The organism is Serratia sp. OLAL2 (assembly GCF_002752475.1).
GTDB classification, from domain to species: domain Bacteria; phylum Pseudomonadota; class Gammaproteobacteria; order Enterobacterales; family Enterobacteriaceae; genus Serratia; species Serratia bockelmannii.
Genome location: NZ_MSTL01000002.1, coordinates 227,447 through 283,108, shown reverse-complemented (window position 1 = coordinate 283,108; position 55,662 = coordinate 227,447). Strand labels below are relative to the sequence as shown.

58 protein-coding genes and 1 pseudogene (2 of these 59 only partly in view) are annotated in these 55,662 nt (G+C 60.3%); 26 read left to right on the top strand and 33 right to left on the bottom strand.

Annotation, left to right across the window (positions count from 1 at the left end; all coding sequences use genetic code 11):
• Window positions 1-1,227, bottom strand: the 5' portion of a protein-coding gene (putP, locus tag BVU99_RS03395; RefSeq protein WP_025303234.1) for a sodium/proline symporter PutP. Its footprint begins 258 nt before the window's first position; only the first 1,227 of its 1,485 coding nucleotides appear in the window; it begins with the start codon at window positions 1,225-1,227; its stop codon lies beyond the left edge, outside the window.
• A gap of 571 nt (window positions 1,228-1,798) precedes the next feature.
• Between putP and putA the strand changes: the two genes are divergently transcribed.
• The gene (putA, locus tag BVU99_RS03390; protein ID WP_099817143.1) at window positions 1,799-5,770 is read left to right on the top strand and encodes a trifunctional transcriptional regulator/proline dehydrogenase/L-glutamate gamma-semialdehyde dehydrogenase; all 3,972 of its coding nucleotides are present in this window, start codon (window positions 1,799-1,801) and stop codon (window positions 5,768-5,770) included.
• 200 nt (window positions 5,771-5,970) lie between these two features.
• Window positions 5,971-6,066, top strand: a pseudogene (locus BVU99_RS25395) (type II toxin-antitoxin system HicB family antitoxin); the annotation flags it as partial.
• Window positions 6,067-6,095: 29 nt separating this feature from the next.
• Here BVU99_RS25395 and tcyN read toward each other — a convergent pair.
• The 7 genes from tcyN to BVU99_RS03350 all read right to left on the bottom strand — a co-directional run bounded on the left by tcyN (window position 6,096) and on the right by BVU99_RS03350 (window position 12,297).
• Window positions 6,096-6,848 (bottom strand): L-cystine ABC transporter ATP-binding protein TcyN, encoded by a 753-nt coding sequence (tcyN, locus tag BVU99_RS03380; RefSeq protein ID WP_025303236.1) that lies wholly within the window; start codon window positions 6,846-6,848, stop codon window positions 6,096-6,098.
• A 3-nt stretch (window positions 6,849-6,851) separates the two neighbouring features.
• On the bottom strand, window positions 6,852-7,514 hold the full coding sequence (tcyL, locus tag BVU99_RS03375) for a cystine ABC transporter permease (protein ID WP_025303237.1): 663 nt from the start codon (window positions 7,512-7,514) through the stop codon (window positions 6,852-6,854).
• Window positions 7,514-8,314 (bottom strand): cystine ABC transporter substrate-binding protein, encoded by an 801-nt coding sequence (gene tcyJ / locus BVU99_RS03370; protein ID WP_025303238.1) that lies wholly within the window; start codon window positions 8,312-8,314, stop codon window positions 7,514-7,516. Before tcyJ ends, tcyL begins: the two co-directional genes overlap by 1 nt.
• A gap of 115 nt (window positions 8,315-8,429) precedes the next feature.
• The gene (locus tag BVU99_RS03365; protein WP_049295850.1) at window positions 8,430-9,422 is read right to left on the bottom strand and encodes a D-cysteine desulfhydrase; all 993 of its coding nucleotides are present in this window, start codon (window positions 9,420-9,422) and stop codon (window positions 8,430-8,432) included.
• A gap of 124 nt (window positions 9,423-9,546) precedes the next feature.
• Window positions 9,547-10,056: a flagella biosynthesis regulatory protein FliZ gene (gene fliZ / locus BVU99_RS03360; protein WP_025303240.1), complete on the bottom strand. Its 510-nt coding sequence runs from the start codon at window positions 10,054-10,056 to the stop codon at window positions 9,547-9,549.
• Window positions 10,057-10,111: 55 nt separating this feature from the next.
• Complete coding sequence (locus BVU99_RS03355; RefSeq protein ID WP_004934752.1) at window positions 10,112-10,834, bottom strand: RNA polymerase sigma factor FliA; 723 nt, start codon at window positions 10,832-10,834, stop codon at window positions 10,112-10,114.
• A 182-nt stretch (window positions 10,835-11,016) separates the two neighbouring features.
• Window positions 11,017-12,297 carry a flagellin FliC gene (locus tag BVU99_RS03350; RefSeq protein ID WP_049295852.1) on the bottom strand — a complete coding sequence of 427 codons (1,281 nt, stop codon included), beginning with the start codon at window positions 12,295-12,297 and terminating at the stop codon, window positions 11,017-11,019.
• A 281-nt stretch (window positions 12,298-12,578) separates the two neighbouring features.
• Between BVU99_RS03350 and fliD the strand changes: the two genes are divergently transcribed.
• The 4 genes from fliD (at window position 12,579) to BVU99_RS03325 (ending at window position 15,974) form a co-directional block, all read left to right on the top strand.
• A complete protein-coding gene (gene fliD, locus BVU99_RS03340) occupies window positions 12,579-13,994 on the top strand; it encodes a flagellar filament capping protein FliD (protein WP_099817142.1) in 1,416 nt (471 codons plus the stop codon).
• Window positions 13,995-14,026: 32 nt separating this feature from the next.
• Window positions 14,027-14,437 carry a flagellar export chaperone FliS gene (gene fliS, locus BVU99_RS03335; RefSeq protein ID WP_099817141.1) on the top strand — a complete coding sequence of 137 codons (411 nt, stop codon included), beginning with the start codon at window positions 14,027-14,029 and terminating at the stop codon, window positions 14,435-14,437.
• Window positions 14,437-14,805, top strand: coding sequence for a flagella biosynthesis regulatory protein FliT (gene fliT, locus BVU99_RS03330; RefSeq protein ID WP_004934765.1), 369 nt, complete (start codon window positions 14,437-14,439; stop codon window positions 14,803-14,805). Before fliS ends, fliT begins: the two co-directional genes overlap by 1 nt.
• Window positions 14,806-15,113: 308 nt before the next feature.
• Window positions 15,114-15,974: a helix-turn-helix transcriptional regulator gene (locus tag BVU99_RS03325; protein ID WP_025303244.1), complete on the top strand. Its 861-nt coding sequence runs from the start codon at window positions 15,114-15,116 to the stop codon at window positions 15,972-15,974.
• A 479-nt stretch (window positions 15,975-16,453) separates the two neighbouring features.
• On the opposite strand, the gene BVU99_RS03320 is transcribed toward BVU99_RS03325, so the two are convergent.
• Complete coding sequence (locus BVU99_RS03320; RefSeq protein WP_025303245.1) at window positions 16,454-17,383, bottom strand: LysR family transcriptional regulator; 930 nt, start codon at window positions 17,381-17,383, stop codon at window positions 16,454-16,456.
• Window positions 17,384-17,511: 128 nt separating this feature from the next.
• Between BVU99_RS03320 and BVU99_RS03315 the strand changes: the two genes are divergently transcribed.
• The gene (locus BVU99_RS03315) at window positions 17,512-18,111 is read left to right on the top strand and encodes an NAD(P)H-dependent oxidoreductase (protein ID WP_060433359.1); all 600 of its coding nucleotides are present in this window, start codon (window positions 17,512-17,514) and stop codon (window positions 18,109-18,111) included.
• Between the two features lie 173 nt (window positions 18,112-18,284).
• Here BVU99_RS03315 and BVU99_RS03310 read toward each other — a convergent pair whose 3' ends face one another.
• Together BVU99_RS03310 and fliE are read right to left on the bottom strand one after the other, a co-directional pair.
• The gene (locus tag BVU99_RS03310) at window positions 18,285-18,488 is read right to left on the bottom strand and encodes a hypothetical protein (RefSeq protein WP_141998313.1); all 204 of its coding nucleotides are present in this window, start codon (window positions 18,486-18,488) and stop codon (window positions 18,285-18,287) included.
• A 77-nt stretch (window positions 18,489-18,565) separates the two neighbouring features.
• Entirely contained in the window at window positions 18,566-18,880 is a 315-nt protein-coding gene (fliE, locus tag BVU99_RS03305; RefSeq protein WP_025159836.1) for a flagellar hook-basal body complex protein FliE, read from the bottom strand.
• Between the two features lie 315 nt (window positions 18,881-19,195).
• Between fliE and fliF the strand changes: the two genes are divergently transcribed.
• The 14 genes from fliF (at window position 19,196) to sra (ending at window position 30,430) form a co-directional block, all read left to right on the top strand.
• Entirely contained in the window at window positions 19,196-20,890 is a 1,695-nt protein-coding gene (gene fliF / locus BVU99_RS03300; RefSeq protein WP_049204117.1) for a flagellar basal-body MS-ring/collar protein FliF, read from the top strand.
• The gene (fliG, locus tag BVU99_RS03295) at window positions 20,887-21,879 is read left to right on the top strand and encodes a flagellar motor switch protein FliG (RefSeq protein ID WP_025303249.1); all 993 of its coding nucleotides are present in this window, start codon (window positions 20,887-20,889) and stop codon (window positions 21,877-21,879) included. The genes fliF and fliG overlap by 4 nt, the downstream gene beginning before the upstream one ends.
• Window positions 21,872-22,576 carry a flagellar assembly protein FliH gene (fliH, locus tag BVU99_RS03290; protein ID WP_025303250.1) on the top strand — a complete coding sequence of 235 codons (705 nt, stop codon included), beginning with the start codon at window positions 21,872-21,874 and terminating at the stop codon, window positions 22,574-22,576. Before fliG ends, fliH begins: the two co-directional genes overlap by 8 nt.
• Window positions 22,576-23,937 carry a flagellar protein export ATPase FliI gene (gene fliI / locus BVU99_RS03285; RefSeq protein WP_004934781.1) on the top strand — a complete coding sequence of 454 codons (1,362 nt, stop codon included), beginning with the start codon at window positions 22,576-22,578 and terminating at the stop codon, window positions 23,935-23,937. The genes fliH and fliI overlap by 1 nt, the downstream gene beginning before the upstream one ends.
• Before the next feature lie 21 nt (window positions 23,938-23,958).
• Entirely contained in the window at window positions 23,959-24,405 is a 447-nt protein-coding gene (gene fliJ / locus BVU99_RS03280) for a flagellar export protein FliJ (protein WP_043138615.1), read from the top strand.
• Window positions 24,402-25,631 carry a flagellar hook-length control protein FliK gene (locus BVU99_RS03275; protein WP_099817140.1) on the top strand — a complete coding sequence of 410 codons (1,230 nt, stop codon included), beginning with the start codon at window positions 24,402-24,404 and terminating at the stop codon, window positions 25,629-25,631. Before fliJ ends, BVU99_RS03275 begins: the two co-directional genes overlap by 4 nt.
• Before the next feature lie 165 nt (window positions 25,632-25,796).
• Window positions 25,797-26,282 (top strand): flagellar basal body-associated protein FliL, encoded by a 486-nt coding sequence (gene fliL / locus BVU99_RS03270; protein ID WP_025303253.1) that lies wholly within the window; start codon window positions 25,797-25,799, stop codon window positions 26,280-26,282.
• 5 nt (window positions 26,283-26,287) lie between these two features.
• Complete coding sequence (fliM, locus tag BVU99_RS03265; protein WP_025303254.1) at window positions 26,288-27,292, top strand: flagellar motor switch protein FliM; 1,005 nt, start codon at window positions 26,288-26,290, stop codon at window positions 27,290-27,292.
• Window positions 27,285-27,701 carry a flagellar motor switch protein FliN gene (gene fliN, locus BVU99_RS03260; protein ID WP_038876868.1) on the top strand — a complete coding sequence of 139 codons (417 nt, stop codon included), beginning with the start codon at window positions 27,285-27,287 and terminating at the stop codon, window positions 27,699-27,701. Before fliM ends, fliN begins: the two co-directional genes overlap by 8 nt.
• Entirely contained in the window at window positions 27,701-28,105 is a 405-nt protein-coding gene (fliO, locus tag BVU99_RS03255; RefSeq protein WP_025303256.1) for a flagellar biosynthetic protein FliO, read from the top strand. Before fliN ends, fliO begins: the two co-directional genes overlap by 1 nt.
• Window positions 28,102-28,863 carry a flagellar type III secretion system pore protein FliP gene (gene fliP, locus BVU99_RS03250; RefSeq protein WP_025303257.1) on the top strand — a complete coding sequence of 254 codons (762 nt, stop codon included), beginning with the start codon at window positions 28,102-28,104 and terminating at the stop codon, window positions 28,861-28,863. The genes fliO and fliP overlap by 4 nt, the downstream gene beginning before the upstream one ends.
• Window positions 28,864-28,884: 21 nt before the next feature.
• A complete protein-coding gene (fliQ, locus tag BVU99_RS03245; protein ID WP_004934803.1) occupies window positions 28,885-29,154 on the top strand; it encodes a flagellar biosynthesis protein FliQ in 270 nt (89 codons plus the stop codon).
• 2 nt (window positions 29,155-29,156) lie between these two features.
• Complete coding sequence (gene fliR, locus BVU99_RS03240) at window positions 29,157-29,939, top strand: flagellar biosynthetic protein FliR (RefSeq protein ID WP_043138626.1); 783 nt, start codon at window positions 29,157-29,159, stop codon at window positions 29,937-29,939.
• 356 nt (window positions 29,940-30,295) lie between these two features.
• Entirely contained in the window at window positions 30,296-30,430 is a 135-nt protein-coding gene (sra, locus tag BVU99_RS25225; RefSeq protein WP_087763075.1) for a stationary-phase-induced ribosome-associated protein, read from the top strand.
• A gap of 272 nt (window positions 30,431-30,702) precedes the next feature.
• On the opposite strand, the gene flgL is transcribed toward sra, so the two are convergent.
• From flgL to flgB, 11 genes are all read right to left on the bottom strand, one after another.
• Complete coding sequence (gene flgL / locus BVU99_RS03230) at window positions 30,703-31,662, bottom strand: flagellar hook-associated protein FlgL (RefSeq protein ID WP_016927302.1); 960 nt, start codon at window positions 31,660-31,662, stop codon at window positions 30,703-30,705.
• A gap of 59 nt (window positions 31,663-31,721) precedes the next feature.
• Window positions 31,722-33,371, bottom strand: coding sequence for a flagellar hook-associated protein FlgK (gene flgK / locus BVU99_RS03225; protein ID WP_033643519.1), 1,650 nt, complete (start codon window positions 33,369-33,371; stop codon window positions 31,722-31,724).
• A gap of 285 nt (window positions 33,372-33,656) precedes the next feature.
• Window positions 33,657-34,601 (bottom strand): flagellar assembly peptidoglycan hydrolase FlgJ, encoded by a 945-nt coding sequence (flgJ, locus tag BVU99_RS03215; protein WP_004934815.1) that lies wholly within the window; start codon window positions 34,599-34,601, stop codon window positions 33,657-33,659.
• Entirely contained in the window at window positions 34,601-35,701 is a 1,101-nt protein-coding gene (locus BVU99_RS03210; RefSeq protein ID WP_099817139.1) for a flagellar basal body P-ring protein FlgI, read from the bottom strand. The genes flgJ and BVU99_RS03210 overlap by 1 nt, the downstream gene beginning before the upstream one ends.
• Window positions 35,702-35,711: 10 nt before the next feature.
• Complete coding sequence (gene flgH, locus BVU99_RS03205; RefSeq protein ID WP_004934817.1) at window positions 35,712-36,413, bottom strand: flagellar basal body L-ring protein FlgH; 702 nt, start codon at window positions 36,411-36,413, stop codon at window positions 35,712-35,714.
• Between the two features lie 83 nt (window positions 36,414-36,496).
• Window positions 36,497-37,279 (bottom strand): flagellar basal-body rod protein FlgG, encoded by a 783-nt coding sequence (gene flgG, locus BVU99_RS03200; protein WP_004934819.1) that lies wholly within the window; start codon window positions 37,277-37,279, stop codon window positions 36,497-36,499.
• A gap of 18 nt (window positions 37,280-37,297) precedes the next feature.
• The gene (locus BVU99_RS03195) at window positions 37,298-38,053 is read right to left on the bottom strand and encodes a flagellar basal body rod protein FlgF (RefSeq protein WP_043138634.1); all 756 of its coding nucleotides are present in this window, start codon (window positions 38,051-38,053) and stop codon (window positions 37,298-37,300) included.
• A 12-nt stretch (window positions 38,054-38,065) separates the two neighbouring features.
• On the bottom strand, window positions 38,066-39,289 hold the full coding sequence (gene flgE, locus BVU99_RS03190; RefSeq protein ID WP_099817138.1) for a flagellar hook protein FlgE: 1,224 nt from the start codon (window positions 39,287-39,289) through the stop codon (window positions 38,066-38,068).
• 54 nt (window positions 39,290-39,343) lie between these two features.
• A complete protein-coding gene (flgD, locus tag BVU99_RS03185; protein WP_016927297.1) occupies window positions 39,344-40,021 on the bottom strand; it encodes a flagellar hook assembly protein FlgD in 678 nt (225 codons plus the stop codon).
• A 12-nt stretch (window positions 40,022-40,033) separates the two neighbouring features.
• Complete coding sequence (flgC, locus tag BVU99_RS03180) at window positions 40,034-40,438, bottom strand: flagellar basal body rod protein FlgC (RefSeq protein ID WP_004934826.1); 405 nt, start codon at window positions 40,436-40,438, stop codon at window positions 40,034-40,036.
• A gap of 5 nt (window positions 40,439-40,443) precedes the next feature.
• A complete protein-coding gene (gene flgB / locus BVU99_RS03175) occupies window positions 40,444-40,857 on the bottom strand; it encodes a flagellar basal body rod protein FlgB (protein ID WP_025303263.1) in 414 nt (137 codons plus the stop codon).
• A 160-nt stretch (window positions 40,858-41,017) separates the two neighbouring features.
• On the opposite strand from flgB, the gene flgA reads away from it, so the two are divergent.
• From flgA to BVU99_RS03150, 5 genes are all read left to right on the top strand, one after another.
• On the top strand, window positions 41,018-41,671 hold the full coding sequence (gene flgA, locus BVU99_RS03170) for a flagellar basal body P-ring formation chaperone FlgA (protein ID WP_025303264.1): 654 nt from the start codon (window positions 41,018-41,020) through the stop codon (window positions 41,669-41,671).
• A gap of 129 nt (window positions 41,672-41,800) precedes the next feature.
• The gene (gene flgM / locus BVU99_RS03165; protein WP_004934832.1) at window positions 41,801-42,112 is read left to right on the top strand and encodes a flagellar biosynthesis anti-sigma factor FlgM; all 312 of its coding nucleotides are present in this window, start codon (window positions 41,801-41,803) and stop codon (window positions 42,110-42,112) included.
• Window positions 42,113-42,152: 40 nt separating this feature from the next.
• Window positions 42,153-42,587, top strand: coding sequence for a flagellar export chaperone FlgN (gene flgN / locus BVU99_RS03160; protein ID WP_025303265.1), 435 nt, complete (start codon window positions 42,153-42,155; stop codon window positions 42,585-42,587).
• A gap of 230 nt (window positions 42,588-42,817) precedes the next feature.
• Complete coding sequence (locus tag BVU99_RS03155) at window positions 42,818-43,192, top strand: type II toxin-antitoxin system RelE/ParE family toxin (RefSeq protein WP_025303266.1); 375 nt, start codon at window positions 42,818-42,820, stop codon at window positions 43,190-43,192.
• Window positions 43,185-43,487, top strand: coding sequence for a DNA-binding transcriptional regulator (locus tag BVU99_RS03150; protein ID WP_015378258.1), 303 nt, complete (start codon window positions 43,185-43,187; stop codon window positions 43,485-43,487). Before BVU99_RS03155 ends, BVU99_RS03150 begins: the two co-directional genes overlap by 8 nt.
• Window positions 43,488-43,489: 2 nt before the next feature.
• On the opposite strand, the gene BVU99_RS03145 is transcribed toward BVU99_RS03150, so the two are convergent.
• The 11 genes from BVU99_RS03145 to cheA form a co-directional block, all read right to left on the bottom strand.
• A complete protein-coding gene (locus tag BVU99_RS03145; protein WP_038629510.1) occupies window positions 43,490-43,894 on the bottom strand; it encodes a flagellar protein FlhE in 405 nt (134 codons plus the stop codon).
• Window positions 43,894-45,972, bottom strand: a complete 2,079-nt coding sequence (gene flhA / locus BVU99_RS03140) for a flagellar biosynthesis protein FlhA (RefSeq protein WP_099817137.1) — start codon at window positions 45,970-45,972, stop codon at window positions 43,894-43,896. Before flhA ends, BVU99_RS03145 begins: the two co-directional genes overlap by 1 nt.
• Complete coding sequence (gene flhB / locus BVU99_RS03135; RefSeq protein WP_043138644.1) at window positions 45,965-47,116, bottom strand: flagellar biosynthesis protein FlhB; 1,152 nt, start codon at window positions 47,114-47,116, stop codon at window positions 45,965-45,967. Before flhB ends, flhA begins: the two co-directional genes overlap by 8 nt.
• A 165-nt stretch (window positions 47,117-47,281) precedes the next feature.
• The gene (cheZ, locus tag BVU99_RS03130; protein ID WP_004934858.1) at window positions 47,282-47,926 is read right to left on the bottom strand and encodes a protein phosphatase CheZ; all 645 of its coding nucleotides are present in this window, start codon (window positions 47,924-47,926) and stop codon (window positions 47,282-47,284) included.
• Between the two features lie 10 nt (window positions 47,927-47,936).
• Window positions 47,937-48,326 (bottom strand): chemotaxis response regulator CheY, encoded by a 390-nt coding sequence (gene cheY, locus BVU99_RS03125; RefSeq protein WP_004934862.1) that lies wholly within the window; start codon window positions 48,324-48,326, stop codon window positions 47,937-47,939.
• Window positions 48,327-48,428: 102 nt separating this feature from the next.
• Window positions 48,429-49,478 (bottom strand): chemotaxis response regulator protein-glutamate methylesterase, encoded by a 1,050-nt coding sequence (locus BVU99_RS03120; RefSeq protein WP_099817136.1) that lies wholly within the window; start codon window positions 49,476-49,478, stop codon window positions 48,429-48,431.
• A complete protein-coding gene (gene cheR, locus BVU99_RS03115) occupies window positions 49,478-50,350 on the bottom strand; it encodes a protein-glutamate O-methyltransferase CheR (RefSeq protein WP_025159837.1) in 873 nt (290 codons plus the stop codon). The genes BVU99_RS03120 and cheR overlap by 1 nt, the downstream gene beginning before the upstream one ends.
• 37 nt (window positions 50,351-50,387) lie before the next feature.
• Window positions 50,388-52,004, bottom strand: a complete 1,617-nt coding sequence (locus BVU99_RS03110; RefSeq protein ID WP_038629515.1) for a methyl-accepting chemotaxis protein — start codon at window positions 52,002-52,004, stop codon at window positions 50,388-50,390.
• A 76-nt stretch (window positions 52,005-52,080) separates the two neighbouring features.
• On the bottom strand, window positions 52,081-53,751 hold the full coding sequence (tsr, locus tag BVU99_RS03105) for a methyl-accepting chemotaxis protein (protein WP_049209060.1): 1,671 nt from the start codon (window positions 53,749-53,751) through the stop codon (window positions 52,081-52,083).
• A 195-nt stretch (window positions 53,752-53,946) separates the two neighbouring features.
• Complete coding sequence (cheW, locus tag BVU99_RS03100; protein ID WP_025303271.1) at window positions 53,947-54,447, bottom strand: chemotaxis protein CheW; 501 nt, start codon at window positions 54,445-54,447, stop codon at window positions 53,947-53,949.
• Window positions 54,448-54,479: 32 nt separating this feature from the next.
• On the bottom strand, window positions 54,480-55,662 hold the 3' portion of the coding sequence (gene cheA / locus BVU99_RS03095; protein WP_099817135.1) for a chemotaxis protein CheA. Its footprint extends 839 nt past the window's final position; only the last 1,183 of its 2,022 coding nucleotides appear in the window; the start codon falls outside the window, past its right edge; it ends in the stop codon at window positions 54,480-54,482.

Here is a 55,662-nt window from a genome sequence, read left to right as displayed (position 1 = left end):
GCCGAAACCGGCCCAGGCATAGCTCACCAGGCCCAGTACGCGGTTTTCCGGGTTGGCCGCCAGCGCGATGGCGATCAACGCCACCACCAGCACCATCACGCGGCCGACCCATACCAGCTCACGCTGGCTGGCGCCTTTGCGCAGAAATGCCTTGTACAGGTCTTCAGTGATCGCACTGGAGCACACCAGCAGCTGGCAGCTCAGGGTACTCATGACCGCCGCCAGAATCGCCGACAGCAGCACGCCCGCCACCCATGGGTTGAACAACAACATCGCCAGTTCAATGAACACGCGTTCGCCGTTCTGCGACACGTTACCGGCTTGATCCGGGTTATTGGCGAAGTAAGCAATGCCGAAGAAACCGACGGCGATGGTGCCGGCCAGGCACAGGATCATCCAGGTCATGCTGATGCGACGCGCGCTGCGGATGGTGCGGTGAGAATCCGCCGCCATGAAACGCGCCAGGATATGCGGCTGGCCGAAGTAGCCCAGGCCCCAACCCAGCAGCGACAGGATGGCGACGAAGTTCAGCCCCTTCAGCATGTCAAGGTTGGCCGGGTTCTGTGCCTGGATCACCAACATCGAGGTATCGATGCCGCCAACGGCGAAGATCACGATCACCGGGGTCAGGATCAGCGCGAAAATCATCAGGCTGGCCTGCACGGTGTCGGTCCAGCTCACCGCCAGGAAACCGCCGATGAAGGTATACAGGATGGTCGCCGCGGCGCCGGCCCACAGGGCGGTTTCGTAGCTCATGCCGAAGGTGCTTTCGAACAGGCGCGCGCCGGCCACGATGCCGGAGGCGCAGTAAATGGTGAAGAACACCAGGATGACGATGGCCGAGATCACCCGCAGCAACTTGCTGTTGTCTTCAAAGCGGCTGGTGAAATAGTCCGGCAGCGTCAGGGCGTTGTTGTTGGCTTCGGTATGTACGCGCAGCCTTCCTGCCACCAGCTTCCAGTTCAGGTAAGCGCCAATGGTCAGGCCGATGGCGATCCAGCTTTCGGAGATGCCGGAGAGGAAGATGGCGCCCGGCAGGCCCATCAGCAACCAGCCGCTCATGTCGGAAGCGCCGGCGGACAGCGCGGTCACCACGCTGCCCAAACTGCGACCGCCGAGAATATAGTCATCAAAGTTGTTGGTTGCCCGGTAGGCAAGCAGGCCGATCAGCACCATCCCGAAAATGTACACCAGGAAGGTCACCAGCATAGGTGTGCTCATTGTCATTTAATTCTCCACTTTCATTATTATTCGCGTTTCGCTCCGGCCAAGCCGGCGCCGGTAAACCCACGCGCAATGCATTTCACTGGCCGCCGCGCCGGAACGTGGCGCAGCCTGCGAGCAAGTGCAGGTAAAATAGTTTCTGCCCGTAATTGTTGACCGTCGGTTATCCTAGATGAGCCTTTCATCAACCAACAAGATATTTAACAACAAAGTTACACAAAGTTTACCCTGCGTCACATTTACCGGGCTCAAAGGTTGCACTCACGACAAACAAAATGAGTTGCACCCTGCTATTACCCTCATATAACACAAGGTAAAGCGCCTACGGCGTAATAAACCCCGCCGCGTTCGCTCAATAACGCAACATTCGTGCCAACTGCCTGTGTTAAAAAATCGATGAAACTCACACTTCGTTCATCCGCCTGATTTAACAAGGTTGCACAAAGTTGCAACATGCAGGATATTGTCTGCATTCTTGACACCACACATCACACGAACCTATCCCAACAGGCTTTCCAGCCTGCTGTTTGTCTAGCCTGATGGGATAGGTTCTAAACACAGGAGTTGGATAGGCATGGGCACTACCACAATGGGCGTGAAACTCGACGAGGCAACACGCGACCGGATCAAGAGCGCCGCGCAGCGCATCGATCGCACGCCGCACTGGCTCATCAAGCAGGCCATCTTTAATTACCTCGAGCGTCTCGAGAGCGGTTCCGATATTCCTGAAATTCCAGCGCTGGCCGCTGCGGGCCAGCCTGAAGCGGACGACATTATGCCGCAAGCGCAGGAAGAGTCACACCAGCCATTCCTCGATTTCGCCGAACAAATTCTGCCGCAGTCGGTCACCCGCGCCGCCATCACCGCCGCCTATCGTCGCCCGGAGACCGAAGCGGTGCCGATGTTGCTCGAACAGGCGCGATTACCCGCCGATCTTGCTCAGGCTACTCACAAAATGGCCTACGGCATCGCCGAGAAGTTGCGTAACCAAAAAAGTGCAAACGGCCGCGCCGGCATGGTGCAAGGCCTGCTGCAAGAGTTCTCCCTCTCCTCGCAGGAAGGCGTGGCGCTGATGTGCCTGGCGGAAGCGCTGTTGCGCATTCCGGACAAACCGACCCGCGATGCCCTGATCCGCGACAAGATCAGCAACGGCAACTGGCACTCGCACCTGGGGCGCAGCCCGTCGCTGTTCGTCAACGCCGCCACCTGGGGCCTGCTGTTCACCGGCAAGCTGGTGTCCACGCATAACGAAGCCAATCTGTCCCGTTCGCTGAACCGCATTATCGGCAAGAGCGGCGAGCCGCTGATCCGCAAAGGCGTGGACATGGCGATGCGCCTGATGGGCGAACAGTTCGTGACCGGCGAAACCATCGCCGAGGCGCTGGCCAACGCGCGCAAGCTCGAAGAAAAAGGATTCCGCTACTCCTACGACATGCTGGGCGAAGCCGCCCTGACCGAAGCCGACGCCCAGGCCTACCTGGTTTCCTACCAGCAGGCGATCCACGCCATCGGCAAAGCCTCCAACGGCCGCGGCATCTATGAAGGCCCCGGCATCTCCATCAAATTGTCCGCCCTGCACCCGCGCTACAGCCGCGCGCAGTACGAACGCGTGATGGAAGAGCTTTACCCGCGCCTGCTGTCGCTGACCCTGCAGGCACGCCAGTATGATATCGGCATCAACATCGACGCCGAAGAGGCCGACCGCCTGGAAATCTCGCTCGATCTGCTGGAGAAGCTGTGCTTCGAGCCGCAGTTGGCCGGCTGGAACGGCATCGGTTTCGTCATCCAGGCCTACCAAAAACGTTGCCCGTTCGCCATCGACGCGGTGATCGACATGGCGCAGCGCAGCCGCCGTCGCCTGATGATCCGTCTGGTGAAAGGCGCTTACTGGGACAGCGAAATCAAACGCGCCCAAATGGATGGCCTGGAAGGTTATCCGGTTTACACCCGCAAGGTGTACACCGACGTATCCTACCTGGCCTGCGCCCGCAAGCTGCTGTCGGTGCCGAACCTGATTTATCCGCAGTTCGCGACCCACAACGCCCATACGCTGAGCGCCATTTATCACCTGGCCGGCAATAACTACTACCCTGGCCAGTATGAGTTCCAATGCCTGCACGGCATGGGTGAACCGTTGTACGAACAGGTAGTGGGCAAAGTGGCCGACGGCAAACTGAACCGCCCTTGCCGCATCTATGCACCGGTCGGCACCCATGAAACGCTGCTGGCTTACCTGGTGCGCCGCCTGCTGGAAAACGGCGCCAACACCTCGTTCGTCAACCGCATCGCCGACGCCACCCTGCCGCTCGACGAGCTGGTGGCCGATCCGGTCAGCGCCGTGGAAGCGCTGGCGGCCAGCGAAGGCCAGATTGGTCTGCCGCATCCGCGCATTCCGCTGCCGCGCGAGCTGTATGGCGAGAAACGTACCAACTCCAGCGGCCTGGATCTGTCCAACGAACAGCGTCTGGCCTCACTCTCCAGTGCCCTGCTCACCAGCGCTAGCCATCCATGGCGCGCGGAACCTATCATCGATGCCGAGTTGGATCAGGGCGTCGAGCAGCCGGTGATCAACCCGGCAGAGCCAGGCGATGTGGTCGGCTACGTGCGTGAAGCCACCGAAGGCGAAGTCAGCCGTGCGCTCGACGCCGCCGCGGCCGCCGGCCCAATCTGGTTCGCTACGCCGCCGACGGAGCGCGCCGCGATCCTCGAACGCGCCGCCGAACTGATGGAAAGCCAGCTGCAAAGCCTGCTGGGCATTCTGGTGCGCGAAGCGGGTAAAACCTTCAACAACGCCATCGCCGAAGTGCGCGAAGCGGTCGACTTCCTGCACTACTACGCCGGCCAGGTGCGCGACGACTTCGCCAACGACAGCCACCGCCCGCTGGGCCCGGTGGTCTGCATCAGCCCGTGGAACTTCCCGCTGGCGATCTTCACCGGCCAAATCGCCGCCGCGCTGGCGGCGGGCAACAGCGTGCTGGCCAAACCGGCCGAGCAAACGCCGCTGGTGGCCGCGCAGGCGGTGCGTATCCTGCTGGAAGCCGGCATTCCGCAAGGCGTGCTGCAGCTGCTGCCGGGCCAGGGTGAAACCGTCGGCTCAACGCTGGTTAACGACGCCCGCGTCCGCGGCGTGATGTTTACCGGCTCCACCGACGTCGCCGGCATTCTGCAACGCAGCATCGCCGGCCGTCTGGATCCGCAAGGCCGTCCGACGCCGCTGATCGCCGAAACCGGCGGCCTGAACGCCATGATCGTCGACTCCTCCGCCCTGACCGAACAGGTGGTGACTGACGTAGTGGCCTCCGCCTTCGACAGCGCCGGCCAACGCTGCTCCGCGCTGCGAATCCTGTGCATTCAGGAAGACGTGGCCGAGCACACGCTGCAAATGCTGCGCGGCGCGATGGCCGAATGCCGCATGGGCAATCCGGAGCGCCTGTCGACCGACGTGGGGCCGGTAATCGACGCCGAAGCCAAAACCGGCATCGAACGCCACATCCAAGCGATGCGTGCCAAAGGCCGCAAGGTGTACCAGGCCGCCAAAGGCAGCGCGCAGGATGAGAAAGAGTGGGCGCGCGGCACCTTCATCAAGCCGACGCTGATCGAGCTCGACAGCTTCGACGAGCTGCAGAAAGAGATCTTCGGCCCGGTGTTGCACGTGGTGCGCTTCCAGCGCAACAATCTGGACGCGCTGGTCGATCAGATCAACGCCGCCGGTTATGGCCTGACGCTGGGCATTCACACCCGTATCGATGAAACCATCGCCCGGGTGACCGAACGTGCCAAGGTCGGCAACCTGTACGTCAACCGCAACATGGTCGGCGCAGTGGTCGGCGTGCAGCCGTTCGGCGGCGAAGGCCTGTCAGGCACCGGCCCGAAAGCCGGCGGTCCGCTGTACCTGTACCGTCTGCTGGCCAACCGCCCGGACGACGCGCTGCAACGTACGCTGCACCGTCAGGACGAAGAGCGCCCGATGGAAGCCACCGCACGGCCGCAGCTGCTGGGTGCGCTGCAATCGCTGGAGAAATGGGCGGTCACCAGCCAACACGGCGAACTGGCGGCATTGGCGCAGCGCTATGCGGAACTGGGCCAGGGCGGCACCGTACGCCCGCTGCCGGGCCCAACCGGCGAGCGCAATACCTATGCCCTGTTGCCGCGTGAACGCGTGCTGTGCCTGGCGGATAACGAAACCGACGCGCTGACCCAGCTGGCCGCCGTGCTGGCGGTTGGCAGCTGCGTGCTGTGGCCGGAAGCGGAACTGCAGCGCAATCTGTTCCGCCGCTTGCCGAACGATGTGCAGGCGCGCATCGCCTTCAGCAAAGACTGGCAGCAGGATAAGGTCGAGTTCGACGCCGCCATCTACCACGGCGATGCCGACCAGCTGCGCACCCTGTGCGAGCAGATCGCGCAGCGCGGCGGCGCCATCGTTTCGGTGCAGGGCTTCGCCCACGGTGAAACCAACATCCTGTTGGAACGCCTGCTGATCGAACGTTCGCTGAGCGTCAACACCGCCGCCGCCGGCGGTAACGCCAGCCTGATGACCATCGGTTAACGCATCGTCAAGGCGGCCATGCATCGCCGCCTGACTTGCTCACCGCTACGCAAACCCTGCACTCGTGCAGGGTTTTTTATTGCCCGCAGGCCGATCAGCCGTTAGCGCCTTATTATCCTTACAGGGTGGAGCGTCGCTCTTGGACGATAACAACATAGACGGATTATTCTGTTTGAAAGCCGCGTCAGAGCGCTACGAGACGCATTGACTCTCTGATTCGGCAACATCCGGGATACGGTAGCCGCAGCGGGTTTCTCGCCGCCGCCGCGCGAAACGAATGGTTGAAAGCGGAGTGAATGCGGTCGGGGGAAACGCCCCCGACGCCTTATTGATTCCGGAACTTGTCGAGGAATTGCTGGGTGCGCTGATGCTGCGGATTGGCGAACAGCGCTTTGGCCGGGCCCTGTTCAACAATGCGGCCGTGATCCATAAAGATAACCCGGTCGGCCACGTCGCGGGCGAAGCTCATCTCATGGGTGACGATCACCATGGTGCGTTTCTCTTCCGCCAGTGAGCGCATGGTATTGAGCACTTCCCCCACCAGCTCGGGATCGAGCGCCGACGTCGGCTCGTCGAACAAAATCACCTCCGGCTGCATCGCCAGCGCGCGCGCGATCGCCACCCGCTGCTGCTGCCCGCCGGACAGACGCCGCGGATAAGCCGCCTCTTTGCCGCTCAGGCCCACTTTGGCCAGCAACGCGCGGGCGCGCTGTTCAGCGCTGGCTTTCGCCTCGCCTTTAACGATAACCGGCCCTTCGATGATGTTTTCCAGCACCGAACGGTGCGGAAACAGGTTGAAGTTCTGGAACACGAAACCGACCTGCTGACGCAGCGCGCGCACCTGATTTTTCTGTTTGCTCAGCGGCTTGCTGCCGTCGATCTGAATATCGCCGACGCGAATAGTGCCGGAATCCGGCTCCTCCAGCAGATTGATGCAGCGCAACAAGGTGGTTTTCCCTGAGCCGCTCGGGCCGATGATCGCCACCACTTCACCGGCGTCCACCGCCAGATCGATCCCATGCAGCACCGTCTGACCCTTGAACTGCTTGGTCAATTGCTTAACTTCAATGGCACTCATGCGTTACTCCTGATCCTGGCGATTAACGTGGGCTTCCAGACGGTTTTGCAGTGCGGAAAGCAGGGTCGCCATCACCCAGTAAATCAGCGATGCCGCCAGGTACATGGTGAACACTTCCAGCGTGCGCGAGGTGATCAGCTGCGCCTGGCGGAACAGTTCCGGCACCTGAATGGTGGCGGCCAGCGAGGTGTCCTTCACCAGGCCGATAAAGCTGTTGCCCAGCGGTGGCAAGGCGGTGCGCGCCGCCTGCGGCAGGATCACCCGGCGCAGGGTTTGCCAACGGGTCATGCCAATGCTGGCGGCGGCTTCCCACTGCCCTTTATCGATCGACGAAATCGCCGCGCGCAGCGTTTCCGAGGTGTAGGCGGCGGTATTGAGCGACAGGCCAATCAGCGCCGCCGGGAAAGGGTCGAATTCGATGCCGAACTGCGGCAGACCGTAATAGATCATAAACAGCTGGGCAATCAACGGCGTGCCGCGGAACAGCGACACGTAAATACGCGACAGCCACGACAGCGGCCACAGCGGCGAAAGGCGCATCAGCGCCAGCAGAAAACCGAGCAACAAGCCTAGCGCCATACCGCCCAGGCTGAGCTGAAGCGTCAGTATTGCGCCCTTCAATAAAAATGGCGCTGAATCCAGCGCCAGTTGAATACTTTCGTGCATTATTTAGTTACGTCCGCGCCAAACCATTTCTCGGAGATCTTCGCCAGCGTGCCGTCTTTTTGCATCTCGGCGATCGCCTGGTCAATCGCGGCCAGCAGCTCTGGGTTGTTCTTGCGCAGCGCCACGCCGGATTCCTGGCGAGAGAACGCCGGGCCGGCTACCGCCAGCGTATCGCCGGTTTTCTTCACCAGATCCAGCGCCGCCAAGCGATCCACCAGAATGGCGTTGATGCGGCCAACGCGCAGATCCTGATACTTGGTCGGATCGTCGTCGTAGGTGCGCACGTCTACGCCCTGCACGTTCTCGCGCAGCCATTGCTCATAGTTGGTGCCCAGGCCGACGCCGACCTTCTTGCCCTTCAGGTCTTCCGGCTTGGTGATGGTGCCTTCGTTGCCCTTTTTCACCAGCGCCTGAATGCCGGAAACGGTGTAAGGGGTGGAGAAGTCATATTTCTTCTTGCGCTCATCGGAGAGCGTCACCTGGTTGATAACCACGTCGATACGTTTCGAGTCCAACGACGCCAGCATGCCGTCCCACTTGGTCGGGTTCAGCTTGGCTTTCACGCCCAGATGTTCCGCCAGCGCGTTGGCGAAATCCACTTCAAAACCGGTCAGCTTGCCGTCTTCACCCTGGAAGCTGAACGGCGGATAGGTGCCTTCCAGCCCGACGATCAGCGTGCCGCGCTGTTTCACCTGCTGCAGCAGGTTATCAGCGGCGTAGGTTTGAGTCGTCACACCGGCGGCCAACGCAATACCCACCACGCCCAACAACCATTGACGACGAACTTTCGCAAACATCATAAACACCCCTGTGTGTTATTTATCTTTTTTGATATCAGCACTTTAACAGTGCGACCGCCCGCATAAAGGAATATAACTTTATAAATATAGTTCAAAATGGAATAACAAGCGGTTTTTACACCTGCGGATGGTAGGCGAACAGCGCCGGCGCACCACCGGTGTGAACGAACAGAATAGGGCCCTCATCGCGGAAGCGCCGCTGGGCGATGCCGTCGATCAAACCGGCCATCGCTTTGCCGGTGTATACCGGATCCAGCAACACGCCCTCTTGCTGCGCCAGCAGCTGCACAGCCGCCATGCCCTCTTCGTTCGGCATGCCGTACTGCGGCGCGAAATAATCGTCCCACAGCGCGATCGGCGCCAGCTCGTCGATATTCAGCGAACAAGCCAGGGCTTTCTGGATCTGCTCCACCTTAGGCAGTTGATCGATCACGGTGCGCGAGACCGTCACGCCGATCAACTCGGTTTCCGGCAGCAGCTGTTGCAACCCCACCGCCAGCCCGGCGTGAGTGCCGGCGCTGCCGGACGCCACCACCACAGAACTGAACGCCACGTTGCTGCGTTGGCTCTGTTCGGCGATTTCCAATGCGCACTGCACATATCCCAGCGCGCCCAGGGCATTGGAGCCGCCCACCGGCACCACGTAAGGCCGGAACCCCTGCGCCTCAAGGCGCGTCGCCAGTTCTGCCAGCTGTTGCTGCGGATCGTGCAGCGCTTCGCACATCACCACCTCGGCGTTGAACAGGCCGAGCAACAGGCGGTTGCCGTTGGTCAGGTAGTTTTCCGCGCGGGTGTCTATAGGGTTTTCCAGCAGCGCGACGCAGTGCAGGCCCAGCTTCGCCGCCACCGCCGCCGTCTGGCGCACGTGGTTGGATTGAATGGCGCCGGCGGTGACCAGCGTATCGGCGCCTTGCCTCAGCGCATCGGCGGCCAGAAACTCGAGCTTTCTCAGCTTGTTGCCGCCCATGGCCATTGGAGTGACATCGTCACGTTTAAGGTAGATTTCGCGGCCGAGGTAATCGGAGAGACGGGACAGCTTTTCGAGCGGTGTGGCGGTGCCAACCAGATCCAGACGCGGAAATTGCGCCAGTCGTTGTTGCAGGTTCACTACTTCCCCCCAGGGAATCGAATATCAACATCTGATAACCGATAGATTTAGCAGATGTGAACTGAATAATCATCCTTTATCACGGGGGGATCCGCAGACCCCGGCCCAGCGGCCGGGGAAAATCTCAGTAGCTGCGCTGCCAGGCGAGATACTGATCGTATTTGCGCAGCGCAATGCGGTAGTTGTTGTGCGCCGCGGTAGGCAGATCGTCGATAATGCGCTGATGGCTGGCGCTGCTGGCGAATTTATCCGCCGGATAGTTGCGCGCCACCAGCATTTCGTCCAGCCGACGCAGCCGCACCACATACTCGCGGATGGTGCTGTGGCTCATCTCGGTCTGTTCGAACAGATACTGCTTGAACGCCATGATGTCGAAATAGCTCGGGTGGCTGTTACAGGAGATCTCGCTGCAAAAGCGGCACAGCGCGGTCAGCTCGTGCTGCACGTTTTGCCAGACCGCATCGTCGATCGGCTGATCCATGCGCGCGATGGCTTCTTTATTGATAATCTTGCCGCGAAACACCAGCGCCATGCGGTCCAACAGTTTGCCGCACTGGGAGCAATGGGTCTGGCTGTGCTTGTAGTCTTTCAGGTAACGGCTAAGCGGCCGTTTCTTTAACAGTATTCCTGGCATAAGGGGCAGTCCGGTTGTCGCATGGGTCATCAAGTTGAGGGGCGGCGGGCCGCCGTCAGGTATCGTTCGCCAGCCGCGCACGCAGCCGTTTGATCGCCTGACTGTGCAGTTGGCTGACGCGGGATTCCCCGACGTCCAGCACGGCGCCGATCTCTTTGAGATTCAACTCTTCCTGGTAATACAGCGTCAGCACCATTTTTTCGCGCTCCGGCAACGCCTCGATGGCGTCGATCACCCGCTGGCGCAGGCTGCCTTCCAACAGGTGATGCAGCGGGTTGGCCTCTTCATGCCCTTCCAGCATCGGTTCCGCGTTTTCGCCATGCTCCTCGCGCCATTCGTCGTAGGAGAAAAGCTGGCTGTTATTGGTGTCCAACAGAATTTGACGGTACTCATCCAGCGAGATATTCAGCGTCTGCGCCACTTCCGTCTCGCTCGCAGGGCGGCCGTAACGCTGTTCCAGTTGCCGCATCACCTGCGCGACCTCGCGCGCATGGCGCCGCACGCTGCGCGGCACCCAGTCGCGGCTGCGCAGCTCGTCGAGCATCGCGCCGCGAATGCGCTGCACCGCATAGGTGGTAAAGGCGGTTCCCTGTAGGGCGTCATAACGCTCAACGGCGTTCAATAGCCCGATTCCCCCGGCCTGCAGCAGGTCGTCAAGCTCCACGCTGGCGGGCAGCCTGACCTGCAGGCGCAACGCCTCGTGGCGCACTAACGGCACGTAGCGCAGCCAGAGAGAATTTTTGTCCATCACGCCTTCGGCGGTATACAGATCGCTCACTATGTCTTAAACCTGCGGATAAGAGAGTCAGCGCTATTATGCGTAGGGGGCGAAATGCCAATCGGCTGAACAGTCGCACAAAACAGGCTTTATTTGCGCCATGTAATAACCGCGCGGTGCGCGAGCATAAAAAAACCCCGCCGAAGCGGGGTTTCTTTGCGACAGTTAATCGGGAGAGACGATTAACGCAGCAGGGACAGAACGTTCTGAGTAGACTGGTTAGCCTGTGCCAGAACAGAGGTGCCAGCCTGTTGCAGGATGTTGGCACGGCTCATGTTGGACACTTCGGTCGCGTAGTCAGCATCCTGGATACGGGACTGAGAAGCGGACAGGTTGTTCACGGTGCTGTTCAGGTTGTTGATAACAGAATCGAAACGGTTCTGTACCGCACCCAGGGAAGAACGCAGGCCGTCAACCTGAGACAGTGCGTCGTCCAGTTGTTTCAGCGGGTTGATCACATTCTTGTTTTCAGTTGTTGCGGTCACAGTCCCGTCAGCAGCTACGGTTGCATCTTTATACATTGTTTTACCATCAGTACCGGTAGTTTTAACAACGTATTTGGATGCACCAGTGCTGTCAGTAAAGGAGTGCAACTCTTCACCTGAAGCCAATCCCTTAACTGTTACATTTTTGTCAGATTTTACGTCGATATTAGTCACTGCTGTAGGGGTACCGGCTGTTGCTGCAGTAGTAACATCTGAAGCGGTATCATAGTTGAATGAACCATCAGCTTGTTTTGTTGCTTCGTAGTACTTAGCGGTACCAGTAGTATCTTTAATCGCATACTTAGTTGTGCCGCCATCGGTATAGCTAACTACTGAAGCTTTTGTCTTATCGGCGATATCTGCGCCCGACGCGTCTTTACCTACGGTAGCGGGTACAGATTTGGTTCCTGGTACGCTGTTAACTACAGCGCCAATTTTATTGTTTTTGTCGGAAACATCGAAAGTAGTAAGATTCAGGGTATCTTTGTTGATGTTTTTCAGATCGATGCTGATGGTTTCGCCGTCGTTAGCGCCAACCTGAATAGTCAGAGACTGATCCTTGCTCAGAACTTTTACACCGTTGAAATCAGTTTGTTGGGAGATACGGTCGATTTCAGACAAACGCTGGGTGATCTCATCTTGGATAGATTTCAGATCGCTATCAGAGTTAGAACCGTTCTGCGCCTGTACGGTCAGACGACGGATGTTCTGCAGGTTGTCGTTAACTTCGTTCAGTGCGCCTTCGGTGGTTTGCGCCAGAGAGATACCGTCGTTGGCGTTACGGGAAGCCTGAGTCAGGCCTTTGATGTTCGCGGTGAAACGGTTGGAGATCGCCTGACCCGCAGCATCGTCTTTCGCGCTGTTGATACGCAGACCGGAAGACAGACGCTCAATCGCAGTGCCCAGAGAAGACTGAGATTTGTTCAGGTTGTTCTGCGCCATCAGCGACAGGCTGTTAGTGTTGATTACTTGTGCCATTGTTTGCTTTCCTTACGAGTCAGTTGCGTTCTTCGCAACACGGTTAAAAGGTTCGGGCTTGTTTGCCCACGGCGTCAACCACCGTCCCCTCAGGTATCGGCCCTCCCCTAACAACCTTTAGAATTTTTTTAATTTTTTTTGCATCGCCGGCAATGGCGGAAATAACGCGGTTTTTCCCTCCTCTATTGCACCATCGGTTTTTTATTTTTTTCGGTAAACTTTTTCATCACTGGGCCGATAACGCGTAAAGCGAATAAAGTCATTACCAAGGAGAAGCACGAATGGCATCGATCAGTTCATTAGGCATCGGCTCAGGACTCGACCTCAACGGCTTGCTTGACAAGCTGACCAAAGCGGAACAGCAGCGCCTGACGCCGTACACTACCCAGCAGACCAGCTATAACGCCCAGTTGACCGGTTACGGCACATTGAAGGGCGCGCTGGAGAAGTTTGACAATCTGAGCAAAGACCTGGCCAAGCCAGAGTTCTTCAACAGCACCACCGCCACCAAGCACGATCAGTTTACCGTGACCACCACCGACAAGTCGGTACCGGGCAACTACTCGATCGAGGTGCTGAAACTGGCACAGCCGCAAACGTTGACCACCAAAGCGACGATTACCGATCAGCAGGCCAAGCTGGGCACGCCGGGCAACAACAATCGTTCCATCAGCATCACCGCCGGCAACCCGCCGAAAGAAACCAATATCCCACTCGGCGACGATCAGACTTCGCTGGTCGAGATGCGCGACGTCATCAACAAATCGAAATCCGGCGTTACCGCCAGCATCATGCGCGTCGGCGACAATGACTATCAGCTGGCATTGAGCTCCACTACGCCAGGCGAAAAAAACACCATTGCGGTGCAGGTCAATAACGACGACAAGCTCGGCGCTATCCTCAACTACGATCCTAAAAACCCGCCGAAAGATGGCAGCACCGCGATGAAGCAAACCGTGCCCGGCCAGGATGCGGAAATCGTCGTTAACGGCACCACCATCAAGCGCAGCACCAACTCAATCGCCGATGCCCTGCAGGGTGTCACGCTCGACCTGAAAACCACCACCAAGGCCGGTGAACCGCAAAACCTGGTGATCGGTATCGACAAGAGCGGCAGCGCCGACAAGATTAAAGAGTGGGTCGACAGCTATAACTCGCTGCTGGACACCTTTAATTCGTTAACCAAATACACTCCGGTCAAACCCGGTGAAGCACAGAATGCCAAGAACGGCGCGCTGCTGGGCGACAACACCCTGCGTGGTATTCAGTCCTCGATCAAAAGCGCTCTCAGCTCGGCTCAAGACAACCCGGAGTTGAAAGGCCTGGGCAACCTCGGCATTTCCACCAACACCAAAACCGGCAAGCTGGAAATCGACAGCGCCAAGCTGAACAAAGCCATCGACGAAAAACCGGAACAAATCGCCAACTTCTTCGCCGGTAACGGCAAAGACACCGGTATGGCCACCGAGATCCACAACGAGATCCAAAATTACATCAAGGCCGGCGGCATCATCGAGAACTCGACCAAGAGCATCAACACCAATCTCGATCGCCTGAACATCCAGATAACCACGGTCACGGCCAGCATTCAGAACACCATCGACCGCTATAAGCAGCAGTTCGTTCAGTTGGATACCATGATGTCCAAATTGAGCAGCACAGGTAACTATTTACAACAGCAGTTCTCGGCAAAGTGATCCCTTAACCAGGTAACAGGTAAAGAAACAACATGTATAACAGAAGCGGCACTCAGGCCTATGCGCAGGTCAGTCTGGAAAGCGGCGCCATGAGCGCCAGCCCGCACCAGTTAATCGTGATGTTGTTCGACGGGGCGCTCAGCGCCCTGCTTCGCGCACGCATCCTGATGAACCAGGGCGATATCGCCGGCAAAGGTATAGCGCTGTCCAAAGCCATCAATATCATCGACAACGGTCTGAAAAGCGGCCTCGACCCTCAGCAGGGTGGCGAGATCGCCGAAAACCTGGCGGCGTTGTACGACTATATGAAACGTCGGCTGATGCAGGCCAACCTGCACAACGACGAAGCGGCGATCGCCGAAGTGGTCAAACTGCTGGAAAACATCGCCGACGCCTGGCGCCAGATTGGCCCTAACTACCAACCTTCGCAGGACGCCATGTAATGGAACGTCAACAGCAGCTGTTAGCCGCTTATCAACAAATTTATAGCCTGAGCAGCCAGATGATCGCGCTGGCGCAAACCGGGCGCTGGGAGGAGCTCGTCGAGCTCGAATTCGCTTACGTGACGGCGGTGGAAAAAACCGCCGCCTTCACCGGGCAAGCCGGCCCGTCAATGGCGCTGCAGGAAATGCTGCGCAATAAGCTGCAACAGATCCTCGACAACGAAACCGAGCTCAAACGTCTGTTACAGCAGCGGATGGATGAGCTGAAGATGCTGATCGAACAGTCCACGCGCCAGAACGTGGTCAACAATACCTACGGCCAGTTTCATGATCGTGCGCTGTTGCTGGGGGAACCACAGGTCCGATAAGATCGACAATACTGACGAAAATGGATTAAATAGCACTATGCGCTATTACTCTCGGGTTACGTTAGGATATTAATCTATGGCATTTGAATTATTCAGTTTATGGGTAATTGGTAAAATGCGCGCTTCGAGCCTGGCTCTCACTTTAATGGATAAACATTATCCCGACACGGACGTTTTCTGTTCAGCAGGAAATTGATTTTTGATAGATAAAACACGCCGCTGTGTTTCACGGCCCATGGAAAAATGTTGCTCCAACGCGGATCAAAGCGTAAAGATATTCTCAGATAATGGCTGCGAAATGAATATCGATGGAACGTACAATTAATCTCTGTCCAGGAATTGGCGCCTCAGCGCACATCATTCAGCATACTGAATTATTATTCCCTTCAGTCTATTTTGAGCAACCACATCTGTATCTGATACAACAAGGCCATAAGCGCGTACGCTGGCAACAACACGAGGTGGTGGCTCATGCCGGCGAGCTGTTGATTATCGACGGGGGGCAAACGGTGGATATTATTAATGGCCCATCCGCAGAAGGTGTTTTCAGCTGCCAGTTGCTGACCTGCGATCCACGGCTGCTCACGATTCAGCCTCCGGCTGAGGAAGCGCCGACGCCAATGCCGTTCGATGCCGTCCTGGCGCTGCGCAACCTGCCTTGCGCCCTGAAGCACAGTTTTGAGACGACCAGCCTGGCGCTGGCGCTCCGGCAGCGGTTTCCCACCATCATCGTGCGGCACAAAATGCTGGAAATTCTGCTGTGGCTGGCCCAGTTCGGCATTCGCTTCATCCACAACGAAGCCAAAGACCTCACCCAACGCGTGCGTCGCTGCCTGGCAACCGATCCGCACAGCATTTGGACGGCGGCCAAAGTGGCGGAGAGCCTGTCGATGAGTGAAGTGATGCTGCGCCGCAAACTGTCGATGGAAAATACCGCATTGCGTAATCTGATGATCGACGTGCGCATGAGTAGCGCGCTGGCCCTGCTGCAGTCGACCGACTGGCCGATCTCCGCCATTGCGCAACATGTCGGCTATGAAAGCGCATCACGTTTCGCCGAACGTTTTCGCAAACGTTTCGGTTTCGCCCCTACCGCTATTCGCGGTCATCAAAGGATTATGGAACCCGGCTCTCAAGGCATTGAGTCGCTGGTCGCCGGAGAAACCTAAATAGACGCGTAACAAAATGGCTTTATTTGACACAGATCCCTAACGATTGTCACACCGCCGAGATACGCTACGCAACGTTCATCCGCCGAAGAGCGAAATAAATGATGCGTAATGAAAAGCGATTATTTTCTCTAGCAATCACGTTGTTGGGGCTGTGGCTGTTGGTATTGTTGTATGAAGAAGACATGATGCGTTTACTTGCCGCACAATAAAACGGCCAGGCTTTTTATCGCCTGGTCAGACTTCAGTCCAGTTTAACCAGAACGCCAATTAATACGGCAAGTACCGTCAGCATTAAAATACTGATCAGACGCCATCTGGATTCGCTTTTCGTGCTCATTGACCTGCCTCGAATAATAACCCTACTAATCAGGCTATAATAAACGGTCACCTGCGTATTCAATAAGCCTGACAGCACCGTTTTCGCCCCTCTATTCGGTAGATTAGCGCCCATTCCTTGTCGGTTGCGACACCGGCCATTAGCACGGCAATACCGGTGGTGCCACAAGCGCCAATTTCCCCGGTAGCTCCGCCACCAGTTTTTCCACCGCCAGCCGCACCTTGAGCGGCTGATAAGGCATATAGGGCCACACGGCATTCACCGGAAAACTGAGGCTGGATCCACCGCGCATGATTTCCACCAGCGTCCCTGCCATCAGCCGCTCGCGTACCAGCCACTCCGGCAGCCAGGCAATACCGGCTCCGGCGGAAACGGCATCGACGATCCCCTGCATGTCATCCATCATCATCTTGGCCGGTGGCCTGAACGACTGCAGCTCACCGTTTTCGCCGCGAAGTTGCCAGGGCAACACGGCGCCGGCGTGCAGATACCCCACCGCCTGGTGTTGGCTTAACGCGTCCAGCGTGCTCGGTTCACCACTGCGCCGCAGGTAGTCGGGCGAGGCGCACAGCAGCATGCCGTGTTCGCCCAGGCGCCGGGCAACCAAACTGCCGCTGTCCGCCAGTTCGCCGATGCGAACCGCCAGATCGAACCCCTCATCGATCAGATCGATCCTGCGGTCGTTGAACGAAATTTCCAGCGTCAGTAAGGGATGCTCATTCGCCAGTGCCGTCATCAAGGGTGCAATGCACAGATGGCCGAACAACACCGGCATCGAGATCCTGAGCCGGCCTCGGACCTGCATCTTGCCACTGTCCAACTGGTTTTCCGCCGCCTGAACGTTCGCCAACGCCTGCCGGCAGTGCTCATAGTACAACGCCCCTTCATCCGTCAGGCTCAGGCTGCGCGTCGTGCGCATAAACAACATCACGCCCAGCCGCGCCTCCAGACGCGACACGATTTTGCTGACCGCAGAACGTGTCAGATGCAATTTTTCTGCGGCGGCGGCAAAACTGCCGCCTTCCGCTACGGCAACAAACGCCGGCAGTGCGCTGAGATCGCTTTTCATCTTAATGCTTCCAAATTGGAATCAATTAAGTGAAAACCTATCACCACTGGTGATCATCAGGCAATGGTAACCTGCAGTCATTCCGGAGTCCCGGTGAAAACCACAGATTACCGTCAGAGGACAACAGCATGAAAAAAATACTGGTACTCAAATCCAGCATTATGGGAAACGACTCGCAGACCAATAACCTGATTGACCACTATCTGGCGGCGCGTCGGGCCAAAGGATATGAAGATCAGATCGTCGAACACGATTTGGCGGCCTTGGATCTGCCGGTATTGGACGGCGAGCTGTTCGATGCGCTGCGAGGCGCAGAAAACATCAGCCCACGCGCCAAAGCGACGGTAGCGCTCTCCGACCGGCTGATTGCCGAACTGAAAGGGAGCGATCTGCTGCTGATCGGCGCGCCGATGTATAACCTCAACGTTCCAACCCAGCTGAAAAACTGGTTCGATCTGGTGGCCCGCGCCCGGGTGACGTTCAACTATACCGCCACTTACCCAGTGGGGCTGGTAGAAGGCGTCAATGCGCTGGTATTCAGTTCACGCGGCGGCATACACGCCGGCCAGCCGACCGACGCCGTGACGCCGTACCTGCGCTCGGTGATGGGGCTGATGGGGATCGGCGACGTGCAGTTTATCTATGCCGAAGGGCTGGATATGAAACCGCACGGCCTCGCTCAGGGGTTGGCGAACGCCCGCGAGCGGATCGCAGAATTGGCAGGCTGAAGCAAACGCACAGCAGCATTGATTTGTTATAACATAACAAATATGATAACCGCGTCGGCACCACTTCGAGCGGGCGTCGACGCTCCTACATCACATACATAAATGTTTTATCGCACCTTCAGCCAGCTATTTCGATAGCTGGTTTTTTTTGCCTATTGGCTGAAGTCGTGACTTCAGTATTGCCGGGCAGCGCGTTTCATTTCTCGCTCGCCGGGCGACTGCGTTTTCACCGACAGTGGCGCGACAAACGCTTTCCATTCTTTGCCGGCGTCCTGATGAGCCGCATTTTTTTGTGCCGATGAATAGTCATCGTTTTGCCCGGCGCATCCAGACAACGCCATGATACCCAGAGCAAGATACAGCGATTTGTACATCATCCTATCCCGATAAATGACCGTCGCTATAGGGTAACAGCGCCGACCCAAATTTCACTGAAAAATGATCGGCACGTTCATCACACCGGCATATTCATAATATCCTGGTAGGCCGCCACCAGCTTGTTGCGCACCTGTACGCCCAGCTGTAAAGACACCGACGATTTCTGCAGATCGACCATCACATCGTTCAGGCTGATGCCCGGCACGCCCAGTTCGAAATCCTGCGCCTGTTTGCGCGCCGTTTGCTGGGTCTCGCTGATCTTGCCGAGCGCCGCGGTCAGTTCGCTGGCGAAGCTGACGCCCTGCGGCGCCGCATTCTGCCCCATCTTGCCGGCCTGAACCGCCATGGTCTGCATCTGCTGCAGTACCCCTTCAATGCCCTGAATCGCCATCTGATCCTCAATCATCTCGTCTCGCCGGGTGACGTTTTCACCCTGCACTTCTCCAATGATGCACACCCTAGCACAGCGTTTTCAGACCTAAAGCGGTTAATTAACTGCAAAAAACCCGGCTTATCGGGCAATCGGAATCGTCTGATAAGGCGAATAATGGCCTGCCCAGAAATGGGAGCGCCGCTATTTAGAAGATATGTGTATCAGGGAGTCTGTTTTGTCACACAACGCTAACCATACCGTTCATCAGCCTGGCAGGGAGCTGCTCAGCGGCCCATACGGGATCGTGAGCGCCATTGAAGGACGAGACCTAAAATGAGTGCTTCGATAACCGCCGGCGAAAGCCGCGACAACGGCCTGCAAGCCATCTGGAATCGTCTGCGCGCCAACCCGAAAATTCCGTTGCTGGTCGCCGCTTCCGCCGCGATCGCGATCGTCGTCGCGCTGCTGTTGTGGGTGAAAAGCCCCGACTACCGCGTGCTGTACAGCAATCTGAACGACCGCGACGGCGGCGCCATCGTCACCCAGCTGACGCAGATGAATATCCCTTATCGCTTTGCCGAAAATGGCGCAGCGCTGCTGATCCCGGCGGAAAAAGTGCATGAAACCCGTCTGCGCCTCGCGCAGCAAGGGCTGCCGAAAGGCGGCGCCGTCGGTTTCGAACTGCTGGATCAGGAAAAATTCGGCATCAGCCAGTTCAGCGAGCAGATCAACTATCAGCGCGCCCTTGAAGGCGAGCTGTCGCGCACCATCGAGTCGCTGGGGCCGGTGCAAAACGCCCGCGTTCACCTGGCGTTGCCGAAACCTTCGCTGTTCGTACGCGAACAGAAATCCCCTTCCGCGTCGGTGACGCTGACCCTGCAACCCGGCCGTGCGCTGGACGACGGCCAGATCAACGCCATCGTTTATATGGTGTCGAGCAGCGTCGCCGGCCTGCCGCCGGGCAACGTGACCGTAGTCGACCAGGCTGGCCGCCTGCTGACGCAGTCCGACGGCACCGGGCGCGATCTCAACGCCTCGCAGCTGAAATACGCCAACGAAGTGGAAAACGGCTTCCAGCGCCGCATCGAGGCGATCCTCGCCCCGGTGGTCGGCAGCGCCAACGTGCGTGCGCAGGTCACGGCGCAGATCGACTTCGCCACGCGCGAACAAACCGATGAACAGTACCAACCTAACCAACAGCCTGACAAAGCCGCTATTCGCTCTCAGCAAACCAGCCTGAGCGAGCAGATCGGCGGGCCACAGGTGGGCGGCGTGCCAGGCGCGCTGTCCAATCAGCCAAGCGCACCGGCCACCGCGCCGATTGAGACCGCCAAGCCGGCCAACGCCGCAGGCAACAATGCCACCGCGCAAAACGCCGCAACCACCCGCAGCGCGGCGGCCAACGGCGTACCGCAAAATACCCGTCGCGACGCGACCACCAACTACGAACTCGACCGCACCATTCGCCACACCCAGCAAAAAGCCGGCACCGTGCAGCGTCTGTCGGTCGCCGTGGTAGTCAACTACCTCGGCGTAGATAAAGACGGCAAACCGCAGCCGATGAGCAAAGAGCAGTTGGCGCAGATCGAAGCGCTGGTGCGTGAAGCGATGGGCTACTCCAGCAGCCGTGGCGATACCCTGAACGTGGTCAACACGCCGTTTACCGACAGTCAGGTGACCGGTGGCGAACTGCCGTTCTGGCAAAGCCAGTCGTTTATCGATCGCCTGATCGACGCGGGCCGCTATCTGCTGGTGCTGCTGGTGGCCTGGCTGCTGTGGCGCAAACTGGTGCGGCCACAGCTGCAACAGCGCCAGGCGGCGCAACAGGCCGCCATCGCCGCCGCCAATGCCCCTGCCGCCAAACCGGCCGACAGCGGCAAACCGAGCAACGAGGAGCTGGCGCAGCGTCGTAAATCGCAGCAGCGCGTCAGCGCAGAAGTCCAGAGCCAGCGGATCCGCGATCTGGCTGATAAAGACCCACGCGTGGTCGCTCTGGTAATCCGCCAATGGATGAGTAACGAGATATGAGCCTGACCGGAACCGACAAAAGCGCCATCTTGCTGATGACGCTGGGTGAAGATCGCGCGGCGGAGGTGTTCAAGCACCTCTCCTCGCGCGAAGTACAGCTGCTGAGCGGCACCATGGCCGGCATGAGCCAGGTTTCGCACAAACAGCTCGGCGAAGTACTGACCGAGTTTGAAGACGACGCCGAGCAATACGCGGCGCTGAGCGTCAACGCCAGCGACTATCTGCGCTCGGTGCTGGTCAAGGCCCTGGGCGAAGAGCGCGCCGCCAGCCTGCTGGAAGACATTCTCGAATCGCGCGAGACCACCACCGGCATGGAAACGCTCAACTTTATGGAGCCGCAGAGCGCTGCCGATCTGATCCGCGACGAACACCCGCAGATCATCGCCACTATTCTGGTGCACCTCAAACGCGGCCAGGCGGCGGATATCCTGGCCCTGTTCGACGAACGTCTGCGCAACGACGTGATGCTGCGTATCGCCACCTTCGGCGGCGTGCAGCCGGCGGCGTTGGCGGAGCTGACCGAAGTGCTGAACAACCTGCTCGACGGCCAGAACCTCAAGCGCAGCAAAATGGGCGGGGTGCGCACCGCCGCCGAGATCATCAACCTGATGAAAACCCAGCAGGAAGAAGCGGTCATCGACGCGATGCGCGAATACGACGGCGAGCTGGCGCAGAAGATCATCGACGAGATGTTCCTGTTCGAAAACCTGGTGGAAGTCGACGATCGCAGCATCCAGCGTCTGCTGCAGGAAGTGGAAGGCGAGTCGCTGCTGATCGCATTGAAAGGCGCCGAACAGCCGCTGCGCGAGAAGTTCCTCAAGAACATGTCGCAACGCGCCGCCGACATCCTGCGCGACGATCTGGCCAACCGTGGGCCGGTGCGCATGTCGCAGGTGGAGAACGAGCAGAAAGCCATCCTGTTGGTGGTAAGACGCCTGGCGGAAACCGGCGAAATGATCATTGGCGGCGGCGAGGACACCTATGTCTGATCGCATTAACACCCTGCCCTGGCAGCCCTGGTCGCTCAACGATTTGGGCGAACAGAAACCGGCGTTCGACCTGCCGCCGCTGCCGGATCTCGAACAAAGCGATCCGTCGCCGGACGCGCAGGCCGAATTGCAACAGCAGTTGGCGACGCTGCGGCTGCAGGCTGAGCAACAGGGCCAGCAGTTGGGCTATGCCGACGGCCAGCAAAAAGGCTATGAAGCCGGTTTTCAGTCCGGTCTGGAAGAAGGCCGTCAGCAAGGGCTGCTGGAAGCGCAGCAGCAGCAACAGCCGCTGACCGCCCACTGGCAGCAGTTGGTTACCGAATTCCAGCACACGCTGGACGCGCTCGACAGCGTGATCGCTTCACGGTTGATGCAGCTGGCGTTGACCGCCGCCAAACAGGTGCTGGGCCAGCCGCCGGTGTGCGACGGCACCGCCCTGCTCGCGCAGATCCAACAGCTGATCCAGCAGGAGCCGATGTTCAACGGCAAGCCGCAGCTGCGGGTCCACCCGGACGACTACCCCCGCGTCGAGCAACAGTTGGGGGTTACCCTCAGCCTGCACGGCTGGCGCCTGTTGGCGGACGGCGAACTGCATCCGGGCGGCTGCAAGGTCAGCGCCGAGGAAGGCGATCTCGACGCCAGCCTGGCGACGCGCTGGCATGAACTGTGCCGCCTGGCGGCACCGGGAGAAGTCTGATGACCGCGCGTCTCGGCCGCTGGCTGAGTTCTCTGGATACGCTGGAAAAACGCATCGCCCGCGCGCCGACGGTGCGCCGCTACGGCCGCCTGACCCGCGCGACCGGGCTGGTGCTGGAGGCTACCGGCCTGCAGCTGCCGCTCGGCGCGACCTGCCTCATCGAACGGCACGACGCCGGTGAAGTGCAGGAAGTGGAAAGCGAAGTGGTCGGCTTCAACGGCCAGCGGCTGTTCCTGATGCCGCTGGAAGAAGTCGAAGGCATCGTGCCGGGCGCGCGGGTTTACGCCCGCATCGCGCCGGAAGGCCAAAGCGCCGGCAAACAGCTGCCGCTCGGCCCAGCCCTGTTGGGACGGGTGCTGGACGGCAGCGCCAAACCGCTCGACGGCCTGCCTTCACCGGAAACCGGTTACCGCGCGCCGCTGATCACCGCGCCGTTCAACCCCTTGCAGCGCACGCCGATCGAGCAGGTGCTGGACGTGGGGGTGCGCACCATCAACGGTCTGCTGACCGTCGGTCGCGGCCAGCGCATGGGCCTGTTCGCCGGCTCCGGCGTCGGCAAGAGCGTGTTGCTCGGCATGATGGCCCGTTATACCCAGGCGGATGTGATCGTCGTTGGCCTGATCGGCGAGCGCGGCCGCGAGGTCAAAGACTTTATCGAGAACATTCTCGGTGCCGAAGGCCGGGCGCGCTCGGTGGTGATCGCTGCGCCGGCGGACGTATCGCCGTTGCTGCGCATGCAGGGGGCGGCCTACGCCACCCGCATCGCCGAAGATTTCCGCGATCGCGGGCAGCACGTGTTGCTGATCATGGACTCCCTTACCCGCTACGCCATGGCGCAGCGTGAGATCGCCCTGGCCATCGGCGAACCGCCGGCGACCAAAGGCTATCCGCCTTCGGTCTTCGCCAAACTGCCTGCGCTGGTGGAACGCGCGGGTAACGGCATCAGCGGCGGCGGTTCCATTACCGCCTTCTACACCGTATTGACCGAAGGGGACGATCAGCAAGACCCGATCGCCGACTCGGCGCGCGCCATCCTCGACGGCCACGTGGTGCTGTCCCGGCGCCTGGCGGAAGCCGGCCATTACCCGGCTATCGACATCGAAGCGTCAATCAGCCGCGCCATGACGTCGCTGATCGACGAAGAGCATTATCGCCGGGTACGCACCTTCAAGCAGATGCTGGCCAGCTATCAGCGCAACCGCGATCTGATCAGCGTCGGCGCCTACGCGGCCGGCAGCGATCCGTTGCTGGACAAAGCGATGACGCTGTACCCGCAGATGGAAGCGTACCTGCAACAGGGCATCTTTGAACGCAGCGGCTACGATGAAGCCTGTCAACAGCTGCAGCAGTTGATTGTTTAACGTCACCAGAGGCGCACAGCGATGAAATCACAATCTCCCCTGATTACCCTGCGAGATCTGGCGCAGGATGCGGTGGAACAGGCCGCGCAACAGCTGGGCCAGGTACGGCAGGCGCAGCAGGCGGCAGAGCAACAGCTGTCGATGCTGCTCAACTATCAGGACGAATACCGCCAGAAGCTGAATCATACGCTTTGCGACGGCATGGACAGCTCTAGCTGGCAAAACTACCAGCAGTTTATCGGCACGCTGGAACAGGCCATCGACCAGCACCGCCAGCAGCTGCTGCAGTGGGGGCAGAAAGTGGATCATGCGGTGAAGCAATGGCAAGACAAACAACAGCGGCTGAACGCTTTCGAGACCCTGCATACCCGCGCCTTAAATGCGGAGCAGCAGCAGGAGAACAAACGGGATCAAAAACTGATGGATGAGTTCGCTCAACGCAGTGCACAAAGGAATATCAACCCATGAATCTGAACGCCCTGCCCGGCCTGGCCTTACCCGGCGACGCCGGCGGCCTGGCCGAACTGACGTCGGCGCTGGATGAGAGCCAGTTGTCATCGGCCTTCACCCAGCTGCTCGGCGCACGTTTCGCGCCCGCCGCCGATGGCAAACAGCCGCCGGTCGCGCTGAGCGCGGACGAGGAACGCGCCCCGGCCCTGAGCCGCAACCAGCTCAATCAACTGCTAGCCACCTTCGGCGAGCGCGGCGGCCTGCTGCAGAACCCGGCCACCCCAGCCGATGCGCTTTCACCTGAAGGCGCCGAAGCCGAGGCACCCACCGCCGGCGACAAACCGGCGCAACCACCGATCGCCGCCGCCAAAGAGCTGGATGCCGCAACGCTGCAGGCGCTGTACGCCATGCTGCCGGCCGCGCTCGTCGCCCAGGCGCAACCGACCGAAGGCCAACGTTCGCTGCCGGTGGAAAACGCTGACGAGGCGACTGCACTGCAGCCCGGCAATGGCCTGCTGAACATTGCGGCGGCCGGTGATAAAACCGCCGCGCGTTCATCGGCATCCCCTGCTCCGTCGCTGATAGGCGCGAAAACGCCGGCCACCGGCGACGATAATGCCAAGGCGGCGCTCCCGCAACCGACCAGCGGTGAGCGCGCAAGTACCGCACAGCCGCTGCCGGCGAGCGATGCGCAGCAGCAACCGACGCTCAACCATGCCGTCGCCCTGGCCGCCGCCAGCCCAACGCAAACGGCCGCACCGGCCAGCGCACTGGTGACCGCACCGCCTACGCCGCAGCTCAACGCGCAGCTGGGCAGCCCGGAATGGCAGCAGGCGTTGAACCAACAGGTGCTGATGTTCCACCGCAACGGCCAGCAAAGTGCCGAGCTGCGCCTGCACCCGCAGGAGCTGGGCGCCTTGCAGATCACGCTGAAACTGGACGATCAGCAGGCGCAATTGCACATTGCCTCCGCCCACGGTCAGGTGCGCGCGGCGGTGGAAGCAGCGATGCCGCAGCTGCGTCACGCGCTGGCGGAGAGCGGCATCAACCTGGGGCAAAGCAGCGTGGGCGGCGAGTCCACCCCGCAATGGCAACAGGGGCAGCAGCAGGCGTCCAACGGCCAGGGGCGTTCCAGCTATGCTGAACATGCTGGCGGTGAGGCTGCGGCCGCCGACGGCGTCAGCGCGCCGGTGGCGCTGCAGCGCATGGCCAGTGCGGTCAACGGCGTCGATATTTTCGCCTGAGCCGCCGCAAACGCCCAAGCTGGCACCCATTTGCGCGTCTATTCAGGCTATTGCACGCCGTGATAGACGCGATAATACCTTTACATGTCATGCGTGCGGCTTTGCCGCGCGCCATGCCCGCCGCCTCGCAGGCTGCGGGTGGAACAACAGGAATTAGATTTGGCTATGTCTCAGAACACCCTTCCGGCAGCACCGAAACGCTCCCTTCTGGTCATCCTGCTGGTATTGATCAGCGTCGTCGCCTGTGGCGCCGCGGGCTACAGCTGGTGGCTGCTGCAACAGCATAAAAACGGCGCCGAACCGGCCGCCGTCAAACAGCAACCGCCGGCCGCGCCGGTGTTCATGCCGCTCGACACCTTTACCGTCAACCTGGTGACGCCGGACAACAACCCGGATCGCGTGCTGTATATCGGACTCACGCTGCGTCTGCCGGACGAAAGTACCCGCCGTCAGCTGAACGATTTTCTGCCGGAAGTGCGCAGCCGCTTGCTGATGCTGCTCTCCCGTCAGGAAGCGGGCCAGCTGGCCAATGAACAAGGGAAGCAACAGCTGGTGGCGCAGATTAAGGACGTGCTCAGCCCGCCGCTGGTTAAGGGACAACCGAAGCAGGTGGTCAGCGACGTGCTGTTCACCGCCTTCATACTGCGGTAATCACTATGGGCGATAGCATTCTTTCACAGGCAGAGATCGACGCCTTGCTCAACGGCGACAGCGCGGGTGATGAACCCGAAGCGATAGTCGGCAAAGAGAGCGAGGTCAAGCCTTACGATCCGAACACCCAGCGCCGCGTGGTGCGCGAGCGTCTGCACGCGCTGGAAATCATCAACGAACGTTTTGCCCGGCAGTTCCGCATGGGGTTGTTCAACCTGCTGCGCCGCAGCCCGGACATTACCGTCGGCCCGATCAAAATCCAGCCGTATCACGAGTTCGCCCGCAACCTGCCGGTGCCGACCAACCTGAACCTGGTGCATCTGAATCCGCTGCGCGGCACTGCCCTGTTCGTGTTCGCGCCGAGTCTGGTGTTCATCGCCGTCGACAACCTGTTCGGCGGCGACGGCCGCTTCCCGACCAAAGTCGAAGGCCGCGAATTCACCCCGACCGAACAGCGGGTGATCAAACGCATGCTGCGCCTGGCGCTGGACGCCTATGGCGACGCCTGGAGCGCCATTTACAAGATCGACGTGGAATACGTGCGCGCCGAAATGCAGGTGAAGTTCACCAACATCACCACCTCGCCGAACGACATCGTGGTCACCACGCCGTTCCAGGTGGAGATCGGCGCGCTGACCGGCGAGTTCAACATCTGCATTCCGTTCGCGATGATCGAACCGCTGCGCGAGCTGTTGACCAACCCGCCGCTGGAAAATTCGCGGCAGGAAGACAGCCACTGGCGCGAAACGCTGGTGAAGCAGGTGCAGCACTCCGAACTGGAGCTGATCGCCAACTTCGTCGATATCCCGATGCGGCTGTCGAAAGTCCTGAAGCTGCAACCGGGCGATGTATTACCGATAGACAAGCCGGAACGCCTGATCGCCCATGTGGACGGCGTACCGGTTCTGACCAGCCAATACGGCACGTTAAACGGGCAATATGCCCTGCGTGTTGAACATTTGATTAACCCTATTTTGAATGCTCTGAGTGAGGAACAGCCCAATGAGTGATCCTAAGCAACCGTCTGGCGAAGGAAAGGAATCCGTAGACGATCTGTGGGCTGATGCGTTTAACGAGCAGCAGTCGACAGAGAAATCCGGCGCGAGCACCGAAGGGGTGTTCAAGTCGCTGGAAGCTCAGGATGCGCTCGGCAGCCTGCAGGATATCGACCTGATCCTGGATATTCCGGTCAAGCTGACCGTGGAACTGGGGCGCACCAAGATGACCATCAAAGAGCTGCTGCGCCTGTCGCAAGGCTCGGTGGTGGCGCTGGACGGCCTGGCCGGCGAGCCGCTGGACATCCTGATCAACGGTTACCTGATCGCACAAGGTGAAGTGGTAGTGGTGGCCGACAAGTTCGGCGTGCGCATCACCGACATTATCACCCCATCCGAACGCATGCGTCGACTGAGCCGCTGATGACCGTTGCGGCGCCCGTAACCGTTCAAAGCAGCCAATCCCCCGCCGCGCCGGCCCTGCCGGCCGGTTCGGTGTTGATGCAGGTCAGCAGCGCGCTCGGCGGCATTCTGCTGCTGATCCTGCTGGCCGGTTGGCTGTTCCGTCGGCTGGGTTTCGCCCCGCAGGCGCGCAACAACAAACTGCTCAACCTGCGCGCCAGTTGCCAGGTCGGGCAGCGCGAGCGCGTGGTGGTGGTGGAAGTCGATGACACCTTGCTGGTACTGGGCGTCACCGCCCAGCAGATCACCCCGCTGCACACCCTGCCCGCCCCGCCGAAAGACGAGGGCGCGGCCGACGTGGCGACGCCGGCGGACTTCCGCCAACTGATGCAAAAAGTTCTGAAACGCCCGGAAAAATCGGCATGACCTCGACTCTTCATACCCTCGTCCGCCGTCCGGCGGTTTGGCTCCCTGCCGCCCTGCTGTTCATCAGCCCGGCGGCTTTGGCACAACTGCCGGGGCTGATCAGTCAGCCGCTGGCCAACGGCGGCCAAAGCTGGTCGCTGCCGGTGCAGACGCTGGTTCTGTTGACCTCGCTGACCTTCCTGCCGGCCATGCTGCTGATGATGACCAGCTTCACCCGCATCATCATCGTGCTCGGCCTGCTGCGCAACGCGCTGGGCACGCCGTCGGCGCCGCCGAACCAGGTGATGCTGGGGCTGGCGTTGTTCCTGACCTTCTTCATCATGTCGCCGGTGTTCGACAAGGTTTATCAGGATGCCTACCTGCCGTTCAGCCAGGACAAAATCGGGCTGGAAGTCGCGCTGGATAAAGGCGCGCAGCCACTGCGCGAATTCATGCTGCGCCAAACGCGCGAAACCGATCTCGCGCTGTACGCCAGATTGGCCAATCAGCCGCCGCTGGCCGGCCCGGAGGCGGTGCCGATGCGCATCCTGCTGCCCGCCTACGTCACCAGCGAACTGAAAACCGCCTTCCAGATCGGCTTTACGGTGTTCATTCCGTTCCTGATTATCGACCTGGTGGTCGCCAGCGTGCTGATGGCGCTGGGGATGATGATGGTGCCGCCCGCCACCATCTCGCTGCCGTTCAAGCTGATGCTGTTCGTGCTGGTCGATGGCTGGCAGCTGCTGCTCGGCTCGCTGGCGCAGAGCTTCTATTCGTAACCCCTGACCGGAGAACGCGAGATGACACCTGAATCGGTTATGGCGCTCGGCACCGAAGCGATGAAAGTCGCGCTGGCGCTGGCCGCCCCGCTGCTGCTGGCGGCGCTGATCAGCGGCCTGGTCGTCAGCCTGCTGCAGGCCGCCACCCAGATCAACGAAATGACGCTGTCGTTCATCCCTAAAATTCTGGCGGTGGTGGCCACCATCATCATCGCCGGTCCCTGGATGTTGAATCTGTTGCTGGACTACATGCGCACTCTGTTCAGCAACCTGCCCACCCTGATCGGCTGACCGTGCTCACCTTCGACAGCGCCCAGCTCACCGTCTGGCTCAGCCACTACTTTTGGCCGCTGCTGCGCATTCTGGCGCTGATCAGCACCGCGCCGATATTCAGCGAAAAACAAATCAGCAAAAAGGTCAAAATCGGCCTTGGCGGGCTGATCGTCATCCTGATCGCGCCGACGCTGCCCGCCAGCAATATCCCGATCTTCTCCGCCGCCGGCCTGTGGCTGGCGGTTCAACAGATTCTGATCGGCGTGGCGCTGGGATTGACCATGCAGTTCGCCTTCGCGGCGGTGCGCCTGGCGGGCGAAGTGATCGGCATGCAGATGGGCCTGTCGTTCGCCACCTTCTTCGATCCCAGCGGCGGCCCGAACATGCCGGTGCTGGCGCGCCTGCTCAACCTGCTGGCGATGCTGCTGTTCCTCAGCTTCGACGGCCATCTGTGGCTGATTTCGCTGCTGGCGGACAGCTTCCATACCCTGCCTATCCAAACGCAGCCGCTGAACGGCAACGGCTTCCTGGTGTTGACCCAGGTTGGCTCGCTGATTTTCATCAACGGCATGATGCTGGCGCTGCCGCTGATCTGCCTGCTGTTGACGCTGAACATGGCGCTCGGCCTGCTCAATCGCATGACCCCGCAGCTGTCGGTCTTCGTGATCGGTTTCCCGGTCACCATGACCTTCGGCATCATGACGCTGGGTATGATGATGCCGATGCTGGCGCCGTTCTGTGAACATCTGTTCGGTGAAATCTTCGATCGACTGGCGGCGGTAATCGGCGGCATGACCTTCTAAGCCCCTGCAACGCCCCTCCCTTTCCCCCTTATCTGCCTGAGACAAAATGGCAATAAAAACGCTTTCTTGGGACAAAAGCCTGAGAAACGCCTTTTATCCGGATTAAGGTTCAAATGTCTCCGGCGGCTTGAATAAATAAAACCCCGACCTAGAATAGACCCGGCAACAGAAATATCGCTTGTACCACGCTAGCCATCAGCGGCGATAAAAACGTTGACTCCCAAGTGAAAATAAAAAATAACGCAGTCACGCAGGGTTAAATGCGCGACAGATAACTTACACCCTGAATAAATGCGTCCGGCGCCTACCGGCTGCAGGGCGCAGCATCGACCTTTGCTAACCACAGGAGCGAGAAAATGATTAAAGCGAAAAGCAACCGCAAAGCACGCCGGTTATTCGGTCTGACCCACTGGAAAAGCAACAAGTTTAGAGTTTCGTTTACCGAGACGGCCGACGGCGGAAAATGGAAAGTGGAGAAGAAAAAGAAATAGCAGCGCTATTTATCGTCAGGGAAATAATATCCATCGCGATTCTTCCACCGCTGATTTCAATAATGCCATTGCGCATTAAACAGGGGTGACAATCGTATTATTTCTTTCCTGATGAAAAAAAGGCGCGTCACTCAGTCAGTAGTGGGAGAACGAGCGACGCGCCAAACGAGTGCACCCGGTTTCAAGAAGCCTCCCTCCCCGCGAGGCGGAGAAGGCACTTTCTAAGCGCACTAAAGGGAAACCCGTCGCGGTCAGGCAACGGGGTATTGCTCTTAACGATTCATCTGGAACAGCGACATGCCCTGCATATCGCTGAAGGTTTTATACGACGCCTGCAGCGCTGCCTGCTGCATGAAATAAGACGAGATAGACTCGGCCAGATCGGCATCCGTCAACGCGCTCATCTGGATCTGGTTGGTCATGTCACGCTCTTTACCGATGCTGTCCAGCTGATCCATTTCCTGCAGCTGACTGCCCAGCTCGGCGCGCACGCTCAACACGTTGTTGTAGGAGTTGTCCAGACCGCGGTTGGCTTTCGCCAAGGCATCGTTCACCTGCTGCTTGGTGGCCTCGTCGGCGCCCTGCAGCGGGGTTTTCAACGCGTTCAGCGCAATATCGATGCTCTCGAATACGTTGCTGACCGGCGCGCTGCCGTCCGGCTCGGGCTTCGGATTACTGGTCAACGACATGAACACCGCGTTGCCGGTATGGCCGATGGTCATGGTGCGGTTGGCGTCCACTTTCTGCTGAACCGTCTTGTCCCCGCCCTGATAACTGACGGTGCCGCCGTTATCGACGAACGGCGCCTTGTCGTTCACATATCCGCCGAACATATAGCGGCCGTTGCCGTCGGTGCTGTTGGCCTGGTTCAGCAGCTGATCTTTCAGCCCCTGCAGTTGGGTGGCCAGCGACTGGCGATCGTTATCGCTTTCGGTGCCGCCGGCGTTGACGATCAGCGCCTTCATATCCGCGATGGTGGACGTCGCGCCGGCCAATACCGTTTCTTCCATCGACACGTTCTGACGAGCGAAGGTGCGCGCCAGGGTGTACTGGCTGTTTTCCGCCTGCGACTGCGACAACATCACCGCGCGCGACGCCGCCAGCGGATCGTCGGACGGGTTGATCACCCGCTTGCCCGAGGAAAGCTGCTCGGCCGCCTTCATGAACAACGACTGGTTGCCCGTGATGCCGTTCATGTTCTGTTGGTACATCATGCTGGTGCTCATGCGCATGCTGTGGGTTCCTTACTCTGAGCGACCGGCGCCGTTATCGGCGCCGATTAACAATGAAATCAACGAATATTCAGCAGCGCGTCGAACAACGAGCTGGCGGTCTGAATCACCTGCGCGTTGGCCATGTAGTACTGCTGAAAACGCAGCAGTTCACCGTACTCTTCGTCAAGGTTGACGCCGGACATCGACTGCTGTTGCGCACCCAGCTGCGTGACGATCTTGGCCTGCGAGGTAGCGATGGCCTTGGCGGCGGCGGTCTGGTTGCCGACGCCGCTGACGATGCCGGCGTAAGCGCCGCTCAGGGTCGCTTTGCCGTCCACCAGGTTTTTGGTTTGCAGATCCAGCAGCTTCTTGGCGTTCTCGTTATCGCCGCGGCCGCTGTCGTCTTTACCGGCGGCGGCGATCTTGGACGAATCGGTGATGGCCACTTTCAGGTTGCCCGCCACGTCGCTGACCGGCTTCACGGTGAAGCTGTCTTTGGCCTGCGCATTGCCGTCGATGCTCACTTCCAACCCGTCGAAGTTCAGCGTCGGTTTGCCGTCGGCGCTGGTGCCCGGCGTGGCGTTGACTTTCACATTGTCCGGCAGGCGGCTGACCTGCCAGTTGCTGCCGTCGAACTCAACGCGATAATCGTTAGCCTTCACCTTGCCGGTATCGGTGTAAGAAACCGACAGCGACGCGTCGCCGGTGTTGCGGGTGTTATCCACCACCCGGCCGCCGCTGAAGCTGAAGAAGTCGCCGCCTGCGTCACCGTTCAGATCGAAGCCGGCGCGATGCTGTTGGTTAAAGCTGTCCGCCATCGCCAGCGCCAACTGGCCCAGCTGATTGCGCACGCCGTCCAGCGTTTCGCTGCGGAATTTCAGCACGCCGCTCAGCGTGCCGCTGGTGATCTGGCCTTCCGGCACTTCGCTGGCGCCGTTGCCGCGGTTATAGCCGATGGTCAGACGGGAAGGATCGCTGCTGGAAGGCACGGCTTCCACCTGATACGTATTGCTGCCCTGCACCAGCGTCAAGCCGTTGGCGAAGGAGACGGTATAGGCGTCGCCGTCCTGTTGCGTGACCTGTACGCCCACCAGTTGGTTCAATTCGGTGACCAGCTGATCGCGCTGATCCAGCAACGCATTTGGCTCGCCGCCGGCGCTGCCGCGCAAACGGGTGATCTCATCGTTCAACTTGGCGATCTGTTGGCCGTAGCTGTTGATCTGCTGCGCCGTATCGCTGATCTGCTGATTAACGCCGTTGTCCATGTCGCGCAGGAATTTATCGGTGTTGTTGAACTGGTTCACCAGACCGTTGGCCTTGCCCAGCACCGTCTGGCGCGCGGCGTCGTCACCGGCGTTGCTCACCAGGTTCTGCAGGTTGGTAAAGAAATCCTGCATGTTGGTCGACAGCGGGTTGGTCTTGCTCGCCAACAGATTGTCGATCTGCGAAATCTTCTCGTAATAGGCGTTCTGCGCCCCGAACGCGCTTTGTGCGCCGCGCAGCTGGTTGGTGATGAACTGGTTGTACTCGCGGTTAACGCTGGTGACGGTCACGCCGTTGCCGATAAAGCCGCTCATGGTGGCCATGCCGCCGTTCTGCGCCAGGATCGCGGTCTGGCGGTTGTAGCCCGCCACGTTGTAGTTGGAGATGTTGTTGCTGACGGTACTGAGCGCCACCTGAGCCGCATTCAGCCCGCTCATCGCGGTATTGATTAAGCTATTGGACATCGGAATTCCTTATGCTGCGGCGCCGGTGGCCCACAGGGTTCTTAATTGAGCTGCTGAGCCTGTTCGCTCAGCCTGTTTCGGTTATCGGCCAAAATGAGAAGAACTTGAGGAAAAAAAGCGGCAACGCGGTCAGCATCCAGCTAGCCTTCGTTACCGCCTATCCCCTAAATAATTGGCGTCGCAGCAAGGCGACAAGCAAGGGCGTCCCCGAGCGCTTGGTTAAGCCAAGTGACCGGGGCGAGCTTGTGCAGTCAACGCCGCTGCGGCGTCAAGAATGACGGGGATTTAGAACAAATCTTTCAGATCGTGGGTGTAAGCTTTCACCGCCTGTTCCCCCGCGCTCTTCATCTGCTGAATCACGCTGACCAGTTTGCTGGCGTACTGCGGATCGGTGGCGTACCCGGCGCGTTGCAGCGCATGCGCCGCCTGCTCCGGGCTGCGCGCGGCGGCCACGTCGGCATAGCGCGGGTTGTTGGTCAGCAGTTTGACGTAGTCGGCAATCGCTTCGACATACGACCCGTAGACGCGGAACTTCGCCTTCACCTTCTTCGCCGCGCCCTGTTCGAACTCGGTGGTGGTGATCTCCGTCACCGGCCCGTTCCAGCTGCCGCCGGCCTTGATGCCGAACAGGTTGTAGCTCGGCGTGCCGTCTGAGGTCGGGATCTCGCGCTGCCCCCAGCCGGACTCCAGCGCCGCCTGCGCGACGATCAGCTGATGCGGAATGCCGCTCTGCTGGCTGGCGACCTTCGCCGGGATCGACAGGCGAGCGACGAAGTTGCCGTTGTTGAGCGACAGTGGCGCGGCGGCCGGCGGGGCTTTCGGCATCGCGCGGCGCACCATCTGCTCCAGCGCCTGGTTCGGCAGCGTTTGCAGCACCTCGTTGTCCAGCGCCATCGGCGACAGGCCCGCCGTTTCACTCGGCACCGCGTTGGCGTTGCTCATCTGCTTGACCATCATGTCGGCCAGCCCCAGCCCTTTTTGCGACATCTGCTGGGCGATTTGCTGGTCGTACATCGAGGTATAGAGCCGCGTTTGATCGCTGCTCAATACCCCGTCCTGCGGCAAGGCGGATCGCATGCTTTTCAGCATCATCTGCACGAACATGCCTTCTACCTGCTGGGCCACCTGCTTGAGGTTGCCCTGCGGGTCGGCCGCCGCATCGCGCTTCAGACCGTTCAGCGCCTGGGCGTCATAGGCCGCACCCGACATTGCCATCAGATCGCCGGCCATCAGATGATTTCCAGCTTGGCGCGCAGGCAGCCGGCGCTCTGCATCGCCTGCAGGATCGACATCAGATCGATCGGCGTGGCGCCCAGCGCGTTCAGCGCGCGAATGACGTTGTTCAGGTTGGCGCTGGCGTTCACCTTCTGCAGCGATCCGCCCTGCTGTTGCACCGAGATCTGGGTGTTTGGCGTCACCACCGTCTGGCCGCCGCCGAACGGCGTCGTCGGTTGGCTGACGGTGTTCTGCCGATCGACCACCACCGACAGGTTGCCCTGGGCGACGGCGCAGGAATCGAGGATCACATCGCGGTTCATCACCACCGACCCGGTGCGCGAGTTGATGATCACTTTGGCGTCCATCGCGCCGACGTTGACGGTGATGTTTTGAATCTCCGCCAGGAAACGCACCTGAGAGCTGTTGCCCTGCGGCACCAGCACCTGGATCGTGCGGGCGTCGAGCGGCGTCGCGGTGCCGCCGCCGCGTTGGCGGTTGATGGCGTCGCTGATCTGCTGCGCCAGCGTGAAGTCTTCGTCGTTCAGCTGCAGGTTGAGTACGCCGCCGCTGCCGAAGGTGGTCGGCAGCTCGCGCTCGATGGTGGCGCCGTTGCTGATGCGCCCGCCCGCCAGCTGGTTGACCTGCACGCTGCTGCCGCCGGCCGCCGCGCCCGCGCCGCCGACCAGCACGTTGCCCTGCGCCAGCGCATAGACCTGGTTATCCACGCCTTTGAGCGGCGTCATCAGCAAGGTGCCGCCGCGCAGGCTCTTGGCGTTGCCCATCGATGAAACCACCACGTCGATGTTCTGCCCGGCGCGCGAGAACGGCGGCAGTTTGGCGGTCACCATCACCGCCGCCACGTTTTTCAGCTGCATGTTAGTGCCCGGCGGCACGGTGATGCCCAACTGCGACAGCATGTTACTCAGACTTTGGGTGGTGAACGGCGTCTGCATGGTCTGGTCGCCGGAACCGTCCAGCCCCACCACCAGGCCGTAGCCGATCAGGGCGTTGTCTCGCACGCCCTGCACCGTCACCAGATCGCGGATGCGCTCCGCCACCGCCGGCAAGCACACCAGCCCGACGCACAGCGCGATAAACCATTTTTTCAGCATCAGTCAATCCTTAGAACGGTGAAACATTTAAGAAGAAGCGCTGCAGCCAGCCCATGGTCTGCGCTTCGTTGATATAGCCATTGCCGACGTATTCGATACGCGCGTCCGCCACCTGCGTCGAGGTGACCGAGTTGTTGCCGCTGATGGTGCGCGGGTTAACGACGCCGGAGAAGCGAATGAATTCGGTGCCCTGGTTGATGGCGATCTGCTTTTCCCCCACCACGTGCAGGTTGCCGTTGGCCAGCACCTGGTTGACCGTCACCGTAATGGTGCCGTTGAAGGTGTTGTTGGCGTTGGCGCCGCCCTTGCCACCGAAGGTGCTGTCGCCGGAAATGTCCATATCGGCGCGCGCATTGCCCAACAGACCGTCGAGGTAACGCGGCGAGGTGGCGACGCCGAACTTGCTGGCGCCGTTGCGGCTGGCGTTGGCGGAAGAGCTCTTGCTGGCGCTGACGTTTTCCTGCAGCACGATGGTCAGGGTGTCACCGACGTTGCGCGGACGGCGGTCTTCGAACAGCGGCTGATAGCCGTAGTTCATCGGCTGCACCGTCTGGAAGATCGAGCCGTTCGGCATCGGCGCGCTGGCCGGCGCGGGCTGCGCCGTGGTCGCACCGTCCACCAGCGGTTTATGCGGAATATAAGCGCAGCCGCTCAGCGTCAGCATCACCATTCCCGCCAGCCAGCGTTGTCCCTGCCGCGGCAGGATTGCCATCGAATATGTGGTTACCACGGGTATCGCCTTTGTTTCACGAAAGAGAATGACGGGCGCGGCAAGCCGGGCCCGTCAATGACAGATTACAGTTGTGTCAGCTTTTGCAGCATCTGATCGGAAGTCGAAACCGCTTTGCTGTTGATCTCGTAAGCGCGCTGAGTCTGGATCATGTTGACCAGCTCTTCCGCCACGTTAACGTTGGAGGTCTCCACGTAGCCCTGATACAGCAGACCGGCGCCGTTCAGCCCCGGCGTGCTCTCGTTCGGCGCGCCCGAGCTTTCGGTTTCCTGATACAGGTTCTCGCCCACGCTCTCCAGACCGCTGTCGTTGACAAAGGTCGTCAGCGTCAGTTGACCCACCTGCTGGGCGGCGGTTTGCCCCTGCTGGGTGACGCTGACGATGCCGTCGCGGCCGACGGTGATGGACAGCGCGTTCGCCGGAATGGTGATCGCCGGCTGCACCTGGAAACCGCTGGATGTGACCAGCTGGCCGTTCTGATCGATCTGGAACGAGCCGTCGCGCGTGTAGGCCTGGGTGCCGTCCGGCAGCATCACCTGGAAGAAACCCTGCCCCTTGATGGCGACGTCTTTACTGTTGTTGGTCTGCGACAGGTTGCCCTGGCTGTGCAGACGCTCGGTCGCCACCGGACGCACGCCGGTGCCGATCTGCAGACCGGAAGGCAGCGTGGTCTGCTCGGAGGACTGTGCCCCCGGCTGACGCATGGTCTGGTACAGCAGATCTTCAAATACCGCACGCTGGCGTTTGAAGCCGTTGGTGCTGACGTTCGCCAGGTTGTTGGCGATCACGTCCATGTTGGTCTGCTGCGCGTCCAGACCGGTTTTGGCAATCCATAAGGATGGAATCATCGGTTATTTCCTTGCTGCTTAACTCATTGAGAGCAGTGAGTTGGCACGCTGTTCGTTTTCATCCACGCTGTGGATGACTTTCATTTGCATTTCAAAACGGCGGGCGTTGGCGATCATGTCGACCATGGTCTCCATCGGCTTGACGTTGCTGCCCTCCAGCACGCCCGGCATCACCCGCACCTGCGGATCGTTTTGCAACTGATTGCCGCGCTGCTGTTGAGTTTCCGGCGTCAGGCGGAACAGCCCGTCGTCACCGCGCATCACTTCGCGCGCATCGGCTTTCACCAGCTTCAGACGGCCAATCTGCGCGATGGTGTTCGGCGGATCGCCGGCGTTCAGCGCCGAAATGGTACCGTCGGCCGCGATGGTGATCTCCGCCGACGGCGGCACCTCGATCGGGCCGCCGTCACCCATCACCGGCAATCCCTGCACCGTCAACTGCCCGGTGGAGGAGATCTGAATGTTGCCGTTGCGGGTATAGGCTTCCCCCCCACCCGGCAGGCTCACCGCCAGGAAACCGTCCTGCTGCAGCGCCACGTCCAGCGGACGCGCCGTGTAGTTCAGCGCCCCCTGGCTCATATCGGCGCCCGGCGTCGACGCGGTCACCAAGGTGCGCGTCGCCATGCTCGGCCCGTCGACCGGCACCGCGCGCAATGCGGCGAGCTGGGCGCGAAAGCCCGGCGTCGACGCATTGGCCAGGTTGTTGGCGGTAATGGACTGCTGTTCCAGCGTTTGGCGCGCCGCGCCCATCGCGGTATAAATCGCGTGATCCATAACTCGGCCTTATTAGCGCAGGCTAACCAACGTCTGCAGGATGGAGTCCTGCGTCTTGATGGTCTGGGCGTTGGACTGGTAGTTACGCTGTGCGACGATCATGTTCACCAGCTCCTGGCTCAGATCGACGTTGGAAGACTCCAGCGCGCCGCTGGTCAGCTTACCGAAGCCGCCGCCGCCCGACAGACCAACGCGCGGCTGACCGGACGCACCGGTTTCCTGCCACACGTTATCGCCCTGCGACGCCAGCCCTTCCGGGTTGGAGAAGTTGGCCATGACGATCTGGCCCAGCACCTGAGTCTGCTGGTTGGAGTAGATGCCCACCACTGTGCCGTCGTTGTTGATCTGGAAGTTGGTGTATTCACCGGCGGCATAGCCGTCTTGCGATACCTTGCTCACCGAGTCGCTGCCCACGTTCTGCTGCATGCTGCCGGCGAAGCTCAGGGTGAAGTTTTGCGCCGGTGCGCCGTCTTTGGCGGTCATCGGGATCACCATGCTGAACTCGCCCGGCGCGCCGTTGGTGCTGGTGGTTTTCACCAGGTTGCCGCTGGTGCTGAACTCCATGGTGCCGGCGTTCACTGGCGCGGCGCTGCCGTCCTGGGTGTAGACCTGCCATTTATTGTCTTCCGTCTTCACGAAGTAGGCGTTGATGTTGTGCGCGTTACCCAGCGAGTCGTAAGCGGTGATGGTGTTGACGTAGTTGTAGCTGTCCTGTTTGGTCGGATCGAAGGTCTTGTTCTCCGGCACTTTATGGGTGGACTTCAGGTTGGCCACCATCTCGCCGGAGGTGGATGCCTTGGCGTTCATCATACCTTCAGGAATGCTCAACGGCACCGGGTTGGCACCCTGTTGGATGGTCGGCGGAGAACCGGCCGCCGGGTAGCCGGTCAGCTGCAGCCCCTGCATGTTGGTCAGGTTGCGGTTCTCGTCCAGCTTGAACTGACCGTTGCGGGTATAGAAGATGCCGCCGTCTTTATCCTGCATGCGGAAAAAACCGTTGCCGTTGATGGCCACATCCAGCGCACGGCTGGTACCGGTGGTGGTGCCACCCTTGAAGTTCTGGGTGATGCCGGACACTTTGACGCCCAGACCGACTTGCGAGCCAGCGAACATATCGGCAAAGGAGACGCTGCCGGATTTGAAGCCCGCAGTCGCGGAGTTGGCGATGTTGTTACCGATCACGTCCAGGTTGGTTGCTGCCGCGTTCAAGCCGCTGACTGCCTGAGAAAAGGCCATGTTATTCTCCGAATAGTGGTCAGGCTATCGTCCGATTGAGCCTGATGCTTAGGGTTATAAGATCTGTCGCACGTCTTCCAGGGTGGCGTTGCCCGCCAGACCGAGATCCAGCTTGGCGCCGTTGCCGTCGCGGATCACGCCGTTCACCAGGCCGAAGTGCAGGCTGCGCGCCACCAGTTGCTCGCCATTGCCTTTGGCGTTAATCGCCACTTTGTAGGCGCCGTCGGGTGCGGTAGAGCCGTCATCCAACGAACCGTCCCAGGTGAAGGCATGCACACCGGCGGTCAGGCCGCCGATTTCGATGGTGCGCACCACCTGCCCACTGGCGTTGGTGATGGTAGCGGTCACCTGATCGGCAGCGCGCTCCAGTTCCACGCCGAACGGCGTCGTGCTGACCTTGCCGTCCTTGCTGCCGACCAGAATGTTATTGCCCGGCACCATCACGCCGTGGCCGATCAGCGCAGTGGCTTGCAGCGACTGGTTGCTGTTGATCTGGCCGGAGATCGACCCCAGCGTGGTGTTGAGTTTTTCGATGCCCTGCACGGTGTTGATCTGCGCTAGCTGCGAGGTCAGTTCGTTGTTCTGCATCGGATTGGTCGGATCCTGGTTTTTCAACTGCGCCACCAGCAGCGTCAGGAAACTGTTGTGCAGATCCTGGCTGTTGGTATTTTTGCTGTTGTTACCGATGACGGTGTTGTCCAACGACTCGTTCGTGGTTGCGGCGATAGCCATGGGAACCTCCGGTTACTGACCCAACGTCAGGGTTTTCATCATCATCGACTTGGTGGTGTTGAGCACCTCGACATTGGCCTGGTAGCTGCGGGAAGCGGAGATGGTGTTGACCATTTCCCCCACCACGTCGACGTTCGGCATGCGCACGTAGCCCTTGGCGTCCGCCAGCGGGTTGCCCGGTTGATAGACCAGACGCTCGGGCGCCGGATCGTCCACCACCTGAGCGACGCGTACGCCGCCGGTCGGCTGCCCGGGGGCCGCCGCGACCTGGAACACCACCTGCTTGGCGCGGTAAGGCTCGCCGTCCGGACCGGTCACGCTGTCGGCGTTGGCCATGTTGCTGGCGCTGACGTTCATGCGCTGGGATTGCGCCGATAACGCCGAGCCGGAGATATCAAAAATATTCAGTAAAGACATGCGCCTTATCCTTGTTGCAGCACGGACATCATCCCTTTGATCTGACCGTTGAGCAGCGTCAGGTCGGTCTGATATTTCAGGCTGTTATCGGCAAAGTTGGTGCGTTCGCGATCCATGTCCACCGTGTTGCCGTCCATCGACGGCTGATCAGGCACCCGGAACAGCAGATCGAGCTGCGGCGGCTGCAGGGTCTGCGCCGGGATGTGGCGCGCCGCCGTCAGGTTCAGCGACATGCCGTTGCCGCTGACGCGCCCCTGCTCCATCACTTTGTTCAATTGGCTGGCGAAATCGATATCCCGCGCCTGATAACCCGGTGTGTCTGCGTTGGCGATGTTGGCGGCCAGAATTTCCTGCCGCTGGGCGCGCAAGTTCAGCGCCTCTTGGCCAAAGCGCAGAGCCGCGTCCAGTTTGTCGAGCATGCTCCCTCCGCGAGGTTAGAATTTGGAGTCGACAGCATAAACGCCCCCCGCGCTACCCTATCGCGGGAATAAACGCAAAATGGGGCGCTATTTATCTGCTTAGCCTGCGCGCGCTGCGGGTACACTTACGCGTATCCCGATGAAGCTTGAGAAGATGACGATGAAAGGTAAAATGCTGCTGCTTATCGGCCTGCTGTGCAGTCTGAACGCGCGCGCCGACGATCTGGCGACGCAAATCGAAAGCTTCATCCAAGGCAAGTTCAGCGGCGAACCGGTACAGGTAAAAGTGCGGGTGCGCACGCCGCCGAACCAATGGCCCGCTTGCGAACTGCCGCAGCTGTCGCTGCCGCCCAACGCGCGGATCGGCGGCAACGTCAGCATTTCGGCGCGCTGTGGCCAGGAGCGGCGTTTTATCCAGACGCAGGTGCAGGTGTTTGGCCGCTATCTCGTTTCGGCGCGCGGCATCAGCGCCGGCAGCCGGTTGACCGCGGCGGACCTGACGTTGAAAGCAGGCCGGCTCGATACCCTGCCGCCGCGTGCGCTGACCGAAGCGAGCAAAGCGTTAGGCGCCGTCAGCCTGCGCAACATTAGCCCCGGTCAGCCGCTGACCCTCGCCATGCTGCGCCGCGCCTGGATTATCAAGGCCGGGCAATCGGTACAGGTCAATGCACAGGGCGAAGGATTCAGCATCAGCGGTGCGGGTAAGGCGATGAACAACGCCGCCGCCGAAGACAGCGTGCGGGTGCGCATGGCGTCCGGGCAGATCGTCAGCGGCGTGGTCGGGGACGACGGCGCGATCCGCATTACGTTATAAAAAAGTAAAGGTTCCGCAAACCTTGCCGATAAGACAAATCAAGCAGCATTTTATTGGCCACCAGGGCCGCAAAACTTTCATTGCAGCGTCGTCGCCCCCGAGCGGCCACGGCGTAAACGGAGATGGACCATGAGTATCGATCGCACCCAGCGGTTACAGCCGGTTTCCACTGTGCAACCGCGTGAAACCCCGGCCGACAACCCGCTCCAACCGCGCAAGGCCGCCGTGGCCGAAACCGCCGTCAGCGGCACGCAGGTCAAACTGAGCGAGGCGCAGGCGCGCCTGATGCAACCGGGCACCCAGGATATCGATATGGGCCGGGTCGAGGCCATCAAACAGGCGATCCGCAACGGTGAACTGAAGATGGACGCCGGCAAAATCGCCGACGCACTGCTGCAAGACGCGCAGAGCGATGTTCAATGGATCGCCGGACGCGACTGACAACGCGGCGGCGGGTAGCGATAAAGGATAAGTCATCACTATGGAAAAGCTGGTACAACTGCTGGACAAACTGTTGGAAACACTGCAGGCGCTCAATGGCGTGCTGGAGGAAGAGCACGACTTGCTGTGTTCCGGCCAGTTGCCCGGCGTGGCCTTGCAGCGCGTCACCGATGCCAAAAGCCAACTGCTGGCGACGGTCGCTTACCTCGAGCAACAGCGCCTGGGGCAGGAAAAAACCTGCGGGCAACGCGCGCCCTATGCCAGCCATGCGCCTCTGGCCGATCGCTGGCAACGCGTTCAGTTGCTGAGCCAAACGCTGCGTGAGAAGAACCAGCACAACGGCCTGCTGCTCAATCAGCAGATCGACCACAACGCTCAGGCGCTGGCTATCCTCAGTAAGAACAACAAATCGCTGTATGGCCCGGACGGCCAGTCGCACGCCGGCAGCCTGCTCGGCAGAAAAATCGGCGTCTGACCTGACTCATTTCGCCCGGTGAGCCTATCACCGGGCACGCGTTAGCCGACTTTTGCGCATCCCCTCGCATTTTCACCTCATCACCTCCTGAGTTCCCTTAACGTTATGCGTCAGGCTGCGCAGAACGTGAATTTAGCTGTTTCTTTCCCTTTGGCCACTTGTCACCCTGTGGTGATTTTTAAATCACTTGAAATATACCCTTAACGGGTATAGATTCGCAGGGAGAGCGAATGGCTGATATCTATCTCACCAAAACCTTTCAGGGTTTTGCCGCACGCGAGCGCATTAGCGACGCCACGATAGTGAAAGCGGCGCGAGAAATGCAGCATCAGCGGTACGACGCCAATCTTGGCGGTTGCGTATACAAAAAGCGCATCGCTCGGGCTGGTGCGGGCAAACGTGGCGGCTATCGGGTGCTGATCGTTTTTCGCGATGAAGACCGCCTGTTTTTTATGCGCGGCTTTGCCAAAAGCGAGAGAGAAAACATCAGTGCGGATGAGTTACAGGGATTGAAACATCTGGCTGCGCTGTATCTGGATTATTCGCCATTCAGACTCTACCAGCTGGTCAACAACAGGGAGTTACGGAGGCTAAGCGATGAGTAAAATTCTTGCCGAGATCCACCAGGAAGTTCAGGGCCTGCACCGCGCCGGTTTCGTCGACGACGTGACCATGCGTACCTTCGACATGCTGTGCCTGCGGCCGGTGAAGCAGTTCGGGCCGGCCGAGATCCGCGCGCTGCGCGAACGGGAAAACGTCAGTCAGCCGGTGTTTGCGCTGTATCTCAACGTCAGCAAAAAGGCGGTACAGAAATGGGAGCGCGGCGAAGCGCAACCGAACTCCGCCGCGATGAAGCTGCTGACGCTGGTGGAACGCAACGGCCTGCAAATTCTGGCCTGATCTTACTGATAATTGACGATCACCTGATTGCCAATCACCCGCAGCGGCGGGTTCAACCCGCCTTGCGACTGCACGTAATAGACGAAACGCAATTCCGCATTGGCCGGCTCGCCCTGCAGACCGTTGCTGCTGCCGCTGCCGCCGCCCAGCGGAATGCAGCGGTTGACCGTGCAAAGCTGCGCCTGCAGCCCCACTGGTTCAGGCCCCAGCAAACGGTAGCGCCAGCTGACGCGGGTGATGCGCGCATTGGCATCCGGCAACGCGTTCGGCGGCCGCAAACCGGCGGACTCATCGCGCATGCCGCCCTGTTCCAACGTCACGCCCGCCCCTTCGGCCACCCAGGAGCCGGACACCGCACCGGCGGTTAACGGCGCCAGCAAACACAACACGAACAGACAGCGTTTCATCAGGCGGCTCCAATGGTCGACGTCATGCGAATCTGGCGATCGTCGTTAACCTCCAGGTTGGACAGCACCACGAGCTGCGGCAGGCTGCGGCGCAGAAAGCGCGCCAGTAAAGGACGCAGCGCATGGTTAACCAACAGCACCGGCGGCGCGCTGAGCATCTCTTGCCGTTGCAGCGCCTGACGCGCCTGTTCCAGCAGGCGATCGGCCAGCCCCGGCTCCAGACCGCCGCCGCCCTGCAACGCCTGCAGCAACAGGCGCTCCAGCTGGGTATCCAAGCCGATAACCTGAATCTCGCCGTTGCCCGGGAACCACTGCTGCGTGATCGCCCGGCCCAGCGCCACCCGCACCACGGTCGTCAGCTCATAAGGATCGCTTTGCGCCGGGGCATGTTCCGCCAGCGTTTCGACGATGGTGCGCATATCGCGGATAGAAACGCGTTCGGCCAACAGGTTTTGCAGCACTTTGTGCAGCGTCGTCAGCGACACCACGCCCGGCACGAAGTCTTCGGTCAGCTTCGGCATCTCTTGTGAAACACGGTCCAGCAGCTGCTGAGTTTCTTGGCGGCCAAACAGCTCGCTGGCGAACTGGCCGATCAGGTGATTAAGGTGCGTCGCTACTACGGTACTGGCTTCCACCACGGTAAAGCCCTGGATCTGCGCCTGCTCGCGCAAGGCGCTGTCGATCCATACCGCCTCGAGCCCAAAGGCGGGATCGACGGTTTTGTCTCCCGCCAGCTCGCCCACGGCATTGCCGGGGTTGATCGCCAGCCAACGGCCCGGCTGCGCTTCACCGCTGCCGATCTCAACGCCTTTCATCAGGATGCGGTAGCTGGCTGGCGGCAGTTCCAGATTGTCGCGGATGTGCACCACCGGCGGCAAATAGCCCATGTCCTGCGCGAATTTCTTGCGGATCCCGCGGATACGCCCCAGCAGCTCGCCGTTCTGTTGAAAATCGACCATCGGAATCAGCCGGTAGCCCACTTCCATCCCCAGCGGATCTTCCAACTGAACGTCGGCCCAGCTGGCCTCGGCGGCCTGCGGATTCTCCGGCATCGCCGGTTCTTCCACCGTTTTCGGTGCCTGTTGTTCACGGCCACGCAGCCACCAGGCCAGGCCCAGCAAAGCGGCGGTAAACAGCAGGAACACCAGGTTCGGCATGCCCGGCACCAGGCCCAACAGCCCCAGTACCCCGGCGCTCAGCAACATCACGCGCGGATTGTTGAACAGCTGGCCCACCATCTGCTCGCCGACGTCCTGATCGGTCGCGACGCGGGTGACGATGACGCCGGCCGCGGTGGAGATCACCAGCGCTGGGATCTGCGCCACCAGGCCGTCACCGATGGTCAGCAGCGTATAGCTTTCCGCCGCCGCCCCCAGCTCCATGCCATGCTGCACGACACCGACCAACAGGCCGCCGACGACGTTCAGCACCATGATCATCAGGCCGGCAATGGCATCGCCACGCACGAATTTACTGGCACCGTCCATCGAGCCGTAGAAATCGGCCTCCTGGGTCACTTCAGCGCGGCGTTTCTTCGCTTCGTCTTCACCGATCAGCCCGGCGTTCAGGTCGGCGTCGATCGCCATCTGTTTACCCGGCATGCCGTCCAGCACGAAGCGAGCGCCCACTTCGGCGATACGCCCTGCACCTTTGGTAATTACCATAAAGTTGATCAGCACCAGGATGATGAACACCACGATGCCGATGGCGAAGTTGCCCCCCACCAGGAAGTGGCCAAAGGCTTCCACCACGCGCCCGGCGGCGGCGGAACCGGTGTGGCCCTCCAGCAAGATGATGCGCGTCGACGCGACGTTGAGCGACAAACGCAGCAATGTGGAGAACAGCAGAATGGTCGGGAAGGCGGCGAATTCGAGCGTGCGCTGGGTGAACATCGCCACCAGCAGCACCATGATTGACAGCGCGATGTTGAAGGTAAACAGCAGATCGAGGATAAACGCCGGCAACGGCAGCACCATCATCGACAGGATCAATAGGATCAGCACCGGGCCGGCCAACACCTGCCACTGCGTATCTTTAAAATTGCCCGGCAAACGAAGCAGGGAGGCCAAATTAGCCATCAGAGTCACTCTCTCTTGCAAAATCCAGTGCTTCCGGCACCGGTAAACGTTCAGGTTTTTTCGGGATCAGGCCGCCCTCGCGCCGCCAGCGGCGCAGCTGGTACACCCAGGCCAGCACTTCGGCGACGGCGGCATACAGGGTGGCCGGAATATGTTGTCCAATCTCGCTGTGCCGATACAGCGCACGCGCCAGCGGCGGCGCCTCCAGCATCGGAATGCGGTGCTCCGCACCGAGCTCACGAATGCGCAAGGCGATTTCGCCGGCCCCTTTGGCCAGCACTTTCGGCGCACTCATTTTTTTGTCGTTGTACTGCAACGCGACGGCGTAGTGCGTCGGGTTGGTGACGATCACGTCCGCCTTAGGCACGTCGGCCATCATGCGGCGCCGGGCGATCGCCCGCTGCTGCTGGCGAATGCGTCCCTTGACGTGCGGATCCCCCTCCTGGTCTTTGAATTCGTCGCGAATATCCTGCTTGGTCATCTTCAGCTTTTTGAAGTGGCTCCACAGCTGGTAGAACACGTCAAACGCCACCATCGGCGTCAATCCCAGCACCACCAGAAAACCGCAGAACAGGATCATCTGCAGCGCATTGCCCAACGCGTCGAGCGGCTGCTGAGTCATCAGATGCAGCATCGCCGCCCAGTTGTGCCACAGATAAAGACCGGTCACCCAACCGACCAGCGTCGCTTTGAGGATCCCTTTCAGCAGCTCGGCCAGCACCTGGGTGGAAAAGATGCGCTTCAACCCGGACAACGGGTTCAACCGCTTCAAGTCGAATTTAATCGACTTGCCGCTGAACAGAATGCCCCCCAGCAGCATCGGCGCGGCGAGCGCCACCAGTACCAGCCCCGCCATGATCGGCAACAGCGCCAGCACCGCCTGACGCAGCAACATGCCGAGTTGGCGTACCATCTGTTTATCGTTGCTGACCATGCCATGGTCGAAGTTCAACCCCTGCGTGAGCATCGCCGCCAGCTGTTGCGCCATGTTGCTGCCGGACATCAGGATGATCGCGAGGCCCGAGAGCAGCATCAGTACCGAGGTCAGCTCGCGGGAGCGCGGGATCTGGCCGTCTTCACGCGCCTTCTCCAGCCGGTGGGGCGTGGGGGCCTCGCTTTTTTCCAGATCGCTGTCTTCAGCCACGAAACGCCGTTCCTGTGTCGGGAGGGTAAAGAATGGCGGTCAGCATGCCAAAAAATTGGCGATGTCATTGGCGGAACAACGGGGAAAAAGGCGGGTTATTTAGGGGATGAGACGAAAACTGCGCGGAATGTTGTCGGGGCGCGCCGTCGCGCGCCCCGAAAAGCCTTAGAAACCGAGGCTGTCGAGCAGATCGTCGACCTGCGCCTGGTTGGCGATGACGCCGACGCCGTTCTGGTCGAGCTGCGGGCCGTTCAGCAGGCTGTCGTTCGGCCGTTTTTCCTTCACCGGCTGCTCCGGCATGTTTTCCATCAGCACCATCAGCAGCTGCTTTTCGATCTCCTGCACCACGTCCATCATGCGCTTGATCACCTGACCGGTCAGATCCTGGAAGTCCTGCGCCATCATGATTTCCAGCAGCTGGGCATTGGTGAAGGCCGTATGGCCCGGCACCTGATCCAGATACTGGCGCGTGTCGTTGACCAGAGAACGCGCATCGTCCAATTCGATGGGATTGGCGAACCACTCGTCCCAGCGCCCTTTCAACGCGTTGGCGCCGGATTCCAGCTCCGCCTGGCGCGGTTGCGCCGCCTCCACGCAGTTCAACGCCCGTTCCGCCGCCTGCGCCGTCATGGTTACGACATAGTCAAGACGGTCGCGCGCATCCGGGATCGCCTCTGCCGCCTGGGCGATCGCCTGATCAAGCCCCAGTTCGCGCATGCTGTCGCGCAGCATTCGGGTCAGTTGGCCGATGCGGGAGATAATCTCTCCCGCGGTCGCTGCATCGCTGGCAGGCATTGGAATGTCTCTCATCGCCCTCTCCTTACATGCCCAATTTTTCAAAAATCTTGTTGAGCTTTTCTTCCAGCGTCGCCGCCGTAAAAGGTTTCACTACATAACCGCTGGCGCCGGCCTGCGCCGCCGCGATGATATTTTCTTTCTTGGCTTCCGCCGTCACCATCAGTACCGGCATCGCGGCCAGCGCGCTATCGGCGCGAATGGTCTGTAACAGTTCGAGTCCGTCCATGTTCGGCATGTTCCAATCGGACACCACGAAGTCGAAACCGCCGGCGCGCAGCTTGTTCAGCGCATCCGCACCATCTTCAGCTTCTTCGACGTTGTTGAAGCCCAGCTCTTTCAGCAGATTTCTGACGATGCGGCGCATGGTGGAAAAGTCGTCCACAACCAGAAATCTGAGGTTTTTGTCTGCCATTGTTACTCCTGAAATAGTTAACCGTTTAATGATGCAAAACCGCAGGCCGCCGCGCGGCGAACCAGGGTCATATCGCCGCCGGGTAAACCCTGCGGACTAAAATTAAATGCGCAATGCCTGGCCGCCGGAAATCTGCGCCAACATGCGCTGGCTCATCCTGTCCAACTCAACCACTTCGCTGACGCCGCCGCTGGCGATCGCCTCGCGCGGCATGCCGAACACCACGCAGCTCGCCTCGTTCTGCGCCAGGGTATAGGCCCCGGCGCGGTGCATCTCCAGCATCCCCGCCGCACCGTCGTTCCCCATGCCGGTGAGGATCACCCCCACCGCATTGCGGCCGGCATATTGCGCCACCGAACGGAACAGCACGTCGACAGACGGACGATGGCGGTTGACCGCCGGGCCGTCATGCAGCTTCACCTGATAGTTGGCGCCGCTGCGCGCCAGCTCCAGGTGGCGGTCCCCCGGTGCGATGTAGGCATGGCCCGGCAGCACGCGCTCGCCGTCCTCCGCTTCTTTCACCGTGATCTGGCACAGTTTGTTCAGCCGTTCGGCGAACGAACGGGTGAAACCGGGCGGCATGTGCTGGGTGATCAGCAGCGCCGGGCTGGTGGCCGGCAGCGGCTGCAGTACCTGGCGGATCGCTTCGGTACCGCCGGTGGAAGCGCCGATGGCGATCAATTTTTCACTGCTCAGCAGCGGCGCGTGGCTGAGGATCGCCGGCGCCTGGCTGTTGGAACGCTGCGGCAGGCGCGCTCTGGCGGCGGTGCGGATCTTCTCGGCAATCAGTTCGCTGTAGGCCAACATGCCCTCACGGATACCGAGCTGCGGTTTGGTGACGAAATCCACCGCGCCCAGCTCCAGCGCGCGCAGCGTGATCTCAGACCCTTTACCGGTCAGCGAAGAGACCATCACCACCGGCATCGGCCGCAGGCGCATCAGCTTCTCGAGGAAATCTAGCCCGTCCATGCGCGGCATCTCGACGTCCAGCGTCAGCACCTGGGGATTAAATTTTTTGATCAGATCGCGCGCCACCAGCGGATCCGGCGCGGTCGCCACCATTTCCATGTCGGGATGGCCGTTCACGATTTCCGTCATCAGCTGACGCATCAGTGCCGAATCGTCTACGCATAACACTCTGATTTTACTCATTACCTCTCCTTGGTCAGCCCATACACGGTCTGCCCACGCAAGTAGAAATCCCGGCTGATCTGGCTGAAGTTCTCGGAGTGGCCAGCGAACATCAGCCCCCCCGGCTTAAGCAAGGGAACGAAGCGGCGCAGAATGCGCTCCTGCGTCGCCTTATCGAAATAGATCATGACGTTGCGGCAAAAAATGGCGTCGAATTGCCCCGGCAGCGCCCACTCTGGCGCCAGCAGGTTCAACGGCTGGAAGTTCACCCGCGCCGCCAGTTCCGGCCGCACGCGCACCAGCCCCTGATGCGGCCCGGTGCCACGCAGGAAATAGCGCTGCATTTGGGTCGGCGTCAGGGTGCGCAGATCTTCCTGGCGGTAAACGCCCGCTTCCGCTTTTTCCAGCACCTGCGTGTCGATGTCGCTGGCCCAGACCTGGCAACTGCCGGCCCGCTGGCCCAATGCATCGCTCAGCGTGATGGCGATCGAATACGGCTCTTCACCGGTCGAGGCCGCGGTGCTCCAGACGCTGTAGCCGTTCGGCCGCGAGCGCGCATGCTCCGCCAGGATCGGGAAGTGATGCGCCTCGCGGAAAAAGGCCGTCAGGTTGGTGGTCAACGCGTTGATGAACGCCTGCCACTCCGCGCTGTTCGGATCGCTTTCCAGCAGCGCCAAGTAGTCGCCGAAATCGTGCAATCCCAACAGCCGCAGCCGGCGCACCAGGCGGTTGTAAACCATCTCGCGCTTATGCTCCGCCAGCACGATGCCGGCGCGTTGATAAATCAACTGGCTGATACGGCGAAAATGCACGTCCGACAGCGGCAGACGCTGCACCATTTGCGTCAACATCGACGCTGTATCCCGGTTAGAAGTTGACGGCGCCTGTTTCATGCCGCTTCACCGGAGAAAAACGTGCTGCTTATGCGGTTTAACAATCTTGGGCTTCCTTTACCACGGGTGAAACTGCGTTGCTGCTGTTACCTGGCGCGACGAAGTTATCGTCCGCCAGACGGAATACCGCGACCGCGTCGGCCAGGGTAATGGCCTGCTCTTCCAGCGCGGTGGCGGCAGAAGCGGACTCTTCCACCAACGCGGCGTTCTGCTGGGTGACCTGATCCATCTGGGTCACCGCCTGCGTCACCTGCTCGATGCCGCGGCTCTGTTCATCCGACGCCGACGCGATCTCGCCCATGATGTCGGTCACGCGGGTCACCGAACGCACAATGTCCTGCATGGTGGCGCCGGAGTTTTCCACCAGCACCGAGCCGTGTTTGACGCGGCTGACCGATTCGTCGATCAGCCCCTTGATCTCTTTCGCCGCCTGCGCGCTGCGGCTCGCCAGGTTGCGCACTTCGCCGGCGACCACGGCGAAACCGCGCCCTTGTTCACCGGCGCGCGCCGCTTCCACCGCCGCATTGAGCGCCAGAATGTTGGTCTGGAAGGCGATGCCGTCAATCACGCTGGTGATGGCGCCGATTTTCTGCGAACTGTTGGCGATATCGTGCATGGTGGTGACCACATCGCCGGCCAGCTCGCCGCCCTTGGCCGCGGTGGCCGAGGCGTCACGTGCCAGCTGAGAGGCCTGCCGCGCATTGTCGGCGTTCTGTTTCACCGTCGCGGTCAGCTGTTCCATGCTGGCGGCGGTCTCTTCCAGCGAAGCGGCCTGCTGCTCGGTGCGGGAAGACAGATCGTTATTGCCTTCGGAGATTTCCTGCAGGCCGATCAGAATCGACTCCGCCCCGTCGCGCACCGCGCCGACGGTGCCGATCAGCGACTGCTGCGTGCGTTGCAGGCTGGCGAACAACATGCTGATTTCATTGCGGCCGTACACCTGAATCGGCGTCGCCAAATCGCCGGCGGCGATGCGTTCAAAGTGGCTGCGGATTTGGTTCAACGGCTGTACCAACATGGTGCGCAACCACCACATGGCGCTGCCGGTCACCACGATCAGCATCAAGACCGCCCCCGCCAGCATCAGGCCCGCCAGCGTGAAGGAGAACTGGTTGGCGTCCCTGGCTTCGCTGATGTCGCCGTTGACCAACTGCAGGTACTGCACGAAGTCGGCCTCGAACAGGTCCTGGGTTTTCTGCGTCGGCTGATCCATAAACGCCTGCAGCTCGCCCTTTTCCAGGAAACCGATCAGTTCACGCAGCGCGCCGCGCAGCCGCTCGTAGCTGGCCTTGGTGGTGGCCGTCTGCTGGCTCTGCTGTTCACTGCTGCGTTCAACCGCCATAAACTGATTGAAATAGAGGTCGGCCTTCTGCAGCGAACTGCGGGCGCTGCTCATCAGTTCGTTCACCTGCTCCTGCGGCAGCTTCAGCGCCGCGCGGGTGCCGGCGCGGTTCAGCGTATTGCGCGCCTGCAACAGCGACACCCAGCTCAGGCTGAGCGAATCGCGCTGCTGGCTGCCGAGGGTGATGATGTCGAGGTTGTGGTTATCGGAGCGAAACGCGGAATACGACAGGCCGCTGCTGGCCAACTGCAGAACGCAGAAGGTCATCAACAACAGGAATAAGCTGGTAGAGATACGGATTCGGTTAAACACTGTGAACCTCCTTGCAGCCGGCCGGCGACCGGCCTACGTAGGGAAAAGGGCCCCTGCGAGAGAGGCCCGATACCGGTCAGAACGTTTCCCAGTTATCCTGCAGATCGCTGGCGTTCATTTTCTTATGATTGATTACCGGTGTTACCGTCGCCTTGCTGGTGACAGGCGCTTTAAACTCTTCCTGGCCTTCCGACCTCAGGCGGAATACCGCCACCGACTGGGTCAGCATGCTGGCCTGTTCTTCCAGCGCCGCCGCCGCCGAGGCGGATTCTTCCACCAACGAGGCGTTCTGCTGGGTGACGCGGTCCATTTCCGCTACCGCCTGGCCAACCTGATCGATACCGCGGCTCTGCTCGTCCGACGCCGAGGCGATTTCGCCCATGATGTCGGTCACGCGGGTGACGGCATTGACGATGTCGCCCATGGTTTCACCGGCGCTTTCGACCAGCACAGAGCCCATATCGACGCGGCTGACCGAATCTTCGATCAGGCCTTTGATCTCTTTCGCCGCCTGCGCGCTGCGCTGCGCCAGGTTACGCACTTCGCCGGCCACCACCGCGAAGCCGCGGCCCTGCTCGCCGGCACGCGCCGCTTCCACCGCGGCGTTCAACGCCAGGATGTTGGTCTGGAAGGCGATACCGTCGATCACGCCGGTGATATCGGCAATTTTCTGCGAGCTGCCGGCGATGTCATGCATGGTCTGCACCACGTTGGCCACAACCTTGCCGCCTTTCTGTGCGGTTTCGGAGGCGCTCAACGCCAGCTGTGAAGCCTGACGGGCGTTTTCGGCGTTCTGTTTCACCGTCGCGGTCAGCTGTTCCATGCTGGCGGCGGTCTCTTCCAGCGACGCGGCCTGCTGCTCGGTGCGGGAGGAGAGATCGTTGTTGCCCGCAGCGATTTCTGACGCGCCGCTGTAGATGGCATCCGCGCCCTGACGTACGCCGCTGACGGTTTCAATCAGTTCGCCTTGCATGTGTTTCAGGCTGGCCGCCAGCACGCCCATTTCGTTGCGGCTGTTGACGACGATCTGCTGAGTCAGGTCGCCGGCGGCGATCTGTTTGATGTGATCGATCATGCGGTTCAGCGGGCGCACCAGGATGTGATGGATACCGGTCCAGACCAGCACGATCACCGCCAGCACCACCACCAGGATCACGATCAGCGTCCAGATGGCCGAGTTATAGGAGCTGTTGCTGCCGTCGACTGCGATCTGGTACAGCTTGCCGTTTTGCTCCAGGTAAACGTTGTAGCTCTGCTCAAAGTTGTCCTGGTAGCTCTGCGTAGGCTGATCGAAGAACGCGTTGATTTTGCCTTCGCCCAACAGTTGGATCAGCTCGGAGAGCGCGCCGTACAGCACATCGTACTGATGCTTGAGGCGCTCCGCCGCCTGAGGATCCTGGCGCGGATCCTGAGGGATTTTCTCGTACGCGGCGTAGTGTCTTTCCGCTTCGCCCAGCTCTTCTTTCGCCTTGGCCAGCAGTTCATCAATGGTGGCGCCGCTGCCGATCTTGTTGGTATCCATCATGTAGCGAATACCGGCACGGTTCAGGGAGTTGCGCGCCTGCAGCAGGTCAACGCGGCTTTCACTCAGCTGCAGCTGCTGCTGGCGGATAGTTTGCAGGACGGTAAAGTTTTCCTTATCGCTTTTCAGCGAGGAGAAAAAGAGTCCGCCCGAAATCAACTGCAAGGCGCCAAACAGCACCAACACCAGCAACAGGCTGGTGACCACCTTCATACGATTTAACATGATTTCCCTTGTTGAAGCCCGCGCAGACAGGCTCTGATGACGTTGAATGTGAGAGTTATCGGCGCCGCGCGGCAAAACTTTATGCGGGAAAGTAACTATTTTTAGTGGGGGTTACTGGTACGGTCTGCGGCATCGCGACAGGTCAGGAAGAGTGATGGATGAAGGGGGCAGCGCCCTGCCCCCTTGTGTCTTGGATCAGACGCTTTTCGCCACGCTGTCGACCAGCGACATCTCTTCGCTGCTCAGCAGCTTTTCGATATCCACCAGGATCAACATGCGCTCGCCCAGCGAACCGAGGCCGGTCAGGTATTCAGTCGCCAGCGTCACCGCGAACTCCGGCGCCGGACGGATCTGCTCGGCGGTCAATGACAGCACGTCGGAGACGCCGTCAACCACGATGCCCACCACGCGCTGGCCAAAGTTCAGTACGATCACCACGGTGTTCTCATCGTAAGACACGCTTTGCTGCGAGAATTTCACCCGCAGATCGATGATCGGGACGATCACGCCGCGCAGGTTAGTGACCCCCTTGATGAACGCCGGGGTGTTGGCGATGCGGGTCACCTGATCGTAGCCGCGAATTTCCTGCACCTTGAGGATATCGATGCCGTACTCCTCGTTGCCCAGGGTGAAAATCAGAAACTCTTGCCCTACCGTTTCGCCAGCCAATTTGCTGACGGCTGCCAATCCTGCCATATCATTCACCTTTTAAATCAATAAACTCATTATTATGCGGCGGCGTCCGTCAGACGCTTTTCACGGTTCAAGGTTTGCAACGCCGAGACATCGACGATCAAGGCCACGCTGCCGTCGCCCAAAATGGTCGCGGCGGAGATGCCCGGCACTTTGCGGTAGTTGCTTTCCAGATTCTTCACCACCACCTGATGCTGGCCGATCAGCTGATCCACCAGCAACGCATAGCGGCGGCCGGCACTTTGCAGGATGACGACGATGCCCTGCGTGGCGTCGGTTTTGGCGCCTTCCACTTCAAATACCCGATACAGTTCTACCAGCGGCAGGTATTCGCCGCGCACCTGCAGCACGCGTTCGCCGCCGGCCAACGGATGAAGATCTTCCGCCTGCGGCTGCAGCGATTCCATCACCGCGTTCAGCGGCAGGATAAAGACTTCGTCGTTCACTTTGACCGACATGCCGTCAAGGATCGCCAGCGTCAACGGCAGCAGGATGCGGATGGTGGTGCCTTTACCGGCCTGTGAACGGATCTCGACGTGGCCGCCCATCTCCTGAATATTCCGTTTCACCACGTCCATGCCGACGCCACGGCCGGAAACGTCGGTCACCTGCTCGGCGGTAGAGAAGCCCGGAGCAAAGATCAGCATGCCGACCTCTTCGTCGCTCATGCTGTCGCTGACCGCCAGCCCTTGCGACGCGGCCTTGGCGAGAATTTTTTCGCGGTTCAGGCCGGCGCCATCGTCGATGACCTCAATACAGATGTTGCCACCCTGATGTTCGGCCGACAGCACCAGATTGCCCACCGCCGATTTACCGGCGGCGATGCGGGTGGCCGGTTCTTCGATACCGTGATCGAGGCTGTTGCGCACCAGGTGCGTCAACGGATCGATAATCCGTTCGATCAGGCTCTTGTCCAGTTCGGTGGAGCTGCCCTGCAGCGTCAGTTCCACCTGTTTGTTCAGCTTGCCGGCCAAATCGCGCACCAGGCGCGGGTAGCGGCTGAAGACATATTCCATCGGCATCATGCGGATCGACATGACCGACTCTTGAAGATCGCGCGCGTTACGCTCCAGCTGGCTCATGCTGTTCAGCAGATCGCCGTGGTTCACCGGATCCAGCGTGCCGGAGCGTTGCGCCAGCATCGACTGGGTGATCACCAGCTCGCCCACCAGGTTGATCAGCTGATCCACCTTTTCCACCGCCACGCGAATGCTGGTG

What these genes read in the sequence shown, in the direction of transcription:
- putA (WP_099817143.1), top strand. Translation starts at nt 1,799, where the DNA reads ATGGGCACTACCACAATGGGCGTGAAACTCGACGAGGCAACACGCGAC.
- tcyN (WP_025303236.1), bottom strand. Translation starts at nt 6,848, where the DNA reads ATGAGTGCCATTGAAGTTAAGCAATTGACCAAGCAGTTCAAGGGTCAG.
- tcyL (WP_025303237.1), bottom strand. Translation starts at nt 7,514, where the DNA reads ATGCACGAAAGTATTCAACTGGCGCTGGATTCAGCGCCATTTTTATTG.
- tcyJ (WP_025303238.1), bottom strand. Translation starts at nt 8,314, where the DNA reads ATGATGTTTGCGAAAGTTCGTCGTCAATGGTTGTTGGGCGTGGTGGGT.
- fliZ (WP_025303240.1), bottom strand. Translation starts at nt 10,056, where the DNA reads ATGCCAGGAATACTGTTAAAGAAACGGCCGCTTAGCCGTTACCTGAAA.
- BVU99_RS03350 (WP_049295852.1), bottom strand. Translation starts at nt 12,297, where the DNA reads ATGGCACAAGTAATCAACACTAACAGCCTGTCGCTGATGGCGCAGAAC.
- fliD (WP_099817142.1), top strand. Translation starts at nt 12,579, where the DNA reads ATGGCATCGATCAGTTCATTAGGCATCGGCTCAGGACTCGACCTCAAC.
- fliS (WP_099817141.1), top strand. Translation starts at nt 14,027, where the DNA reads ATGTATAACAGAAGCGGCACTCAGGCCTATGCGCAGGTCAGTCTGGAA.
- fliT (WP_004934765.1), top strand. Translation starts at nt 14,437, where the DNA reads ATGGAACGTCAACAGCAGCTGTTAGCCGCTTATCAACAAATTTATAGC.
- BVU99_RS03325 (WP_025303244.1), top strand. Translation starts at nt 15,114, where the DNA reads ATGGAACGTACAATTAATCTCTGTCCAGGAATTGGCGCCTCAGCGCAC.
- BVU99_RS03320 (WP_025303245.1), bottom strand. Translation starts at nt 17,383, where the DNA reads ATGAAAAGCGATCTCAGCGCACTGCCGGCGTTTGTTGCCGTAGCGGAA.
- BVU99_RS03315 (WP_060433359.1), top strand. Translation starts at nt 17,512, where the DNA reads ATGAAAAAAATACTGGTACTCAAATCCAGCATTATGGGAAACGACTCG.
- BVU99_RS03310 (WP_141998313.1), bottom strand. Translation starts at nt 18,488, where the DNA reads ATGATGTACAAATCGCTGTATCTTGCTCTGGGTATCATGGCGTTGTCT.
- fliE (WP_025159836.1), bottom strand. Translation starts at nt 18,880, where the DNA reads ATGGCGATTCAGGGCATTGAAGGGGTACTGCAGCAGATGCAGACCATG.
- fliF (WP_049204117.1), top strand. Translation starts at nt 19,196, where the DNA reads ATGAGTGCTTCGATAACCGCCGGCGAAAGCCGCGACAACGGCCTGCAA.
- fliG (WP_025303249.1), top strand. Translation starts at nt 20,887, where the DNA reads ATGAGCCTGACCGGAACCGACAAAAGCGCCATCTTGCTGATGACGCTG.
- fliH (WP_025303250.1), top strand. Translation starts at nt 21,872, where the DNA reads ATGTCTGATCGCATTAACACCCTGCCCTGGCAGCCCTGGTCGCTCAAC.
- fliI (WP_004934781.1), top strand. Translation starts at nt 22,576, where the DNA reads ATGACCGCGCGTCTCGGCCGCTGGCTGAGTTCTCTGGATACGCTGGAA.
- fliJ (WP_043138615.1), top strand. Translation starts at nt 23,959, where the DNA reads ATGAAATCACAATCTCCCCTGATTACCCTGCGAGATCTGGCGCAGGAT.
- BVU99_RS03275 (WP_099817140.1), top strand. Translation starts at nt 24,402, where the DNA reads ATGAATCTGAACGCCCTGCCCGGCCTGGCCTTACCCGGCGACGCCGGC.
- fliL (WP_025303253.1), top strand. Translation starts at nt 25,797, where the DNA reads ATGTCTCAGAACACCCTTCCGGCAGCACCGAAACGCTCCCTTCTGGTC.
- fliM (WP_025303254.1), top strand. Translation starts at nt 26,288, where the DNA reads ATGGGCGATAGCATTCTTTCACAGGCAGAGATCGACGCCTTGCTCAAC.
- fliN (WP_038876868.1), top strand. Translation starts at nt 27,285, where the DNA reads ATGAGTGATCCTAAGCAACCGTCTGGCGAAGGAAAGGAATCCGTAGAC.
- fliO (WP_025303256.1), top strand. Translation starts at nt 27,701, where the DNA reads ATGACCGTTGCGGCGCCCGTAACCGTTCAAAGCAGCCAATCCCCCGCC.
- fliP (WP_025303257.1), top strand. Translation starts at nt 28,102, where the DNA reads ATGACCTCGACTCTTCATACCCTCGTCCGCCGTCCGGCGGTTTGGCTC.
- fliQ (WP_004934803.1), top strand. Translation starts at nt 28,885, where the DNA reads ATGACACCTGAATCGGTTATGGCGCTCGGCACCGAAGCGATGAAAGTC.
- sra (WP_087763075.1), top strand. Translation starts at nt 30,296, where the DNA reads ATGATTAAAGCGAAAAGCAACCGCAAAGCACGCCGGTTATTCGGTCTG.
- flgL (WP_016927302.1), bottom strand. Translation starts at nt 31,662, where the DNA reads ATGCGCATGAGCACCAGCATGATGTACCAACAGAACATGAACGGCATC.
- flgK (WP_033643519.1), bottom strand. Translation starts at nt 33,371, where the DNA reads ATGTCCAATAGCTTAATCAATACCGCGATGAGCGGGCTGAATGCGGCT.
- flgJ (WP_004934815.1), bottom strand. Translation starts at nt 34,601, where the DNA reads ATGGCCGGCGATCTGATGGCAATGTCGGGTGCGGCCTATGACGCCCAG.
- BVU99_RS03210 (WP_099817139.1), bottom strand. Translation starts at nt 35,701, where the DNA reads ATGCTGAAAAAATGGTTTATCGCGCTGTGCGTCGGGCTGGTGTGCTTG.
- flgH (WP_004934817.1), bottom strand. Translation starts at nt 36,413, where the DNA reads ATGGCAATCCTGCCGCGGCAGGGACAACGCTGGCTGGCGGGAATGGTG.
- flgG (WP_004934819.1), bottom strand. Translation starts at nt 37,279, where the DNA reads ATGATTCCATCCTTATGGATTGCCAAAACCGGTCTGGACGCGCAGCAG.
- BVU99_RS03195 (WP_043138634.1), bottom strand. Translation starts at nt 38,053, where the DNA reads ATGGATCACGCGATTTATACCGCGATGGGCGCGGCGCGCCAAACGCTG.
- flgE (WP_099817138.1), bottom strand. Translation starts at nt 39,289, where the DNA reads ATGGCCTTTTCTCAGGCAGTCAGCGGCTTGAACGCGGCAGCAACCAAC.
- flgD (WP_016927297.1), bottom strand. Translation starts at nt 40,021, where the DNA reads ATGGCTATCGCCGCAACCACGAACGAGTCGTTGGACAACACCGTCATC.
- flgC (WP_004934826.1), bottom strand. Translation starts at nt 40,438, where the DNA reads ATGTCTTTACTGAATATTTTTGATATCTCCGGCTCGGCGTTATCGGCG.
- flgB (WP_025303263.1), bottom strand. Translation starts at nt 40,857, where the DNA reads ATGCTCGACAAACTGGACGCGGCTCTGCGCTTTGGCCAAGAGGCGCTG.
- flgA (WP_025303264.1), top strand. Translation starts at nt 41,018, where the DNA reads ATGAAAGGTAAAATGCTGCTGCTTATCGGCCTGCTGTGCAGTCTGAAC.
- flgM (WP_004934832.1), top strand. Translation starts at nt 41,801, where the DNA reads ATGAGTATCGATCGCACCCAGCGGTTACAGCCGGTTTCCACTGTGCAA.
- flgN (WP_025303265.1), top strand. Translation starts at nt 42,153, where the DNA reads ATGGAAAAGCTGGTACAACTGCTGGACAAACTGTTGGAAACACTGCAG.
- BVU99_RS03155 (WP_025303266.1), top strand. Translation starts at nt 42,818, where the DNA reads ATGGCTGATATCTATCTCACCAAAACCTTTCAGGGTTTTGCCGCACGC.
- BVU99_RS03150 (WP_015378258.1), top strand. Translation starts at nt 43,185, where the DNA reads ATGAGTAAAATTCTTGCCGAGATCCACCAGGAAGTTCAGGGCCTGCAC.
- BVU99_RS03145 (WP_038629510.1), bottom strand. Translation starts at nt 43,894, where the DNA reads ATGAAACGCTGTCTGTTCGTGTTGTGTTTGCTGGCGCCGTTAACCGCC.
- flhA (WP_099817137.1), bottom strand. Translation starts at nt 45,972, where the DNA reads ATGGCTAATTTGGCCTCCCTGCTTCGTTTGCCGGGCAATTTTAAAGAT.
- cheZ (WP_004934858.1), bottom strand. Translation starts at nt 47,926, where the DNA reads ATGAGAGACATTCCAATGCCTGCCAGCGATGCAGCGACCGCGGGAGAG.
- cheY (WP_004934862.1), bottom strand. Translation starts at nt 48,326, where the DNA reads ATGGCAGACAAAAACCTCAGATTTCTGGTTGTGGACGACTTTTCCACC.
- BVU99_RS03120 (WP_099817136.1), bottom strand. Translation starts at nt 49,478, where the DNA reads ATGAGTAAAATCAGAGTGTTATGCGTAGACGATTCGGCACTGATGCGT.
- cheR (WP_025159837.1), bottom strand. Translation starts at nt 50,350, where the DNA reads ATGAAACAGGCGCCGTCAACTTCTAACCGGGATACAGCGTCGATGTTG.
- tsr (WP_049209060.1), bottom strand. Translation starts at nt 53,751, where the DNA reads ATGTTAAATCGTATGAAGGTGGTCACCAGCCTGTTGCTGGTGTTGGTG.
- cheW (WP_025303271.1), bottom strand. Translation starts at nt 54,447, where the DNA reads ATGGCAGGATTGGCAGCCGTCAGCAAATTGGCTGGCGAAACGGTAGGG.